This is a genomic window from Pseudomonas sp. HMSC066A08, assembly GCF_001813025.1.
Taxonomy (GTDB): Bacteria; Pseudomonadota; Gammaproteobacteria; order Pseudomonadales; family Pseudomonadaceae; genus Pseudomonas; species Pseudomonas aeruginosa.
Genome location: NZ_KV811371.1, coordinates 1 through 54245 on the forward strand (window position 1 = coordinate 1; position 54245 = coordinate 54245).

The following is a 54245-nucleotide window of genomic DNA, read 5'->3' on the forward strand; positions in this document are numbered from 1 at the left end:
GCTCCTAGGGTTCAAATCCCTATCTCTCCGCCATTACATATGAGCAAAGCCCCTGGAATGCCTGGCGTTCCGGGGGCTTTGTCTTTTCTGGCGAGCGTCACGGTTTCCAGCTGCACCGTCAGGCTAACCGAGGGGTGAGCGACGCCGCTCAATCACGGTTTGCGTCATGCGCGGGGCGAGTTCGTGATGACTCCCGACCTGGACGGCATTCTCCTGCCTGGAGCGCTCGGCACGCGCGTCGACTACTTGCTTGCGCACCCCGAGGTCGGATGCGTGGGCGGTTTCAATATCTGTATCGACAGCACCGGTAACGAAGTGGCGCGAGACGGTTTCGGCGAGGGGGGCGCTGGGAGGGCGATGCAGCGTTGGCCGAGACCCTGGTGGTCATGCCGCTGACGGCGCTCTACCGCATGGAAGCGATGAGACGGGCGGACTTCTTCGATCCCTCGATTCGCGTGCAGGATTTCCAGATCACCCTCAGGACGCGGCGCAGGGCTATGAAATTCATCGATTGCCGGCCTACATGGGGCGTTATCGTCGGCATGGAAGCGGCCTGTCCGGCAGGTACAAGCTCAATTACGAGGCGGATATGCAAGCCATCGAGCCTTATCGGGCTCAGCCGCATTATCGCCGGGCCCGGCAACTGATCCTGAACAAGGCGCTGAAGAAGGCCGTTGTCCAGGATGGGCGATATGCCTGGCAGTTGTTCCGCTCGGTGCTGCTGCGAGCGTGGGATCGGGTGACGCTGAAGCGATTCTGGCGCTTTCTCCGTTATCTGCCGGTCCTCGGGTGGAAAGGTGGTGCCGGCTAATCTTTCAATGGGTTGAATGTCATTTCAGGATTTCCCCTTCAGTGCCTCGCCTTGGGGAAATAGCGCGCGGCTCACGAAGCGCGCGGTATCCCGCAGGCTGGCGCCGATCCGTTCCAGGTCGTCGGGCTGGTGCTGGGCGCTGATGCCGATCGCGGAGATGGCGAAGCGCGGTTGTCCGTCGCGGTCGGTGATGGCGCTGGCGACCATGCTCACGCCGCGGTAAAGGTGTTCCTGGTCGATAGCCCAGCCGCGCTCGACGGCCTCGGTCGCTTCGGCCTGGTAGCGCTCGAAACTCGGCGGATTTTCCCAGCGCACGCGGGTCAGCCGGCGGCGCAGTTCGTCCTCCGGCAGTTCGCGCAGGCCGGCAATGCAACGCCCGGCGGCGCCGACCAGCTCCGGCAGGCGCGTGCCGACGGCGACGTTGACGTGGGCGACGGGCGGTGCGGCAAGGGCGATGACGCGGATGTGCGCATCGTCGGTGACTTGCCACAGGGCGATGAGGATGTGGTGGGCAAGGCTCAGTCGTTCCAGCTCTGGCTGGATCAGGTCGGCGTAGCTGTGTCCGACGAATCCTACGGCAAGTTCCGACAGGCCCAGGCCCAGTTGGTAGGTCTTGCCCGCATCGTCGAAGGAGGTCAGTCGTTCGTTGCTCAGGGTGCGCAGGATATTGAAGGCGCTGCTCGGGCTGATACCGGTGGCGCGAGCGATGGCGGCCACGCCTTGCGGCCCGTCGGCGTGGGCCAGGTGGCGAAGTATCTGAATGGCGTTCACTACCGCGCCGACATCTTTGCTGCTGGTGCCTTTGGTTGTGGCGTCCTTGGTCATTTTTCCTCTTTTTCATTCAGTATTGTGATTGACATTCATGATAGTGAATATATTCTAGCCTTCCGGAACGTACAACCGGGGACGGAAGCAGTATCCGGTTCGACGTCCAGCGCGATGCACTTTGCAGCAAAGGTCGACAAGAACAAAGGAGAAACCTCGTGGCAGATCTTCCCGATGGCAGTACTCCGGGACCTGAGGCGCAGTACCTTGCGTTTCTCGCCCAGGGCCGTTTCATGTTGCAGCGCAGCCGTTCCAGCGGTCGCCATGTGTTCTACCCGCGCCAGTTGGTGCCGGGTAGCGGCGAGACTGATCTCGAGTGGGTTCCCGCCAGCGGCCTGGGTACGCTCTACGCGATCACCGTCAATCGCTCCCGCGGCGGCAATCACAATGTCGCGCTAGTCGATCTGGACGAGGGCGTGCGCATGATGTCGCGGATCGACGGGCACGAGAGCTTGCCGATCGGCACCCGTGTGCAGGCGCGCATCGTCGAGCAGGACGGTGCCAATGTCGTGGTGTTCGTTCCCCACCAGGAGGGACGACCATGAGCGCGGCCATCCGTGGCAAGACCGCCATCGTCGGCATCGGTAGCGCCGGCGTCGGCGAGGCGCCGGGCTACAGCGCCATCGAGCTGCTCGGCCAGGCGTCGCTCAGGGCCATTGCCGATGCCGGCCTGAAGCTTGCCGACATCGACGCGGTCTTCGCCGCCACCAGCTCCCATGCCTTTCCCACCTTGTCGGTCGCCGAATACCTCGGCATCCGCCCGAAATTCGTGGATGGCACCAATATCGGCGGCTCCAGTTTCGAGCTGCACCTGCTGCAGGCCACTTTGGCACTGGAGGCCGGTCTCTGCGACGCTGCGCTGATCTGCTACGGCTCCAACCAGCGAACCGCCGGCGGCCGCCTGGTATCGATGAGCGAGCCACAATGGCACGAGACGCCCTACAAGCCGCGCCACCCGATCACCGCCTATGCCCTGGCGGCCAGCCGGCACATGCATCAGTACGGCACCACACGCGAGCAGCTCGCCGAGGTGGCGGTCTCTGCCCGGCAATGGGCCAACCTGAATCCCGAGGCATTCGCCCGTGGGCCGTTGAGCGTCGATGACGTCCTTGCCGCGCGGATGGTCAGCGACCCGCTGAGCGCCGCCGACTGCTGCCTGGTCACCGACGGCGGCGGCGCCTGCGTGGTAGTGCGCGCCGAGCGCGCCCGCGACCTGCCCAATGCGCCGGTGTACTTCCTTGGCGCGGCCGGAGCGCAGTGGCATCGCTCGATCGTGTCGATGCCCGACCTCACCGTGACGGCGGCCTCGGAAAGCGGTCCGCGAGCCATGCAGATGGCCGGTGTGCGGCACGCCGACATCGACCTGGTGATGCTCTACGACGCCTTTACCATCAACACCCTGCTGTTCCTCGAGGACCTGGGTTTCTGCGCCAAGGGCGAGGGCGGCCCATTCGTCCAGGGCGGACGCATCGCGCCCGGCGGCGAGCTGGCGGTGAACACCAACGGTGGCGGGCTGTCCTGCGTGCATCCGGGGATGTACGGGATGTTCCTGATCATCGAGGCGGTGACCCAGCTCCGCCGCCAGGCCGGCGAGCGGCAGTTGGCCAAGGCCGACGTGGCGTTGCTGCACGGCAACGGCGGCACGCTGTCCAGCCAGGTAACCGCGTTGCTCGGCACCGGCGACACGCTCTAGACCCCTGGCCGACAGGCCTTCCGGGCGCTGCCGTGGCGGCGTCCCGCGGGTGCGCTCGCCCGCGAGAAGGTTGTCGTGCCGGCCACAGACAAACGGATCAGGTGACCCCATGTCAGCGAACCACTCGCAACAGCTCATCGACGCTCCCCGTTTCGCCAGTCTTACTCCATTGATCGAACCACGCTCGGTCGCGGTGATCGGCGCTTCCAGCGACCCGACCCGCATCGGTGGCCGTCCCATCGCCTACATGCTGCGCCATGGTTATGCCGGGCAAATCCTCCCGGTCAATCCGAACCGTGCTGAAATCCAGGGGCTGCCGGCCTTCGCCAGCGTCGCGGAGCTACCGCAGGCACCGGACGTGGCCATTGTCGCGGTGCCTGCGCCTCAGGTGCTGGAGACCGTCCGGGCGCTGGGCCGCCAGGGGGCGCACAGTGCCATCGTGTTCTCTTCCGGATTCAGCGAGGTCGGCGAGGCTGGCGCGGCGATGCAGGATGCGGTGGTAGCCGCTGCCCGCGAGCACGGTATGCGCCTGCTCGGTCCGAATGCGCTGGGCGCGTTCAACAGTAACCTCGGTTACTACGCGTTCTTCTCCACCAGCCTGGAACGTGGCGTACCGCTGCCCGGCCGGGTAGGCATCGCCACCCAGTCCGGCGCCTACGGCGCGCACCTGCTCGGCATGGCGCGCCAGCGCCGCCTGGGAACCCCTATCTGCGTGGCCACCGGTAACGAGGCCGACGTCACCCTGGGCGACAGCATCGGTTGGCTGGTGGAGTCGCCGGAGATCGACGTGGTGATGGCCTACGCCGAATCCATCCGCAACGTCGACAGCTTCCTCGCCGCCCTGGAGGCCGCGCATCGCGCCGGCAAGCCGGTGATCCTGCACAAGGTCGGGCGCAGCGCCCTGGGTAGCCGCGCGGCGCTGTCCCACACCGCTTCGCTGGCCGGCGACGACAAGGTGCTGGACGCCGTGCTGGGCGACTACGCGGTGGTCCGCGCCAGGACCACCGAGGAACTGATGGACATCGCCTACCTCGCCACCCGGCGTATCTATCCGGTGGGCAACAGTCTCGGCATGATCACCGTCAGCGGCGGCGCCGGGATCATCGTCAGCGATGCCGCCGAGGAGGTCGGCCTGCCGATGCCGCCGATGCCGGACATGGCCCAGGAGCGGCTGAAGGCAAGGCTGTCCTTCGCTTCGCCGATCAACCCGGTGGACTGCACCGCGCAGGCCCTGAACGACCTGACGCTGGTGCGCGACTTTACCGAGTCGATGGTGGTCGACGGTGGCTACCGTTCGCTGCTCGCCTTCTTCACCCAGGCCGGCACCGCCGCCTCCATCGGCGCGCGTCTGGCCGAGCAGTTCCGGCGGATCAAGGAGGCTCATCCCGAGCGGCTGTTCGTGGTCTCGGTGATGGGCGAGGGGGAGGAACTGGCACCCTACGAGGAGGCCGGCTTCGCACTGTTCGAGGACCCCACCCGGGCGGTAGTGGCGATCCAGGCCATGGGGCGGCTCGGCGAAGCCTTCGCCCGGCCGTTGCGCCTGCGCCGGCCTGCCGGCGGGCTGCAGTTGCCCGCCTCCACGCCTGGCGAAGCCGAGGCCAAGCGCCTGCTGGCGCGCGCCGGTATCGAGTCCGCCGCCGAGGCGGTGCTGGGCAGTGCCGAAGAGGCGGTTGCCTTCGCCGAGGGCATCGGATACCCGGTGGTGATGAAGCTCGCCTCGGCGGACATCCAGCACAAGTCGGAAATCGGCGGCGTGCTGCTTGGCGTAGGCGATGCGGACGCGGTACGCGCCGGTTTCCAACTGCTCCTGCGCCGGGCCGCCGAGAAGGCGCCGCAGGCGCGTCTCGATGGCGTCCTGGTGGCGCGCCAACTGCAGGGCGGGGTTGAGTGCTTCATGGGTATCCAGCGCGATCCGCTGTTCGGCCCGGTGGCGCTGTTCGGCCTGGGCGGGATCTTCGTCGAGGTGCTGCAGGACGTGGTGTTCCGCCGCTGCCCGTTCGAGGTCGACGAAGCCGAGGCGATGATCCGTAGCATCAGAGGCGCACCGCTCCTGCTCGGCGCGCGTGGCCGGCCGCGGGCCGACGTCGCGGCGCTGGCACGGCTGCTGTCGAATCTCTCGCGGTTCGCCTGGGAGGCGGGAGAGCGCTTGCGCTCGGTGGACCTCAACCCGGTCATCGCCTTGCCGGAGGGCCAGGGTGCCTGGGCGGTGGATGCGGTGCTGGAAGTCGAGGAGGTGGCCGATGGCGCTCGATCCTGAGGTGCTCCTGAACTACCCGATTCCCGAAGTTCGCCAGCGCTACAGCCGGCGCGACAGCGCCTTCTACGCATTGACCCTCGGTCTGGGTGGCGACCCGCTGGACGAGCGCCAACTGCTCTACGTCGATCCGTGCCGCGATCTCCAGGCATTGCCGTGCATGGCCCTGGTACTCGGTCATCCGGGCTTCTGGCTGGGCAATCCGGCGACTGGCGTGGACGCGCTGCGCCTGGTTCACGGCGAGCAGCGCCTGGAGTGGCGGCGGCCGTTGCCGGCGGAAGGCGAGGTGATCGGTCGGACCCGGGTCACCGGTCTGGTAGACAAGGGCGCCGACAAGGGCGCGCTGCTCTACAGCGAGAAGGTGCTCAGCGACGCGCTCAGCGGCGAGGTGCTGGCTGTCGCCCGCAGCACCACCTTCCTTCGCGGCGACGGCGGCTTCGGTGGTTCCCGGCAGGTGCCGGAAACGCCGCACCGCTTGCCCGAACGGACGCCCGATCTGCGACTCGACCTGCCGACCCGTCCGGAGCAGGCCCTGTACTACCGCCTCAACGGCGACGACAACCCGCTCCACGCGGAGCCCGCGGCAGCGCTGCGGGCCGGCTTCCCGCGGCCGATCCTGCATGGCCTGTGCACCCTCGGCGTGGCATTCCACGCGGTGTTGCGCGGGCTCGCCGACTACCGCGCGGGGCAACTGGGACATCTGCAGGTGCGTTTCTCGGCTCCGGTGTTTCCCGGCGAGACCTTGCGTACCGAGATGTGGAGCGACGGCTCGTTCCGCACTCGCGTCGTCGAGCGCGATGTGGTGGTGCTGGACAACGGCCGGGTAGGTCCGCCGCCAGAGCGGCCGGACTGAAGCGAAGGGTGGCGGCGCGAGGGAACGACCGTCGGGCTGCCTTGAAGATCAACCGAAATCCTGCTTGCGAGAACAAGAATAATGAATGCAACCGCGCTTTCCCCGAACCCGGCGCCGGCCATCTCCCGGCGCACCATGCTGATCGCCTTCGTCTTCTGCTTCCTCGGCCTGCTCGCCGACGGCGTCGACCTGATGTTCCTGGCCTACAGCCTCAACAGCCTGAAGGCCGAATTCGGCCTGAGCAATTTCGAGGCCGGCTCCCTCGGCAGCCTGACTCTCGCCGGCATGGCCGTCGGCGGCATCTATGGCGGCTGGTGCTGCGACCGCTTCGGCCGGGTGCGGGTGGTGACCTGGACCATCGTGCTGTTCTCCATCGGTACCGCGTTGCTGGGGCTGACCCAGAACTACTGGCAGTTCGCGCTGATCCGCTTCGTCGCCTCGCTCGGCCTCGGCTCGCTGTTCGTCGCCTGCAACATCCTGATGTCCGAGTGCGTCGGAACCAGGCATCGCACCACCATCCTCGCCGCCATGCAGGCCGGTTGGACCGTGGGCTACCTGGTGGCGACGCTGCTGGCGGGGCAGATCATCCCCGAGTTCGGCTGGCGCGCCTTGTTCTTCACCGCCGTGGCGCCGGCGCTGGTCTGCCTGGCCCTGCGGCCCTGGGTGCCGGAGTCGCCGTCCTGGCTCGCGGCCCAGGCCGGGCGCCAGCGTCCCGGCGCGGCTCCGCAGAGCCACGCCGAGGCTGGCGGCGCCGGCCCGCTGGGACGGATGCTGGGCGATCCGGAAACGCGCGGCATGTTCCTGCTCTGGAGCCTCACCTCCTGCTTCCTGCTGTTCGGCTACTACGGCACCAACAACTGGATGCCGTCCTACCTGGAGAGCGAGTTGGGGATGAACTTCAAGTCGATGACCGGCTACATGGTCGGCACCTACAGTGCGATGATCCTCGGCAAGGTCGCCGCCGGTGTCTGCGCCGATCTCTTCGGCCGGCGCCTGACCTTCGCCGCCGGGGCCATCGGCAGCGCCGCCTTCATGCCGTTGATCGTGTTCTACCACTCGCCCTCCAACATCCTCTGGATCCTCATCACCTTCGGCTTCATCTACGGTGTTCCGGTCGGGGTGCTGGCCACCTACATGACCGAGAGCTTCTCCACCCGTGTCCGCGGTTCGGCGGTGGGCACCGCCTACAACCTGGGGCGTATCGGCGCGGCGGTGGCGCCCGCCGGCATCGGTCTGCTGGCCACCCACGTGTCGATCGGCGCGGGTTTCCTGGTGATGGGCATCACCTACGTGCTCACCGGGCTGATCCCGGCGCTGTTCATTGCGGACCGGCTCTACGACCCGAACCGCGAGTCCCGCGATGCCGAGAGCGCTTCCCGACGGCAAGCGCCGGGCAGTGCCGCCGTGGATACCGCCGAGCGGCGCGCGGCCAAGGCCTGATCCTGCGGAAGGAGTGCACATCCATGAGTTCTTTTCCACGACAGCCAGCGGCGGAGCAGCGGCCCGCCAGCTTCCAGGAGTTCATCGGCCTCGAGCGCTGGACCGATGCCGACGGGGTGGCGCGGGTGCGCCTGGGGCATCGCCCGGAACTGATGAACTACCTGCAACAGTTCCACGGCGGGGTGTTGATGTCGGTGCTGGACGCCGCCATGGCCCAGGCGATCCGTGCCTGCCTGCCGGACTGCTCGATGGTGACCATCGACATGGCTACCCACTTCATGGGGAGCGCCCGCGGCGAGCTTCGCGCGGTTGGCAGGGTGGTGCGACGGACCCGCACGATCTGCTTCTGCACGGCGGAAATCTGCAACGAGGACGGCGAGGTCATCGCCATGGCCTCGGGCAGCTTCAGGTACCGCGCGGCCAAGCCGTAGCGGAGTTCCGGCGGCGCGGCAGCGGAGCCATCCGTCGCGCGTCCGGACCACGGCCTGCGCGGTCGCTCCGCGCGGACAAGCCGGCGCCTCCCGTGCAGATGACGGACGGGCGGACGGCGTATCGACAGGAGGGCGAACAGATGAGTGAGCAAGACGAGTGGGCCGGCGAGCGCGAGCAGCGTCTGCGGATGATCCGCGACAGCGCGGCTTCGCTGGTGCCGCGCGACGGCGACCTGACCCGCGTGCGCCGCGGCCGTTTCACCGGTAGCGGGGTGGACCGCAAGGCCTGGCGCGAGGTCTGCGCCATGGGCTGGCCGGCGCTGCGCCTGGATGAGGCGTTGGGCGGCAGCGGCCTGGGCATGAGCGAATACGCGGCGTTGCTGGAGGCGCTGGGGCGCGGCCTGCTGCCCGAGCCGCTGATCGAGGCCGGGCTGGTGGCGCCGCTGCTGCCGGACGACGAGCGCGTTGCGTTGCTGGCCGCTGAGCGGCTGGTTCTGCCGGCGGGCATCGCCTACCGCGATGGGCGGCGACGCCCTCGTATGCAGGAAGGGCGGTTGCACGGCGAAGTCGCTCACGTACATCTGGCTGGCGCCGCCGATGCCTGGCTGGTGGCCTGCGAGCAGGGCCTGGCGCTGGTCGAACGCGATGCCGATGGCGTGGAACTGCTCTGCGAGGCGACCCAGGATGGCGCTCACCTGGCGCGCCTGCGTTTCCGCGATGCGCCGGCGCGGTGGTTGTCCGGCGAGGTGGCGGAACAGGTTCTGGACGAGGCAGCGCTGGCCTGCGCGGCCTATCTGGTCGGGCTGATGGATGGCGCCTTCGAGCGAACCCTGGAGTACCTCAAGGTACGTCGCCAGTTCGGCCGCGAGATCGGCAGTTTCCAGGCGCTGCAGCACCGCATGGTCGACCTGAGGATCCAGATCGAACTGTCGCGCGCCATGGTCGAGCAGGCCGCCGCCGCGATCGATGCCGGGGCGTCGGAAAGCGAGCGCCAGCGGCAGGTCTCCAGCGCACGGGTACGGGCCTCGGAAGCGGCTCTGCTGGTGACCCGCCAGGCCATCCAGTTGCACGGCGGCATCGGCTACACCGACGAGGCGGACATCGGCCTGTTCCTGCGCCGCGCCATGGTACTGCTCAATGCCCACGGCTCGCTGGCGTTCCACAAGGTGCGCTACGCCGCGCTGCTACAGCGGGAGGTGGCCTGATGAGCGGTTTGTTGCAGGAAACGCGCGGCACGGTGCGCCTGCTGCGCTTCGACAACCCGGCCCGGCGCAACGCACTGTCGCCGGCGTTGCGCCTGGAATTGCTGCGGGCCCTGGAGGCGGCCGAATGCGACCCATCGATCCGCAGCGTGCTGCTGACCGGTGGCGAAGAGGTGTTCTGCGCCGGCGGCGACCTGGGCGACATGCGGGTGACCGAGTTGGCCGCCGGCAGGGCGCGAATGCAGGACAACGCGCGGCTGGTGCGGCAGATGGTGCGCATGGGCAAGCCGCTGATCGCCGCGGTCGAGGGCTGGGCAGTGGGGGCCGGGCTGTCCGTGGCGCTGGCCTGCGACAGCATCGTTTGCGGCGCCGGCGCACGCTTCGCCGCTGGCTTCGGCAAGGTCGGGCTGCTCGCCGACCTTGGCCAGTTGCATACCTTGCCGGCGCGCATCGGTTGGGGGCGGGCACGGCAGATCCTGATGTTCGGCCAGGTGGTAGAGGCCGAGGAGGCACTGCGCATCGGCCTGGCAGACCGCCTCTGCGCCGCTGGCGAGGCCTTGGCGATGGCGCTGGAACTGGCCGGGCGGGTGGAACAGCAGGCGCCACTGCCCCTGGCGATGACCAAGGCGTTGCTCGCCGAGGGCCTTGACCTATTGCTGGAGCGGGAGGGCGAGTTGCAGAGCCAGTTGTTCCTCAGCGCCGACCACGCCGAGGGCAAGGCGGCCTTTCTCGCCAAGCGTCCCCCCGTATTCAGAGGAAACTGAGATGACCGACTACGACAGTCTCGATGACAACGCCTTTCGCCTGATGGTCCGTGAGTGGATCGCCGCCAACTATCCGCAGCGCATCCGCAATCCGCCCCATCGCCTGGGGCGCGAGGAAACCCGCGAGTGGTACCTGCTGTTGTCGCGCCAGGGCTGGCTGTGTCCCGGCTGGTCCAGGGAGTACGGCGGCATGGGGCTGAGCGCCGGCAAGCAATTGATCATGATGGAGGAAATGGAGGAGTACGGCTGCGCGCGCCTGCCCGACAGCGGCGTGACCATGCTTGGCCCATTGTTGATCCGCTATGGCGACGAGGCGCAACGGGCGCGCTTCCTGCCGCGCATTCTCAGCGGCGAAGACATCTGGTGCCAGGGCTACAGCGAGCCCAACGCCGGCTCCGACCTGGCCAGCCTGCGTACCGAGGCGCGCCTGGAAAACGGCGAGTGGGTGATCAACGGACAGAAGACCTGGACCACCATGGGCTCGGAGGCCAACTGGATCTTCCTGCTGGTCCGCACCGAGCGTAGCGCCAAGGCGCAGCACGGCATCAGCTTCCTGCTGGTGCCGATGGACAGCCCGGGCATCGAGGTGCGGCCGATCCTCAACCTGGAGCTGCACGGCGAGTTCTGCGAAGTGTTTTTCAACGACGTGCGGGTGCCCTACGACAGCCTGGTCGGCGAAATCAACCAGGGCTGGAGCATGGCCAAGGCGCTGCTCGGTTTCGAGCGGATCTTCCTCGGTTCGCCCAAGCAGTCCACCTTCGCCCTCCAGCGCCTGGAGCGCCTGGCCCGGCACCTGGGACTGTGGCACGACCCTCTGTTCGCGCGCCGCTTCGCCGCGCTGAGCATGGACCTGGACAGCCACAAGGCGCTCTACGAGCGTTTCGCCGAACGCCTGCGGCGTGGGGAGAGCCTCGGCCCGGAGGTATCCATGCTGAAGATCTTCCAGTCCGAACTGTTCCAGCGCATCAGCGAGCTGGGCCTGGAGGTCGCCGGGGAGGACTCGGCCCTGCTACAGCCGTTCGCCGAAGACCCCGAGCTGCATCCGGCGGGGATCTTCATCCAGTCGCGGCCGACCACCATCTATGGCGGCAGCAACGAAATCCAGCGCAACATCCTGGCCAAGAGCGTCCTCGGCCTGCCGGGCTGAGCGCAACCGAACGACATCCACGGGACGAAGAGGATTACCCATGAGCAGCAGACTCAATGAAGGCAAGGTCGCGATCGTTACCGGCGCGGGCGGCGGCATCGGCCGCGAGATCGCCCTGGCGCTGGCCGATTCCGGGGCACGGGTGGTGATCAACGATATCGGCGTATCGCTACAGGGCGAGGGCGGGTCGGCCTCGCCGGCCGAAGAGACCCTTGGCCTGATCCGCCAGCGAGGCGGCGAAGGTCTGATCAACACCGACAGCGTCGCCGACTGGGATAGCGCGCGGCGTATCGTCGAATGCGCCATGGACGGTTTCGGGCGTCTGGATATCGTGGTGAACAACGCTGGCATCCTGCGCGATGCGATCTTCCACAAGATGAGCGCCGACGACTGGCTGTCGGTGATCAATGTCCATCTCAACGGCAGCTTCTTCGTCAGCCGGGCCGCCGCCGAACGCTTCCGTACCCAGCAGGCCGGCGCCTTCGTACACATGACCAGCACTTCCGGGCTGATCGGCAACTTCGGCCAGGCCAATTACTCCGCGGCCAAGCTGGGCATCGTCGCCTTGAGCAAATCCATCGCCCTCGACATGCAGCGCTACAACGTGCGTTCGAACTGCATCGCGCCGTTCGCCTGGAGCCGGATGACCGACTCGATCCCGGCCGAAACCCCGGAGCAGAAGGCCCGCGTCGACAAGCTGCAGCGCATGACCCCCGAGAAGAACGCGCCGCTGGCCGTCTACCTGGCGTCCGAGGCCGCCCGCGAGATCACCGGCCAGGTGTTCGCCGCGCGTCACCACGAACTCTTCCTGATGAGCCAGAGCCGGCCGCTGCGCAGTGTGCATAGCGAGCACGGCTGGACCCCGGAGAGCATCGCCGAGCACGGCATGCCGGCGTTGCGCGGCAGCTTCATGGACCTGGCGCGCAGCCCGGACGTGTTCTCCTGGGACCCGATCTGAACCGAGGAGGCAATCCATGGGCGTGTTCAGGACCCGTTTCACCGAGGCCTTCGGCGTCGAACACCCGATCATGCAGGGCGGCATGCAGTGGGTCGGCCGTGCCGAGATGGCCGCGGCGGTGGCCAACGCCGGTGGCCTGGCGACGCTGTCGGCGTTGACCCAGCCGAGCCCGGAGGCACTGGCTGCGGAGATTGCCCGCTGCCGCGAGCTGACCGATCGGCCGTTCGGGGTCAACCTGACCTTGCTGCCGACGCAGAAGCCGGTGCCCTATGCCGAATATCGCGCAGCCATCATCGAGGCGGGAATCCGCGTCGTCGAAACCGCCGGCAACGACCCTGGCGAGCACATCGCCGACTTCCGTCGCCACGGCGTCAAGGTGATCCACAAGTGCACCGCCGTGCGCCATGCGCTCAAGGCCGAGCGACTGGGCGTGGACGCCGTCTCCATCGACGGCTTCGAGTGTGCCGGCCATCCGGGCGAGGACGACATCCCCGGCCTGGTCTTGCTGCCGGCCGCGGCCAACCGGCTACGCGTGCCGATCATCGCCTCCGGCGGTTTCGCCGATGGACGTGGCCTGGTCGCGGCGCTGGCGCTGGGCGCCGACGCGATCAACATGGGCACGCGCTTCCTGGCCACTCGCGAATGTCCGATACACCCTGCGGTGAAGGCGGCGATCCGTGCGGCCGACGAGCGTTCCACCGACCTGATCATGCGTTCCCTGCGCAATACCGCGCGGGTGGCGCGCAACGCGATCAGCCAGGAAGTACTGGCGATCGAGGCACGCGGCGGCGCCGGCTACGCCGATATCGCTGCGCTGGTCAGCGGCCAGCGCGGTCGCCAGGTGTACCAGCAGGGCGATACCGACCTGGGGATCTGGTCGGCCGGCATGGTCCAGGGCCTGATCGACGACGAACCGGCCTGCGCCGAGTTGCTCAGGGACATCGTCGAGCAGGCGCGCCAGCTGGTGCGTCAACGCCTGGAGGGCATGCTCGCCGGGGTCTGATCCGCTCCGTCACGGCGGTCGCGGCAGGGAGTGGTCGCGGCGCCGTGTCTATCCACTGACGACGAAGAGACAACAACAATGAAAATTCTTCCCGTTCCGATGCTGGCCGCGGGGCTGGCGTTGCTGCCGTCGTTCGCCCAGGCGGAGTTTTTCGCCGATGGCAAGGCCGGCCTCGAACTGCGCAATTTCTATTTCAATCGCGACTATCGCCAGCCCGGCGCCAGCCAGTCCTATTCGGAGGAGTGGGCGCAGGGGTTCCTGTTGCGCTACAAGTCCGGCTACACCGAGGGGCTCTTCGGTCTGGGCGTCGATGCGCTGGGCCTGCTGGGTGTCAGGCTGGACTCCTCGCCAGAGCGATCCGGTAGTGGTCTGTTGCCGTATTCGACGAGCGACCGGCGCGCCGCCCACGACTATTCCAGCCTGGGCCTGACCGCCAAGCTACGGGTCTCGCACAGTACGCTGAAGATCGGCACCCTGATGCCCAGGCTGCCGGTGGTGCAGTTCAACGACACGCGCCTGCACCCGCAAACCTTCCAGGGTGGACTGCTGGAAGTGAACGAGATCGGCGGGCTGGCGCTGCAGTTCGGCCAGTTGCGCCAGGTCAAGCAGCGCGACTCGACCCACGCCGAAGACCTCGGCATCACCCGCGGCAACAAGCGCAACGTACTGGCGGGCCGGCACCCCGGCAGCGACCGCTTCGACTTCGCCGGCGGTACCTACCGCTGGAGCGAGCGCCTGAGCAGCAGCTACCACTACGCCAACCTGGAGGACTTCTACCGCCAGCACTACCTTGGCATGCAGCACCTCTTGCCGTTCGCCGATGGCCAGTCGCTGAAGTCCGACATCCGCTGGGCGCGTTCCACCGACGAGGGCGGCAGCCGCGTCGACAATCGCGCGCTGAATGCGCTGTTCACCTATCGCCTGGGCGGCCACGCCTTCGGCCTCGGTTACCAGCGCATGTCCGGCAACACCGGCTTCGCCTACCTGGCCGGGACCGATCCGTATCTGGTCAACTTCGTGCAGATCGGCGATTTCGCCAACAAGGACGAGCGCTCCTGGCAGTTGCGCTACGACTACGACTTCGCTGCCATCGGCCTGCCCGGCCTGACATTCATGAGCCGCTACCTGCGCGGCGAACACATCGACCTTCTGGACGGCGGTGGACGCGGCAAGGAATGGGAGCGGGACACCGATATCGCCTACCTGGTGCAATCGGGGCCGCTGAAGAACCTGGGGATCAAGTTGCGCAACGGCACCTTCCGTAGCGATTTCGGCAACGACATCGACGAGACCCGGCTGATCGTCAGCTACGCGTTGCCGCTGTGGTGACGCGGACTTGAGTTTCCCGATGTTTCCGCGCCATTGACCCTGTAGTTGCTACAGCCTTTTCACTGGAAGCCGTCAGATCCAGACGAGAGGGTTGCGCCATGGGGTTCTTCGAACGGTTGTTGATGGGTGGGCGTCATCATGGGCAGGGCGGTGGTCATCACGGCGGCGGTCATCACCGTGGCCAGGGCGGTTATTCGCCGGCGCCAGTCGCGGCGGGGATGGCCTGTCCCGCCTGCCGCACCGCGAATGCGGCGACGGCACGTTTCTGCCAGGGCTGCGGCGGCGCCCTGGCGCCGCTGCGCTGTATCGCCTGCAACGCCGATCTCGTGGCGGGCGCGAAGTTCTGCGGCGCCTGCGGTGCGCCGCAGCAGTAGCCTCAGTCGACGGCGAGGATTTCCACCGCAAGGGGGGAGTCCTTCGCCCCGGCCTCGTCGCCCGGGTGCCTGCCGATCAGGCTCTGGCCCAGTGGCGAGCGAGGCGTGATGACCAACACCTCGCGACCTTCGCAATCGATCTTCAGCCCGGCCGCCTCGGGGCCGAGGAACACTGTTCGCCGGCTGCCGTCGGCGTTCAGCAGGGTGACCAGCGCGGTGAGCTGGATGCCCTGGTCCTCGTCGAAATCGCGCAGCACCAGGTTGCGGTACAGGCCCAGCGCCTGGCGGATCTCCTCGACCCGGCGCGACTGCCCGGCGGCCAGGTAGGCCGCCTCCAGGCCGAGGGTGTCGTACTTGTTCTCGGCGACGTTCTCTTCGTGGGTTGCCGTCTCATGGGCGGTCTGCGCGGCGCGGACGGCGACTTCCAGGTCCGCGGCGAGCTTTTCCGTGATCAGGCGCAACAGCTGTTTCTTGTCCATGTCGGGTAGGCGGGGCTGGCCGGCGAAGGCGTGCATGGTACGGGAAAGACGGCGGATCGCGACAGCTCGGAGCCAGTATGAAAACCCGGAATGACGTGGCGAATAAAGGTCGTTTGTCGCTCCCGGACAAACCGACTAAAACGAGCGGAAACGAACAGCCAGGAGAACCTCACATGATCGACGGATTGCTGCGCAGTCTCGGCCTCGACCCCAATGCTTTTCGCGATGGCGAGCTTGCCGTGCATACCCCCATCGACGGCAGTCGCCTGGCTGCGGTGCGACTGGAGGGGCGCGCCGCCGTTGCCGCCAAGGTCGAGTGCGCCGAACAGGCGTTCCGCGCCTGGCGCCAGGTGCCGGCGCCGCGCCGTGGTGAACTGGTGCGGCTGTTCGGCGAGGAATTGCGTCGGCACAAGGCCGAACTCGGCGAACTGGTGTCCTGGGAGGCGGGCAAGATCACCCAGGAAGGCCTCGGCGAAGTCCAGGAAATGATCGATATCTGCGACTTCGCGGTGGGCCTCTCGCGCCAGTTGTACGGTCTTACCATCGCATCCGAGCGTCCCGGCCACCACATGCGCGAGACCTGGCACCCGCTGGGCGTGGTAGGCGTGATCAGCGCGTTCAACTTCCCAGTCGCGGTGTGGTCGTGGAATACCGCGCTGGCGCTGGTCTGCGGCAATTCCGTGGTCTGGAAGCCTTCGGAGAAGACCCCCCTCACCGCACTGGCCTGCCAGGCACTGTTCGAGCGTGCCGCGCGGGCCTTCGGCGGCGATGCGCCGGCGCACCTGAGCCAATTGCTGATCGGCGACCGCGAGGCCGGCGAAGCGCTGGTGGACGACCGTCGCGTCGCCCTGGTCAGCGCCACCGGCAGCACTCGCATGGGGCGCGAAGTGGCGCCGCGGGTGGCGGCGCGTTTCGCTCGCTGCATCCTCGAACTGGGCGGCAACAACGCGATGATCCTGGCGCCAAGCGCCGACCTCGACCTGGCGGTGCGCGGCATCCTGTTCGGCGCGGTGGGCACCGCCGGGCAGCGCTGCACCACCTTGCGCCGGTTGATTGCCCATGAGTCGGTGAAGGACGAGATAGTCGAGCGCCTCAAGGCAGCCTATTCCAGGGTCCGTATCGGTCATCCGCTGGAGGGCAACCTGGTCGGGCCGCTGATCGACGAACGCAGCTACCTGGCCATGCAGGACGCCCTGGCGCGAGCCCGCGAGCAGGGGGGACGGGTGTTCGGCGGCGAGCGGCAATTGCAGGAGCGCTATCCGGATGCCTACTACGTGTCGCCGGCCATCGTCGAGATGCCGGGACAGACCGAAGTGGTGCGCACGGAGACCTTCGCACCGATCCTGTACGTGGTCGGCTACCGCGATTTCGACGAGGCCCTGCGCCTGAACAACGAGGTTCCCCAGGGACTGTCGTCGTGCATCTTCACCACCGACCTGCGCGAGGCGGAACTGTTCCAGGGCGCGGCGGGCAGTGACTGCGGGATCGCCAACGTCAACATCGGCACCAGCGGGGCGGAAATCGGCGGGGCGTTCGGCGGTGAGAAAGAGACCGGCGGCGGTCGCGAGTCCGGCTCGGACGCCTGGAAAGCCTACATGCGGCGGCAGACCAATACCGTCAACTATTCCCGCGAGCTGCCGCTGGCACAGGGCATCACCTTCGATTGAACGGGGCGCGGCGGGCTCCCGCCGCATGGCAATGGCTGGCAGCGGAGTCGCGCATGGGCGGTTTGCAGCAACGGTGTCTGTGGGAAGTGGTTACGCCTCGCCTGTCCGGAGCGGCGAGCCTGAACGGCGAGCAGCGCGCCGACGTATGTGTGATCGGCGCCGGTTTCACCGGGCTTTCGGCGGCGCTCCACCTGCTGGAGGCCGGCCGTTCGGTGTGCGTGCTGGAAGCGTACGAGGTCGGCCACGGCGGGTCGGGACGCAATGTCGGATTGATCAACGCCGGCACCTGGATTCCCCCGGACGAGGTGGTCGCCACCCTTGGCGCCGAGCAGGGAGAAAAGCTAAACGCCGTGCTGGGGCGGGCGCCGGCACTGGTGATGGAGACCATCGAACGCCTCGGCATCGATTGCCAGTTGCGCCGCGAGGGCACCCTGCACATGTCGCACAACGCCAGCGGCGTGGCCGATCTGCAACGCCGCCACGCGCAGTGGACGCGCCGCGGCGCCCCGCTGGAGTTGCTGACCGGCGCGGCTTGCCACGAGGCCTGCGGCACCCGGCGAATCAGCGCGGCGTTGCTCGACCGACGCGCCGGCACTCTCAATCCCATGGCCTATTCGCGCGGACTGGCCACCGCCGTCGTGCAGCGGGGCGGGCAACTGTACCAACGCTCGCCGGTGCTCGCCCTGGAGCGGCAGGGCGCGCTGTGGGCGGTGCGTAGCGCCGCGGGGGCGGTACTGGCGGAACAGGTGGTGATCGCCTCCAACGCCTATACCGAGGGCGAGTGGACCAACCTGAGGCGGCACTTCTTTCCCGGCTACTACTATCAGGTGGCTTCGGCGCCGCTGCACGGCGCCGCGGCCGAGCGCATCCTGCCTCACGGCCAGGGTTCCTGGGACACCAGGACGGTGCTCAGCAGCATCCGTCGCGATGCCCAGGGCCGCCTGTTGCTGGGAAGCCTCGGCAATGGCGCGAACAAGCCCGCCTGGTTCCTGCGGCAATGGGCCGATCGAATCCAGAGCCATTACTTTCCAGACCTGGGCCAGGTCAGTTGGGAGTACAGCTGGACGGGTTGCATCGCCTTCACCCCCGATCATCTGATGCGCCTGTTCGAGCCTGCGGAAGGCTTGCTGGCGGTGACCGGCTACAACGGACGCGGCGTGACCACCGGTACGGTAGTGGGCAAGGCGTTCGCCGACTACCTGCTGAGCGGCGAGCGAGCGACATTGCCGTTGCCGTTCAGCGACATGAAGCCCGTCCCCGCCGCCAGGCTGCGCAGTTGCGCCTACGAGATGGGTTTTTCTCTCTATCACGCCGGTCAATGCTTGCGCGTGGTTCTCTAGGTTCGACCGAATCAAGGTGTGTTTTCAGCAAAATAATGATAGTTTGTTGTAAACACACGTGAGGAGGTCGTCATGAGCGCTCTCATCAAGGAACGTCCCAGCGCCGATGCCGTCCTGGCCAAGGCCGTCCTCGCCGCGCGCGAGCAATTGGGACTGACGCAGCTCGAACTGGCCGGCATCGTCGGCGTCGATCGCAGCGCCATCAGCCGCTGGAAGACCCAGGGCCTGCGGGTGGACAGCAAGACCGGCGAGCTGGCTCTGCTGCTGGTGCGGGTCTATCGCGCACTGTATGCCCTGTTCGGCGGGCAGCAGGAGGACATGCGCCACTTCCTGCGCACGCCCAACCATCACCTGGCGGGCGAGCCGCTGGCACTGATGGGACAGGTGCAGGGCCTGGTTCATGTGCTGGAATACCTCGATGCGATCCGCGGCAAGGTCTGATACCCGGCGCGCCTGTACGGGGGCCTACGCCTGTCACGGAAAAGGCTGGCAGCCAGAGGCGACACGCCTGGCTGAATGGAGACTGCGGTGCCGCTACGCTGGCATCCGACACCACAGGAAGCGAGGGGCGGAAGGTGAGCGAGATCTGGCGACAGTGCAAGGGTGAGCGGCATATCCGACCGCTCCAGGGACGGCTGGTGCGGTTGGTGGAGAGCCAGGAGCAGGTGGCGACCCTGCAATTGGTCGACACCCTGGAAGAGCAGGCATTGCTCGAGGAACTGCTCGAGTCGAGCAAGCCGCCGGTGCCGGCGGACGCCGAGCCATTGCATTACCTGTTGAAGACCCCGTTCCGTTATCCGCCCTTGCGCTGGGGGTCGCGGTTCGGCCGTCGCCACGAGCCAAGCCTGTTCTACGCCGCGTTGAAGCTGGAAACGACCATGGCCGAAAGCGCGTATTACCGTTGCGTCCTGTGGAGTGGCATGGCAGTGCCGCCACCGAGCGGGAGGATTCTGTCCGAGCACGCTTCGTTCGAGGCGGGCTGGAAGGTGGAGCGGGGAATCCGCCTGCAGGCAACGCCTTTCTCCGATCACGAGGCTGCGCTGACCGACATCGCCGACTACCGCGCTCCCCAGGAACTGGGGAGCGCCATGCGCAGCGCCGGGGTGCAGGCATTCGAATACCGTTCGGCGCGTTGCCCGGAGCGCGGCTGCAATGTCGCCCTGTTCACGCCCGCGGCCTTCACCGAAAAGCGTCCTCGCAACCTGACGCCCTGGCTGTGCGAAACCACGGCCGGTTACGTGGCCTTCAAGCCGGCGCATGTACCGGGATCGCCGAAAATCTTCTCCTGGGAGCTGTTCCTGGTGAACGGAAAGTTGCCGCATCCGGCGTGAGTGGAGGGGCGCACGGTTGCCTGCGATCCGGGGGCACCGTCTGGAGGCCGCAACCTGCTGGTGGGGTAGGGCTGGCCTGCAAGCCCCGAGGGAAAGAATGGCTGAGGATTTCGAACGGCATTGCCCTGCAATGGGGCGGCAAGAGGCTTCGGCGAAAATTTGTGCACAAATGGAAAGCAGCTTGTCAAGGGTTGAGAGCGTTAGGCTCTAAACGCTTGATTTTTCATGTTTGAAACGTAACTTATTGAAAAATAACGATAAAAATAGTTGGTGAAAAAATCGTCAATCTGTCCCATAGCCCCACTCCATCGGGGGTTCGGCAGTTTTTTAGGGTCTTTTCCACTGGGTTATCCACAGGATCTGTGGATTTCCCAAGCGCTTGCTCGACAGCACATTGCACGCTCCAAGGCAAGCCCTGTAGCCGCGACAAAAATGCCGGTGGAAGCAGAAATATCCCGGCGGCGAAGGGCGCAGGGCGATGGCTCCCATTACGGAAATATCCGAAATGTCCCGCGCATGGGGTTACGCACAGCTCGGAAGCGGAGTACTCGTTCGGCGCGGCGCTATTCGCTCGACGGTCTTTTCCCAAGAACCTAGAATCCGCTGCACGCGCACCTGCCACGGCGGGTGTTGCGTCGTTTCCCGCTGGAGTGCCCCATGCCCGTCGATCTACCGAACCTGTTGCTTGGCCTGCTGGCTGCCGCGATTCCCTTGGCCGGCCTGGCATGGCAGCTACAGAGAAGGGCCAGCCTGGCGGAGCGCGAGATAGCCTTGCTCGGCGAGCGACTGGCGACCGCGCAACTGGCCCAGGACGGCCTGAATGCGCAGTTGGAGACCAGCAGGGAGGCTTACCAGCAACTCGGCGAGCGCCATGCCAGGCTTGCCGGCGAGGTCGCCGCGCTGCGTCGGGAAGCCGAGTTGATGGGGGAGGAGCGGCAACGGGCGTCCCAGGCGGAGGCACGCTGGGCCAGCGAGCGCCAGGGCCGGGAAGAGGAAGTGCGTCGCCTGGCTTCCGAACGGGCTGCGCTGGCTGCGGAACTGCGCGAGCAGCAGGAAAGCCACCAGCAGCGCCTGACCGACCTGCAGTCGGCCCGCGACGAGTTGCGGGCACAGTTCGCCGAACTGGCGGGAAAGATCTTCGACGAACGCGAACAGCGTTTCGCCGAGACCAGCCAGCAGCGCCTGGGGCAGATGCTCGATCCGCTCAAGGAGCGCATCCAGGCGTTCGAGAAGCGGGTGGAGGAAAGCTACCAGCAGGAAGCGCGCGAGCGTTTCTCCCTGAGCAAGGAACTGGAGCGTCTGCAGCAGCTCAACCTGCGCCTGGGCGAGGAAGCGACCAACCTGACCCGCGCGCTCAAGGGCCAGAAGACCCAGGGTAACTGGGGCGAACTGGTGCTGGAGCGGGTGCTCGAGCATGCAGGCCTGGAAAAAGGCCGGGAATACGAGACCCAGGTCAGCCTGAAGGGCGCCGAGGGCGAACGCTTCCAGCCGGACGTGTTGATCCGCCTGCCCGGCGACAAGCAGGTGGTGGTGGATGCCAAGGTCAGTCTCACGGCCTACCAGCAGTACATCGCCGCTGACGACGATCTGCTGCGCCAGCAGGCGCTGAAGCAGCACGTAATGTCGTTGCGCAATCATGTGAAAGGCCTTTCCGGCAAGGACTATCGACGTCTGGAAGGGTTGCACAGCCTCGACTTCGTCCTGCTCTTCATGCCGATCGAGGCGGCTTTCTCGACGGCCTTGCAGGCCGAGCCGAACCTGTTCCAGGACGCCTTCGCGCAGAATATCGTGATCGTCAGCCCGACCACCCTGCTGGCCACCCTGCGGGTAATCGACAGCCTCTGGCGCCAGGAGCGGCAGAACCAGAATGCGCGGGAAATCGCCGAGCGTGCCGGTTCGCTGTATGACAAGTTCGTGCTCTTCGTCCAGGACCTCGATGAGGTCGGTTCGCGCCTGCAGCAATTGGACAAGGCCTATGCCGCGGCGCGCAACAAGCTCACCGAGGGACGTGGCAACCTGATCAGTCGCAGCGAGCAACTCAAGCTGCTCGGCGCCCGCGCCAGCAAGAGCCTGCCGACGGACTGGCTGGACCGGGCGCTGGTGGCGCCCGTGGAAGAAGCCGGAGAGGAGTGAGATCGGTTCGATCCCGTACCCGGGCTTTCGAGAAAACGGAGTCTTTCCGGGAGGGGGATAAAAGAAGGGCGTCCGGAAGGACGCCCTGAAGATGATCATGGAGTAAGTCGGCTGTTCAGAGCCACGGCGCGGAGGAAAGTTCCGCGCCGTTCGTTCAGCGGGCGGGGGTGAGCGTCAGCCGCTTGTTGCCGTAAACGCGATCGAGGTTCTGTGGCTGGAACGGGAAGCTGACGTAGCGCCCCTTGAGCCAGGCGTCGATACCGTCGGCGTAGTGCGGGCTGGCCGGATTGCCGGATTGGCCGCTGCTGTTCACGCCGATCATCGGTTCGCTCTGGCCGAAGTCGACGATCAGCCGCATCGCCGGGATCAGCCAAGTGTCGAAGTCCTGGCCCCAGCCGTAGGCCGATACGTCCAGCGTGCTGTGGTCGCCGCCGGCCGGATAGGGCCCGCGATCGAGATAGCCCTTGATCGCGCCGAGTCCGGCGCGCTCGCCGGCGCCCAGGTAGGGGGCCATTTTCGAGCTGTCGCTCTGCCATTCGTAGGTGTGCAGCTTGCCCCATTGCCAGGCCTTGCGCTCGCTCCCCAGTCGCTGTTCGCAGAACTCCACGGCGGCGGCGAGGCTGCGCGCGAGGATTGCCGGCTTGTCCTCCTTCTGCGGAGTGCGGATATCGTCCCAGAACGGACTGTCGTCGCGCCCGAGCAGGTGGTCGGCCTGCGCCGAGTAGGAGAGGTTGGCGGTCTCGACGAAGGCTTTCCAGGCAGGGCTGTCCTCCGGTCCTAGCTCGTCGAGGAATATTTGCCTGGCGCTCTCATGGAGGAAGGCGCCGTACAGCGCGGCGTCGCTGGAGTTGGCCGCCAGCTTGCCGTCGAACGCCATCAGCCGGTCGTAGGCCTCTCGCGCCTGGCTGCGTTGCGCCTCCGGCAAGGCGTCGATGGCCTGGCGCAGCGGCAGCGCCATGCCGGGATTGTCGAACATGGCTTGCAGCTTGGCGACGAACAGCGAGGTCTGGTCGTATTGCATGCGGATCATGCTCTGGGTGTCGTGGCTCTTGCTGGCACCGGCGAGCTGGGCGATGCGCTCGGCGCGCTCCGGGTAGTACCAGGAATTGGACAACTGGGCGCCGTAGCCGGGCTGCACGGTACGGTGGTTGGCGGTACCCAGCCAGCCCTGCTGCGGGTCCTGGTCGGAGGGGTGGAGGATCGGGTCGGCATAGCCATCCCAGTCGTAGCGGCCGTCCCAGCCAGGGGAGGGCAGCAGGCCGCGACCTTCCTTGCGGTTCGGATAGCGTCCGGTGACCTGCCAGCCGATGTGCTTTTCGTCGGCGAACACGATGTTCAGCGGCATCGCGCGAATCTCGCGGGTGGCGTCGAAGGCCTGCTCGATGGTCTTGGCCCGCGACAGGTCGAAGAAGCCGTCCAGGGTCTTGTCGGCTTCCTGCTGGATGCTCCGGTAGGCCAGTCCGTAGCCGCTCTTCAGCGGCAGCGGCTGGAGGATGTTCTTGCGCTCGCCCAGGGCGCTGTTGAGCAGCGGGCCATGGCGGGTTTCGTGGATGACCTCGCGGATCGGCCGCTGGCCCTTGATGAAGAAGGTTTCCTGGCGTTCGCGGGTTGGCTGCCACTTGCCGTCGGCCAGGTAATAGAGCCGGTTGCCCTGGCGTCGCAGCTGTTCCAGGTAGAGATCCTGGTTGTCGCCCAGGACCATGGTCATGCCCCAGGCCAGCTTGCCGTTGAAGCCCGCCACCACGCCCGGCAGACCGGCGATGGAAACGCCCGCGGCCTGGTACTTGGGCGAGCGGATCTGCACGTAGTTCCACACCGACGGCATGCTCAGCGGCAGGTGGGTGTCGTTGGCCATCAGGCTCTTGCCGCTGCGGCTGCGTTGCGGCGCGATAGCCCAGTTGTTCGAGGCGGCGACCCCGAGCATGCTCAGCGCTGCGACCTGCCGCGCCGCGCCCTCGACGCCTACGAGGCCGGGAACCTGCCCGTCCAGGCGCAGGCCCTTGAGCTTTTCCGCCTCGTCGAACGGCAGGTTTTCGTCAGGGTAGGTCGGCGTCAGCCAGGCCAGCTTGTCGCTGCCGACCTTCTGCGCGAGCGTCAGCGAGGCGATTTCTTCCTGCAGGTTCACCGCCAGGCCGAAGTTGAGCAGGGCGAAGACCAGGGCGGAGTCCTCGGGCTTCCAGTATTCCGGACGGTAGCCGGACTGGGCCAGGTCCATCGGCAGCTTGTCGCGATAGCGATACAGGTAGGCGTTGACCCCGCGCGCGTAGACCTCGAAGAAGCGTTGCAGGCGCGGCGAGGCGTTCCTGTACTGGATCTCCGCGGCCTGGCGCAGGTTCACGGTACGCATGAAACGGTCGATCTCCAGCGCGCCGGGACCGACCATCTCGGCCAGCCGTCCCTGGGCCAGCAGGCGCAGGCTGACCATCTGGCTCAGGCGGTCGGAGGCGTGTACGTAGCCCAGGGCGAACAGCGCGTCATGGAAGGTGCCGGTTTCGATCAGTGGCATGCCCAGCGCGTTGCGCCGGATCGATACGTTTTGCGCCAGGCCCTTGATCGGTTGCACGCCGGAGGTCGGCGGCAGGCTGTCGGCGTAGCGATCGTCGAGCCAGGACTGGCAACCGGCCAGGCCCAGGAGGGTGCCGAAGGCCGCGGCGGCGCCGCAACGGGGAAGAAAACGCATGAAGGCTGGCGAGGCCATGGGCTGGGGGCTCCTGCGGGAGTGGTCGCGTCGAGAGGCGCTACGTTAGTGAGGAGCGCAGGGCTGCGCAAGCTCCGCCTGCGGTCGTCCGCGAGGACGTCCGCAGGCTGGCTCGGGACTCGCTACTTCGGCGGATTGATGCGCTCCACCAAAGCATAGGCGCGTTGCGTCGCCGGCCGCTGGCGAATGCTCTCGAACCAGCGCTGCAGGTGTGGGAAGTCGGCGAGATCCTGCTCCTGCCACTGGTGCGGGACGATCCACGGATAGATGGCCATGTCGGCGATGCTGTAGTCGTCGCCGGCGACGAAGGCGCGCTCCGCCAGGCGCTGGTCGAGAACGCCGTACAGGCGCGCGGTTTCCTTGACGTAACGGTCGATGGCGTAGGGAATCTTCTCCGGGGCGAAGCGGTTGAAATGGTGGTTCTGCCCGGCCATCGGCCCCAGCCCGCCCATTTGCCAGAACAGCCACTGCAGGGTTTCCTGGCGCGCGCGCAGGTCCTTGGCGAGGAACCGTCCGGTCTTTTCCGCGAGATAGAGCAGGATGGCGCCGGATTCGAACAGCGACAGGGGAGCGCCGCCGTCGGCCGGTTGGCGATCGACGATGGCGGGAATCTTGTTGTTCGGCGACACCTTCAGGAAATCCGCCTGGAACTGGTCGCCCTGGCTGATGTTGATCGGATGGATGGCGTAGGGCAGGCCGGTTTCTTCCAGGAAAAGAGTAATCTTGTGGCCGTTCGGGGTGGTCCAGTAGTACAGGTCGATCATCGGTGCGTCTCCGGCTCGTCGATGGGCTACGAACGGAAGACTCTACGCCAGGAACGTAGGTTCGATGCAAACCGCCGTCGCGCATGATGCCCCGGCGGGGCTGGTGGCGCGCCAACGAAAAGGCCCGCTGAGCAGCGGGCCTTCGGATGCCGGCGCGTGCGAAGGGTCAGGCGCCGTGGCACTTCTTGAATTTCTTCTCGCTGCCGCAGGGGCAGGGATCGTTGCGGCCTACGGCCTTGAGCGGATTGCGCACCGGCTCGTGGCTGTGGTTGCAGTGCGGACCGTGGACATGACCATGGCCATGATCGTGATGATGATCGTGGTCGTGGTTGCAGTTCGGGCCGTGTACGTGGGGTTCCTGACTCATGGTGGACCTATTCTGGGATGAAATCGCCGGGAATTATCTCGCCATTTCGTCTCAGGTGCACGCTGCGGCCAAACATCAGTCCGGTCTTCACTTCGCCCTGCAGGCGGTAGCGGATCGGCTCCTCGGGACGCTCGAGGAGCTTGACGATGTATTTCATGTGGCGCCAGAGATTGGTTCGCACCGGCACGTCGAATACTTCGTGGCCGTGGGCGGGAACCGTGAACCACTGGCCGGACTCGCCTTCTGCGAGCTGGATGTCGTTCAGTTGCACGGCGTACTGCAGTCCGCGTACCGGCAGGCTGAAATCGTTGGGGTTGTCGATGCGGAAGCGCATCACGAACTCCTGTTCCAGCAAGCGTGCCTTGACCACTTCCACCTTCAGCAGCTTGACGTCGGGGTCTTCGAAGCTGCCGGTCATCCAGCTGCAGCCCGAGAGATTGGAGAGAACTCCCCACGCCATTATTAGGCTGATAATTCTTATCATTTGCGCCTGGTAATTCATGCTATTCCCCCCGAGACGCCCCAGTTTAACAAGCAGTGATTGTGCTGCAACTTATTGTTGTATAGAGGAAAGATGTTTCAGGTACAGGCCTGTGTCCATATGTTTCCCGTAGCGCAGTCGGGGGAGCATGGAGAAGCGCGTACGCCCGTGCAAGTCTTCCCGTCGGCTGGCGTGACCGGCTCGGCTAACCTGAACGGACCCGCCGGCCGATTTGCCGGACCCAGTCACTCCACGCGTGGCTGACGATGGGTACAATCGCTCGACGAAACGCCAGGGCCGCCATGCCGAGCGGCCCTTCACTCGGAGAGATGCCAATGAGCCGCTTTGAAATCGCCTTTTCCGGCCAGTTGGTCGCCGGCGCCCGGCCCGAGGTGGTCAAGGCCAACCTGGCCAAGCTGTTCCAGGCCGACGCGCAGCGTATCGAACTGCTGTTCTCCGGCCGCCGGGTGGTGATCAAGAACAACCTCGATGCCGCCTCCGCGGAAAAATACCGCAGCGTGCTGGAGCGAGCGGGAGCGATCGCCGTGGTCGCCGAGATGGAGATCGAGGAGGTGGTCATGGCGCCGCCGCCTGCGCGGACGATTCCCGTGGAGGCTCCGCAGACCCGCGCCGCTATTGGGGCCAGCACGCCCGCCGGACGTTTGCAGGTAGCGCCGCGGGACGGCTACATGGCGGCGTTCGCCGAGGTCGACGCGCCGGATTTCGGCCTGGCTCCGGTAGGCGCCGACCTACAGGACGCCAAGGCCGAAGCCGAGGCGCCGAAGCTCGACCTGAGCCGCTTCAGCGTCGCCCCGGTCGGTAGCGACATGGGCCAGGCACGCTCCGAGCCAGCGGCTCCGGCTCCGGACACCAGCCACCTGCGCCTGCAGGACTGAGGCGGGCAGCGGCCTGCGACAAGCCAGGGCCTGGGGCGGATAACCGCGTCGCGGGGCCGTGGCATCGGTGTGTGACGCCGGACAGGCGCGGGGTTGGAGGAACGCGTCGGCCAGGGGCAGGCGCTTGCCTCAGTGGTCGAAATCGTCCTGGTAGACGAACTTGGGCATTTCCCAGTGGAAGCGGATGGCCAGCAGGCGGAACAGGAAGCCGCTGAACAGGGTGATCAGCATCGCCTGTTCGGAGGGCAGTTCCAGCTCCACGCAGATCAGGTAGCACCAGGCGCTGGCGAAGGACACGCTGGCATAGAGTTCGCGGCGGAAGATCAAGGGTACGTCGTTGCACAGGATGTCGCGGAGAATGCCGCCGAACACCCCGGTGATCACCCCGCTGATCGCCGCGATCAGCAGGCTGTGGCCCATTTCCAGGCTGACCTGGCAGCCGATCAGGGTGAAGGCCACCAGGCCAACCGCGTCGAGTACCAGGAACAGCGAGCGCAGGTGGCGCATCAGCGGCGCGATGAACACTGTCACCAGCGCGGCGACTGCGGTCAGCGCCAGGTATTCCGGGTGACGGACCCAGGTCAGCGGGTAATGGCCCAGCAGCATGTCGCGTACCGAGCCGCCGCCCAGGGCGGTGACGCAGGCGATCAGCACCACGCCGAACAGGTCCATGCTGCGCCGGCCGGCCGACAGCGCACCGGTCATGGCTTCGGCGGTGATGGCGATGATGTAGAGCACGGTCAGCAGCATGGGGATGGGGCCCGGATGAAAAGGCTGCGCATTCTACCCGAGCGCTCGTCAACGCCCAAACCGCGCAGCCTGGCTCAGCATCTCAGGCGTGCATGCGCAACCAGAAGCGTTCCTGGCAGGCGTTGACGAAGTGCTTGTGGCGTGGGCTGATTTCCTGCCCGGCGGAATCCAGCACTTCGTAGCCGATCCAGCATTCCTCGCAGGCCCCGCTGCTCGGCAGGAGGTCGCGCTCGCAGTGCTGGCGCAGGCGCACGCCGTTGTCGAAACGGTAGAGCGCTTCGCAGCTGTGGATCTCGACGCCGTCCTCGCAGCGCTGTTGCTCTTCGACCTGCGCATCGCTTATCGAGACCGGCGAGGGCAGGGCATGGATGGCGCGGATATAGCTGGCGAGCGAATGCATCAGGTGATCCACGGACCGCAGCATTTCTTCAGCTTGCCGCCGGCGCCGCAGGGGCAGGGATCGTTGCGGCCGAGTTTCAGGGCCACGGTCGGATCGAGGAAGTACCAGCGACCGTTGCGCTGGACGAAGCCGGAACATTCGCGATGGGCATGTTCCCCGTCGGCGTCGTGCCAGCGTGCGACGAAGGTGACTCGCGCATGCTCCGGCTGGCCGCCGAGCACCTCGTGGTTTTCCACCTCCAGGCCGAGCCAGGTGCTGCCGTGGCTCCAGGCGCGGATGCCGTCGAGATCGAGACCGGCCTGTTGCGCCGGCAGCGTGGTGTCGCGCAGGTAGTCCACCAGTCCGAGGGCGTAGGCGCTGTAGCGCGAGCGCATCAGGGCTTCCGCGGTGGGCGCGGGATGTCCCTGGTGATAGCGGCCGCAGCAATCGTCGAGCGGGTCGCCGCTGCCGCAGGGGCAGGAAGGTTGGGTCATGGTTACCACCAGTACTTGCCGAAGTTTTCCGGGTTGGCCCAGAACTTGGCGTTCAGCCAATCGGGGACCTGCTTGTATTCGTACAGGTCGTAGGTGTACAGAGTCAGCGTCTGGCCTTCGCGCTGGAAGCGTTCGCTGTTCTGCATGGCGAGGGCGAAGAAGTCGGTTTCCTGCCAATCGCTGGCCTCGAGGTCGACCAGTACGGCGACCCGGCTGGCATTCAGGTTGCGCACGCCCGCGAGCAACTGCAGACCGGTGCGCTGCGGCAGGTGTTCCAGGCAATCGACGAACAGCGCCAGATCGAAGCGCTGGCCGGCCAGTTCGGCGGGCAATGCCGCCGCCGGGCTGTGCGCCAGTTGGCACTGGGGGTGGTTGTGGATGAAGGCCTCCACCGCCGGCAGCCGGCTGGCGCCGACCAGCAGCAAGCGCTTCGGCGCGTAGCGGGCGAGCAACGCGGCCAGGGCCTGCTGCGGGGTGCGGGGAGAAATCGGTTCGCTCATGGGAAAACACTCTCCTGGGATTCGCCAAGACTAGCCTGAAGCGCCTGCATGGCCTAGTGCTGGCGCTTTTTTCGGCTGGGGTCTTTACTCCCTATTTGTCGGTTACAACCGATCCACGAGGAGAGTTCCAATGAGCATCACGAGGACCGCTTTACCCCTGATTCTGGTCAGCGGCTTGCTGACCGGTTGCGCAGGGTTGCAGAAAAGCGACTGGCCGACCTGTGCGGCGGTCGGTGGTGTTACCGGCGCCGGCCTGGGCGCGATCGAAAGCAGCAGTTGGGCCGGCTGGGGCGCCCTGATCGGCGGTGGCGTCGGTGCCGCCTATTGCTGGGTGCACGGTGCCGGCGAACAGGTCGCGCCGCCGCCTCCGCAGCCGGTCGAGGAAGTCGCGCCGCCGCCTCCCGTCGTCAAGGAAGAAACCATTGTCGTGCGCGACCTGCACTTCGCCTTCGATTCGTCGAAGGTGGACGCCGCCGACAGCGAGAAGCTCAACGGCATCGCCGAACGCCTGAAAGGCGAGGTGGCCAGTACGCGCCTGAGTATCACCGGGCATACCGACAGCGTCGGTTCCGATGCCTACAACCAGAAGCTGTCGGAACGGCGCGCGCATGCCGTTGCGAACTATCTGATCGATGCCGGGGTGCCTTCGAGCATCATCGTCGGCGTGCAGGGATTGGGCGAAAGCCAGCCGGTCGCCGACAACAAGACTCGCGAAGGGCGGGCCGAGAATCGCCGGGTGGAAATCCTCATCAAGCGCGAATGATGCAGGCGGCGCGGAGCAGAACGGGGGCGTCGAGGCCCCCGTTTTCGTTCATGGCTGGCGCCGCGGCGGGCTGGCGAGTATGTTCCCCCGCACACGATGTCTTGGGGGGAGTTCCATGAAAGCGTTTCTCGGGCTGGGCAAGCTCGTGACCCTGGTTTTCTGGGGTGCGGTGCTGGTCAATCTGCTGTATCCGTTCGCCTATCCGCTGAACTGGCTGTTGTCGATAGCCGGCGGCCTGATCCTGTTGATCCACCTGATCGAGATTCTCGTCCTCGGACGACGCCTGAAAGCGCGTGCGCATCCCTGGCTGGATCGTCTCCAGGTCTTGCTGTTCGGGGTCTTCCATATGCTTGCGTTGCCGGCGTTGAGCCCGGCCAGCGAGTTGCCGCAGGACAAGGAGGACGATCATGCGTAAGGCCATGCTCGGATTGTTCCTGGTCGTTCCCCTGGTCTGGGCTGGCGCCGCGTTTTCGGCCGAGGCGCCGACGGCACGCCAGCAGGGTATCGGCGGAACCGTGAAGGTGCAGGCGAACTCGGTGGTGCGCCTGCCCAAGCGGGCCCAGGAGCTGCGCCTGCGCAGAGTGGAGATCGGCGAGGACGCCGCCCTGCTGATTCCGCTGGAGGTCAGCGTCCTGCGCATCGAGGAACTGCACATGGCGAAGAACGCCCGGATCGGCGTGGCGCCGGGCGAGGAGCGGATCAGCATCGAAGTCGTCAGCGGCCACCTGGCCGATGGCAGCATCATTTCCGCGCCCGGCGCGACCGGCACCTTCCGGCAAAGTGCCGGTAACGGCCGCGACCTGACCTTGCGCCTGCAGGCGGTGGAGGTGGAAAGCCTGCTGCTGGACGCCCGCGGCGGCGTCGGCGCGCCGGGCTACGACGGCCTGGACGGGGCTTCCGGCAAGGCCTCGGGCTGCCTCTGGGGTAGCGCGCTGAAAGGTGGCGACGGTCAATCCGGAAGCGACGGCGGTCCGGGCGGGGCGGGCGGTCGGATTCGTCTGGAAGTGCCGGGCGATTTTCCTCTGGAGCGCTTGCAAACCCGTCTGCAAGGCGGCGTCGGCGGCGCCGGAGGCAAGGCCGGCAAACCGGGTGCGGCGGATAACGCCACCGGTTGCTGGATCTACTCGGTGGATGCCGGTCGTGCGGGGCGCAGCGGAGAGGACGGCGCGAACGGCGGCAACGGCAGCGACGGCAGCCTGGACGTCGTGCGCTTCTGAGGAGAGGCCGGCAGCACGGCTGCCGGCGCATCGCCGGTTCAGAGGCTCGGGCGAGCCGCTACCAGGGCTATCAGCAACAGGCCGAGGAGCAGGTTGAAGCCGACGGTGCGACGGATCTTCCCCAGCGCCTGCCCGCCCGCCGGCCAGTCCTGCGCCTGCACCGCGCGGCGCAGTTCCGGCACTTGCAGCGCCTGCACCCGCAGGAACAGTGCCAGCATGGCAACGTAGAGCCCCATCATTACCTGTACGTAGCGCGGCGCGCCGGCGAAACCGTTGAAGCTCAGGTGCAGCATGTCGACGCCGCTGATCGGCAGCAGGATCACCGCCGCCCAGACCCAATGGAAGAAACGGCGGAACACCTCCAGCCACAGGCCCAGGCGGGCTGGGGCCTCCAGCGCGGCGACGGCCGCCGGACGAAGAATCGTCCAGGCGAAGAACATGCCTCCGACCCAGACCAGGGCGGCCAGGACATGCAGGGCGTAGACGAGGGCGTAGGGGGTCATTCGGCGATCTCCGCTGGCGGTTGTGACGAAGCGCGTTATCATAGCCGCCCTGTCGAACCACTGAAAATTTATCCAGCTATGGCGCGCCGGCGGATTCGTCTTCCGCTGCGCGCCGGGCCCAGGAATTCCATGCTCAGCGCCGAACTCAAGTCCCAGATCCAGGGTGCCTACACCCGCTTTCTCGAAGCCAAGGAGCTGAAGCCTCGCTATGGCCAGCGCCTGATGATCGCCGAAGTGGCCAAGGCCCTCGGCGCGATCAAGGAGGACGAGGAGGGGCACCGCGAGGGCGAGCCGGCGGTGGTCGCGGTGGAGGCCGGAACCGGTACCGGCAAGACCGTGGCCTACAGCCTGGCGGCGATCGCCTGCGCCAAGGCCAGTGGCAAGCGCCTGGTGATAGCCACCGCGACCGTCGCCCTGCAGGAGCAGATCGTCCACAAGGATCTCCCCGACCTGCTGCGCAACAGCGGGCTGGCCTTCAGCTTCGCCCTGGCCAAGGGCCGCGGGCGCTACCTGTGCCTGTCCAAGCTCGACGCGCTGCTGCAGGAAGGCCAGGCGCAAAGCGCGACGGCGCAACTGTTCGCCGACGACGGTTTCAACATCGATGTCGACGAGACCAGCAGCAAGCTGTTCAACCAGATGATCGAACGCCTGGCTGGCAACCGCTGGGACGGCGACCGCGACAGCTGGCCGGAGGCGATCGACGACGCGCATTGGGCGCAGCTCACCACCGATCACAGCCAGTGCACCAACCGACATTGCCCGAACTTCCAGCAGTGCGCCTTCTACAAGGCGCGCGAAGGGATGACCAAGGTCGACGTGATCGTCACCAACCACGACCTGGTGCTGGCTGACCTGGCCCTGGGCGGCGGCGCCATCCTGCCCGATCCGCGCGAGACCCTCTACGTGTTCGACGAGGGCCATCACCTGCCGGACAAGGCGATTGGCCATTTCGCCCATTTCACCCGCCTGCGCGCTACCGCCGACTGGCTGGAGCAGATCGCCAAGAACCTCACCAAGCTACTCGCCCAGCACCCGCTGCCGGGCGACCTCGGCCGCCTGATCGAACAGGTGCCGGAGCTGGCCCGGGAGATCAAGACCCAACAGCAGTTCATGTTCACCGCCTGCGAAGAGATCGGCGATTTCCGCGCCGGCGAGGACATGGAAGGTCGCGAGCGGCCGCGTCACCGTTTCGTCGGCGGGGTGGTCCCCGAGCATATCCGCGAGATGGGCATCGAGCTGAAGAAAGGCTTCTCCAAGCTGACCGACCTGTTCACCCGTCTCACCGATATCCTCAAGGAGGCGATGGACGGCGAAGGCGCCGGCGGCATCGCCAGCCACCAGGCGGAGGAGTGGTACCCGCTGTTCGGTAGTCTTTTGGCGCGTGCCCAGGGCAACTGGGAACTGTGGACCGCATTCACCTGCGAGGATCCGCAGGACAGCCCGCCGATGGCGCGCTGGCTGACCCTCGCCGAGAGCGGCAGCTTCTACGACATCGAAGCCAACGCCAGCCCGATCCTCGCCGCCGAGACCCTGCGCCGCAACCTGTGGAACGTCGCCTATGGCGTGCTGGTGACCTCGGCGACCCTGACCGCGTTGGGCACCTTCGACCGCTACCGCATGCGCGCCGGCCTGCCGCGCAACGCGGTCACCGCGGTGGTGCCGAGCCCCTTCCACCATGCCGAGGCCGGGGTATTGCGGGTCCCCGACCTCAAGGCGGATCCGCGCAACGCAGCCGAGCACACCGCGGCAATCATCCGCGAGCTGCCGGAACTGGTGAAGGGCGCGCGCGGCAGCCTGGTACTGTTTTCCTCGCGCAAGCAGATGCAGGAAGTCTTCGACGGTCTCGACCGCGACTGGCGCAAGCGGGTGTTCATCCAGGGCAACCTGTCCAAGCAGGAAACCCTGAACAAGCACAAGTCGCGAGTCGACGACGGCGAGGACAGCGTGCTCTTCGGCCTCGCCAGTTTCGCCGAAGGTGTGGACCTGCCGGGGGCCTATTGCGAACACGTGGTGATCGCCAAGATTCCTTTCGCGGTACCCGACGACCCGGTGGAGGCGGCGCTGGCCGAGTGGATCGAGGCGCGCGGCGGCAATCCGTTCATGGAGATCGCCGTGCCAGACGCCTCGCTGCGGTTGGTCCAGGCCTGCGGGCGGCTGCTGCGCACCGAGCAGGACCGCGGCACCATCACCCTGCTGGACCGCCGCGTGGTCACCCAGCGCTACGGCAAGGCTATCCTCAATGCATTGCCGCCGTTCCGGCGGGAAATCGCCTGACGCGCTGGCCTGCGCGGGAGGGCGCCAGCCTTCACGTCCGAGCCGCATCGGGAAATTCCCGGCATTTGCCCATGCCGGGATGGAGTTAAGGAAAACAGGCTTCATGATCCGTTCGCGTTGGCATCTTCCCCTGCTTCTCGGCCTGCTCGCGGTGGCCACGCCGCTGGCGGCGAGCGACACCCAGCAGGTGCTGTTCAACTTCGTCAAGCCGATGGCCGTGGTCGGCATCACCCTTGAGGATGCCGACCTGCCCAGCGCGACGGCGGAGGCCACCCCGGAGGGCGACATTCTCCGTCGCGTCACCTTCGGCCCGGCGCAACGGCCCACCTTGCGCATGAGTCCGGCGCAGGGCCGTTGGGACTGGTCCGCGGCGGACTACGTGAGCCTGCGCATCCAGAACGCCATGAGCTGGGACATGACCCTGGAGGTCGCGATCGAGGGCGAGCAGGGCGCGCCGGGGCTGCAGGCATCCATCGAGCTTCCGGCAGGCCCGCCGCAGACCCTGCTGGTGCCGTTGCGGGCGGTTTCGCCAGAGGCTCTGGGCATGCGTGCGGGGCCGCCGATGCCACAGATGGTCGAAGGCCAGCGGGTGCTGCTGGCGCCACGCGTGGAGGGCTCGCTGGACCGCGCCAGGGTCGGGGCGCTGAGCCTGTCCCTGCGCTCGCCGCAAGCTCCCCAGAGCATCCTGCTCGGACGTTTCGGCATACGCACAGGGAGGGCGGTGGAGCGGAGTATCCTGACCGGCCTGATCGATCGCTATGGCCAGTACAGCCGCGCCGACTGGCCGGAAAAGATTCGTTCCGACGAGCAGTTGCGCAGCGCCTATGCGGCCGAGGCAGCACAGCTCCGCGACTGGGAGCGGCAGACGCCGGCGCGCGACCGTTTCGGCGGCCTGCTGGGTGGGCCGGTGTTCGAAGCCAGCGGTTTCTTCCGCACGGAAAAACGTGGCGGGCGCTGGTGGCTGGTTACTCCGGAAGGGCATCCGTTCTGGTCGCTGGGCGTTAATGCGGTGACCGCCGACGGCAGCCGGACCTACGTCGAAGGACGCGAGCCGATGTTCGCCGAACTGCCGGCGGAGGGTGAACCGCTGGCGGCATTCTTCGGTGAGGGCGACGACCGCCGCGGCGTCGCCGCGCAGGCCGGGCGGCGCTTCGGGCATGGCCGCTGGTTCGATTTCCTCGGTGCCAATCGCCAGCGCATCGCTCCCCAGGCGAGCGCCGACCAGCTCGCCGGCGAATGGCGCCAGCGCACCCTGGGGCGCCTCTCGGCATGGGGTTTCAACAGCCTCGGCAACTGGAGCGATCCGGCGCTCGCGGCACAGACGCGGATGCCCTACAGCCTGCCGCTGTCGATCGCCGGCGACTACGCCACGGTCAGCAGCGGCTTCGACTGGTGGGGAGCCATGCCCGATCCCTTCGACCCGCGCTTCGCCATGGCCGCCGAGCGAGCCATCGCTATCGCTGCTCGCGACCACCGCGACGATCCCTGGCTGCTCGGCTACTACGCCGACAACGAACTGGCCTGGGCCGGGCGCGACGGTTCGGCCCAGGCGCGCTACGGCCTCGCTTTCGGAGCCTTGACGCTGTCCATGGACAGTCCGGCGAAGCGCGCCTTCGTCAAGCAATTGAAAGCCAAGTACCTGCGCCATGAGGCATTGGCCCAGGCCTGGGGCATCGAGCTGGCCGCTTGGGAGGCCCTGGAGGCGCCGGGCTACGCGGCTCCGCTGCCGGGCGAGGGGCATCCGGCCATCGCCGAGGACTACAGTGCCTTCCTCGGGCTGTATGCCGACGCTTACTTCAAGACCCTGCGCGACGCCCTGCAATGGCACGCACCGAATCACCTCCTGCTCGGCGGCCGCTTCGCCGTCAGCACTCCCGAAGCGATCGCCTCCTGTGCCCGGTATTGCGACCTGCTCAGTTTCAACCTCTATACGCCGTTGCCCGGGCAGGGCCTGGACGACTCCCTGCTGGCGCGGCTGGACAAGCCGGTGCTGATCAGCGAGTTCCACTTCGGCTCGCGGGATCGCGGCCCGTTCTGGGGTGGCGTCAGCGAGGCGGCCAATGAGCGGGCGCGCGGCGAGTCCTACCGAACTTTCCTGGAGGCGGCGCTGAAGAGTCCGTATATCGTCGGCGCCCACTGGTTCCAGTACCTCGACCAACCGGCCAGCGGGCGCCTGCTGGACGGCGAGAACGGTCATATCGGCCTGGTCGGGATCACGGGCTTGCCGTTCGCCGGCTTCGTCGACACGGTGCGCCGAAGCAACCTGGCCGCCCTGTCGCGACTGTCGGCGATGGCCAGGTCCATGCCTGCCGTCGAGCCTCTGCCGCCGCGCGAGGATTCAGCCGGTTCATGAGCGCGCATTCACCGCCGCCCGCTTGCGGCGAACCCCTCTTATGTCAGGGTTCACAAGGCCGCCGAGGGCTGGAAGAATGCCCCGACCACTTACCCACCGGAACTTGCCCATGACGCCCCAAGGCCACTGTGACAGCCGTTTCGCCCCGCTTGCCGAGGCCTTCGCCCGGCTTTTCGATAATCCGCAGGAGCGCGGCGCGGCGTTGTGCCTGAAGGTCGGTGGCGAGACGGTGGTCGACCTCTGGGGCGGCGTCGCGGACAAGGACGGCGAGCAGCCCTGGCAGCGCGACACCATCCTCAATCTGTTCTCCTGCACCAAGACCTTCACCGCCGTCGCCGTGCTGCAACTGGTGGCCGAGGGCAAGCTCGAACTGGACGCGCCGGTGGCACGCTACTGGCCCGAGTTCGCCGCGGCCGGCAAGGCAGCGATCAGCGTGCGCCAGTTGCTCTGCCATCGCGCCGGCCTGCCGGCGCTGCGCGAGCAGATGCCGCCCGAGGCACTCTACGACTGGCAGGCGATGACCGCGGCACTGGCCGCCGAGGAGCCCTGGTGGACGCCCGGCGAAGCGCACGGCTATGCACCGATTACCTATGGCTGGCTGCTCGGCGAGGTGATCCGCCGGGTCGACGGCCGCGAGCCGGGCAAGGCCATCGTGGCGCGTACCGCGGCACCGCTGGGCCTGGATTTCCATATCGGCCTGGACGACAGCCAGTTCGGTCGCGTCGCCCACATGGCGCGGAGCAAGGGCAGCCTCGGCGACGCTGCCGCCCAGCGCATGCTGAAGACCATGATGAGCGAGCCATTGGCGCTGACCACCCGCGCCTTCACCAATCCGCCGTCGATCCTCACCAGCACCAACAAGCCGGAATGGCGACGCATGCAGCAGCCGGCCGCCAATGGCCATGGCAACGCGCGCGCGCTCGCCGGCTTCTATAGCGGCCTGTTGCAGGGACGTTTGCTGGAGGATGAACTGCTGGGCCAGTTGGCCCAGGAACACGCGGTAGGCGAGGACCGGACCTTGCTGACCCGGACCCGCTTCGGCCTCGGCACCATGCTCGACCAACCGGGCGTGGCCAATGCGACCTACGGACTCGGCCCCAAGGCCTTCGGCCACCCTGGGGCGGGTGGCTCGATCGGCTTCGCCGATCCCGAGCGCGACCTGGCTTTTTCCTTTGTCAGCAACGCCTTGGGGCCGTACGTGCTGATGGATCCACGGGCGCAACAGCTGGCGCGTGTGGCGGGGGAGTGTCTGTAATCCGTTGGTTAACTTTTAACCGCTTGTCGGCTCGACGCTAAATTTCATTGCCAAATAATGGCTTAGCGACACAATCTAAAGCGTCGTATGAGATAGGGCGTTGCCGGGGCAGTGGATCGACTCCGGCATCGCTGCGATGTGACCGGCGGTTGAGCCGAATGTTCCATCGGGCTCGCCTTCTTTCACTTCCAACGGACCCCGACGTATGAAACTGCTTAAGACCTCGACGCTTCTTCTCTGCATGACCGCCTCCGGCTGCAGCTATTTCCAGACCCAGGATGCTTCCTCGCAGCCGGCCAAGGCTCCGGCCGAGCAGGCTTCCAGCCATTCATGGTGGCCGTTCGGCAAGGACGACGGACAGACCGTCGCCAAGCAGGCCACGGAACAGAAGGCCGAAGCCGAGCATGTCGGCTCCAGCCACTGGTGGTGGCCGTTCGGCAAGGACGAAGGCGGTCGGGACGTAGCCGCCAAGGCTGCGGAGCAGAAGGCCGAGATCGCCGCGGCGAAGAAAGAAGTCGCCGCCGCAGCCGAGCCCAAGGCCGCCAACCCCTGGTGGTGGCCGTTCGGCGCCAGCTCGGCGAGCAAGGCGTCGGGCAAGCCGGCACTGGTCCAGCAGAAGGTCACCAAGGAGTGGCTGGATGCACATGAGAAGGCCCTGCGCGAAGCGATCGCCGGTAGCGAGTTCACCCTCGAGCGTCGCGACAACGCGCTGATCGTCATCGCCCCCGCCGACTATTCGTTCAATCCCAAGCGCCACACCATGCTGATGCCGATCACCCTCAACCCGCTGGGCAAGGTCGCCAAGATGGCCCAGGCCGATCCGCAGAGCGGTATCCTGGTACTCGGTCATACCGACAGCACCGGCAGCAAGGCGGTCAACGACAAGCTGAGCTTCGAGCGTGCCCAGTCGGTGGCGGCGATCTTCCGCCTCAGCGGCCTGAAAGGCGACCAGCTGCGCCTGAAGGGGGTCGGTTCCGACATGCCCCGCGCGGACAATGCCAGCGCCGCCGGCCGCGCCCAGAACCGTCGCGTCGAAGTGCTCTATACCCAGCGCGCCAGCCTGCTGTCCCTGGCTCAGGGCAACTGAGCCGAACCGGGGCAGGGCGCTTGGCGCCATTGTCCCGGATCAAGCGCGAGGCGGAGTCTGCGGTTAAGCTATGGCGCATTTCCCCCTGGAGATGCGCCATGACCCAGTCCCTGGCCGATATGCGCCGCGAGTACACCCGCGATGGCCTCAGCGAGGCCAACGCCCCTAGCGATCCCTTCAGCCTGTTCCGCCAGTGGTTCGACGACGCGGTGAAGACCGAGCGCCTGCCGGTCGAACCCAACGCCATGACCCTGGCCACCGTCGACGCCGACGGCTATCCGCATTGCCGTATCCTCCTGCTCAAGGGCCTCGACGAGCGCGGCTTCACCTTCTTCACCAACTACGAAAGCGCCAAGGGCCGGCAGCTGGCGGCCAATCCGCGGGCGGCCATGACCTTCTTCTGGCCGGCGCTGGAGCGCCAGGTGCGCATCGAAGGCAGCGTCGAGAAGGTCACTCCCGAGGAATCCGACGCCTACTACCAGGTGCGTCCGCTGGGCAGTCGCCTGGGCGCCTGGGCCTCGCCGCAGAGTCGGGTCATCGCCGATCGCGCCGAGCTGGAACGGCTGCTCGCGGACACCGAGCAGCGTTTCGCCGACCAGCCGCCGAGCTGTCCCGAGCACTGGGGCGGCTACCGTCTCCTGCCGCAGCGCATCGAGTTCTGGCAGGGGCGGCCGAGCCGCTTGCACGACCGTCTCGACTATCGACGCCAGGACGGCGGCTGGCTGCGCGAACGCCTGGCGCCCTGAATCCTCCATGTTCGAACTGGATTCGACGCTGGCGCAGCACATCGTCGATCGGGCGATGGCGATCCTGCCGCACAACATCAATGTGATGGATGCCCAGGGCATGATCATCGGCAGCGGCGATCCATCGCGCCTGCATACCCGCCACGAAGGGGCGCAACTGGTGCTGGCCAACCGGCGGGTGGTGGAAATCGACGAGCAGGCCGCCGCCTGCCTGCGCGGGGTGCGGCCAGGGGTGAACCTGCCGTTGCTGCACGCCGAGCGGCTGGTCGGCGTGCTCGGCATCACCGGCGCGCCGGAGGTGGTCCGGCCCTATGCCGAGCTGGTGCGGATGGCAGCGGAAATGCTCATGGAACAGCGCCAGATGCAGGACGAGCGACACTGGCAACGCCAGCGTCACGAAGCCTGGCTGCGCCAGCTGCTCGATCCCGGCCACGGCCTCGGGGCACTGGCGGCCGATGCCGAACACCTGGGACTGGCCATGCACTGGCCGCGCCAGGCGCTCTTCCTGGAGCTGCCCGAGCATGCCGATCCGCTGCCTTGCCAGGCTCGCCTGCTGGCGGCACTCGGCGGCCGGGCGGAGCACTGGAGTGCGGCGCTGGGCGAGCGCCTGGTGTTCTGGTGCCGGCCGGTAGCCCACGCACATGCGCTCGAGCACTGGCTGGAGCGCGCCGATGCGCGCGGCTGGGGCGTGGCACGCCTGTGTGCCGGCGACCCGGCGCATGACCTGGCCGAGCTGCGCGCCTCGGCCTGCGCCGCACGTGACTTGCTGGACTATGCGCGCAGCCGGCTGCCCGGTCGGCGGGTCGTGACCCTGGACGGACACCGCCTCGCCAGCCTGCTGTTCAGCCAGCGCGACAGTTGGCAGGTGCGGCAGCTGCTGGCGCCCTTGCAGCGGTTGCTCGACCACGATCCGCAAGGTTCGCTGGCCGCTACCCTGGAGTCCTGGTGCGCCCATGACGGGCACGCCCAGGCCTGTGCCCAGGCGCTGGGAATCCATCGCAACAGCCTGCGCTACCGACTGGAGCGCATCGCTTCGATCAGCGGGCTCGATCTCGCTCGCCTGGAGCACCGCCAGCAATTGTTGCTGGGGCTGCAATTGCTCGTTCCGCGCCGCGGGTAACGGGCGATCAATCGATTCACTGTGCAGTCGCACAAAATGTTCCCCTTCCAGCGCCGTCTTCCTCTGGCCGTTGCACAAGGCGTGTCCGGTCCCGACGGAGCGAAAATGACCCGCCCCTGGGCGCCCATCCCACACCCATAACAACAAGGAGGCGGCTCATGACCCTGGTCCTGATCCTGCTGGCGTTGATCGCCTTTATCGTCCTGTCCACCACGCGACTCAAGCTGCACCCGTTCCTCGCCCTGCTGGCGGCCGCGCTGATCGCCGGCTTCGCCTACCAGGTACCCACGGCGGAAATCGTCAAGACCGTTACCGGCGGCTTCGGCAGCATCCTCGGCTACATCGGCATCGTCATCGTGCTCGGCACCATCATCGGGGTGATCCTCGAGCGCAGCGGTGCGGCGATCACCATGGCGGAAAGCGTGATCCGCCTGCTCGGCGAACGCTTCCCGACCCTGACCATGTCGATCATCGGCTACCTGGTGTCGATCCCGGTGTTCTGCGATTCCGGCTTCGTCATCCTCAACTCGCTGAAGAACGCCCTGGCGGCGCGGATGAAGATATCCACCATCGCCATGAGCGTGGCCCTGGCCACCGGTCTTTACGCCACCCACACCTTCGTGCCGCCGACCCCGGGTCCGATCGCCGCGGCCGGCAACCTCGGCCTGGACGCCAGCCTTGGCCTGGTGATCGCGGTCGGCCTGGTGGTCGCCTTCGTCACCGCGATGGCCGGCATGTGGTGGGCCAATCGCTTCGTCGGCAAGGACATTCCCCTGGTCGACGACGGCCAGGTCGTCCAGACCGAAGAGGATTTCAGCGAGCTGCGTGCCCGCTACGGCAAGCTGCCCAGCGCGACCCAGGCGTTCGCGCCGATCTTCGTACCGATCCTGTTGATCTGCCTTGGCTCGGTCGCGGTATTCCCGAGCAAGCCGCTGGGCGAGGGCGTACTGTTCGCCTGCCTGAACTTCCTCGGTCAACCGGTGATCGCCCTGCTGGTCGGCCTGGCGCTGGCCTGCACCCTGCTCAAGGGCCAGAGCAAGCGCGAGGAATTCCATGAGCGCGTGGTGGAAGGCATCCAGTCGGCCGCGCCGATCCTGCTGATCACCGGCGCCGGCGGCGCCTTCGGTGCGATGCTGAAGATCACTCCGCTCGGCGACTACCTGGGCAGCACCCTGTCCGCGTTGGGCATCGGCCTGTTCATGCCGTTCGTGGTGGCGGCCGCGTTGAAGACCGCGCAGGGCTCGACCACCGTGGCGCTGGTCACCACCTCGGCGCTGGTCGCTCCGTTGCTGCCGCAGCTCGGCCTGGACAGCGAGATGGGCCGGGTGCTGACGGTCATGGCGATCGGTGCCGGGGCGATGACGGTGTCCCACGCCAATGACAGCTTCTTCTGGGTGGTCACCCAGTTCAGCCGCATGACCGTATCCACTGCCTATCGCGCCCAGACCTTGGCGACCCTGGTCCAGGGTATCGCCGGTATGCTCGCGGTATGGCTGCTCAGCCTTGTGCTGCTCTGATTGAAGCGGGGCCGGGGACTCCCGGCCCTGCGAGGTGACTGATGAAAATCGTGATTGCTCCTGATTCGTTCAAGGAAAGCCTGTCCGCGCTCGACGTCGCCGAGGCTATCGCCCGCGGCTGGCGGCGAGTTTTCCCGCAGGCCGAGGTGTTGCTGCGGCCACTGGCGGACGGCGGCGAAGGCACGGTCGATGCGGTACTCGCCGCCACCGCCGGCGAACGTCGCGAATGCCGGGTCGAAGGCCCTCTCGGTGAGCCGACCCTGGCGCACTGGGGCTGGCTGGACGACGCCACCGCAGTGATCGAAATGGCTTCCGCCAGCGGCTTGCACCTGGTCCCGCGCGACCGCCGCGACGCCACGCGCAGCAGCAGCCGAGGCACTGGCGAGCTGATCCGCGCGGCACTGGACGCCGGGGCGCGGAAGATCATCCTCGGCCTCGGCGGCAGCGCTACCAACGATGCCGGCGCCGGTCTGCTGGGCGCGCTCGGCGTGCGTTTCCTGGCTGCCGACGGCGAGGAACTGGCGCCCGGCGGCGCCGCGCTGGCGGGCCTGCACAGTCTCGACCTGGGCGGGCTGGATCCGCGCCTGGTGGATGTCGCGGTGGAAGTCGCCGCAGACGTCGACAACCCGCTATGCGGGCCGCGCGGCGCGTCGGCGGTGTTCGGTCCGCAGAAGGGCGCCAGCGCCGAACAGGTGGCGCAACTGGATGCCGCCCTGGCGCATTTCGCCAAGGTGGTCGCGGCGACCCTGGGCGAGGACTTCAGCCGGGTGCCGGGCGTCGGCGCCGCCGGTGGCCTGGGTTTCGCCGCGAGGGCATTCCTCCGCGCGCGTTTCCGCCCAGGCATCGAACTGGTGGCGGAGCTGGCCGGGCTGGCCGATGCGCTGGTCGGTGCCGACCTGGTGCTGACCGGCGAGGGCCGCCTGGATGCGCAGAGCCTGCACGGCAAGACCCCGGTGGGCGTGGCGCGGATCGCGCGCCAGGCCGGCGTTCCCGTGGTAGCCCTGGCCGGCAGCCTGGGCGACGGCTACCAGCGCCTGCACGACGCCGGCATCGATGCGGCTTTCAGCCTGGCGCCGGGACCGATCAGCCTGGAGCAGGCCTGTGCCGGAGCGGCGGCGGAACTGGAGGCGCGCGCCGAGCAGATCGCCCGGCTCTGGCGCCTGGCTCAGGCTTCGCGGGAAGGGTAGTCGGCGGCGGCACGCTCCAGCCAGGCCGGCAGGTCGCGCCGCTTCACCTTGCTGGTCTTGGCCTCGGCCAGTCGCCGTAACAGATAGTCACGCTTTTGCGGGTCGTCGCCGGCGAATGACAGCGCCAGGTCGCGGTCCATCCAGCGGCGGATGCGCCAGTAGATCCACCAGTGGAAATACAGGCCGGCGGCGGTGGTGACGACGATGATGAAATAGTCCATGGCTGTTCCTTCTGCGGGCGCTCACCCTAGCCGATCGGTCCCGCCGATGAAAGCGGGAGGGTTCGGTCGAAACTGAACGAACCTGTACCATTGCTGAATCGATTCGATTATCTCGCGCCGGCCAGGTGACAGGAGCGGCTACGGGAGAGTCTAATATTCGTCAGTTATCCCTTTCGGAGATGCCGTTATGCGCAAGTCTGCCTTGATCGTTGCTTCCTTCACCGCCATGGCCCTGGCTCTTGGCGGCTGCCAATCCAGCCTCACCGGCGATACCTACAGCCGTGAGGAAGCCCGTACCGTGCAGACTGTACGCATGGGCACCATCCAGGCCTTGCGCCCGGTCAAGATCGAAGGCACCAAGACCCCGATCGGTTCCATCGCCGGTGCCGGCGTCGGCGGTGTCGCCGGCAGCGCGGTGGGCGGCGGCAAGGGTAGCTACGTCGCGGCCATCATCGGTGCCGTCGCTGGCGGCCTGCTGGGCGCGGCTACCGAAGAAGGCCTGACGCGCACCCAGGGCGTCGAGATCACCGTGCGCGAAGACGACGGCAGCACCCGCGCCTACGTCCAGCAGGTCGACCAGGGCCAGATCTTCCGCGTCGGCGAGCGCGTGCGCATCCTGACCGTCAACGGCACCAGCCGCGTCGCCCACTGATTCTTCCCACGTTATCCCGCGGCCGGCATTTCGCCGGCCGTTTTCGTTGTAGCGCCGAACCACTGCCGGCGTTGGCTTGCTAAGCTTCAAGTCGTTGCCGTTGCAGAGTTTTTTTCGGCTTTCCGGCAGTCGGAACGCCTGAATTTTGTAATAATTCAATCCATGACGTTCGTTCGATAGATTGCGATAATCGTAGTTCCGTCGCGCCGCGCCTGCCGGTGGCCGATGGGGCTTCGAGCTGCTGGCGATACGGCCGCGCACCGACAACCGCGGGGAAGCACCGCCGGCCAGGCATGCCGGGGGCTCCGCCATCGAAGAGGAGTAGCCCATGATTCTGGCGCTGATCATCGCGCTACCGTTCATGGGGGCGTTGTTGCCCCTGCTTGCCGAGCGTGGCGGCCGCACCTTGTGCGCGGCGTCCGCCGGCGTGGCGCCGCTGATCGGCCTGATCCTGTTGCTCGGGCAGCGCGGCACGGTGTTCGCCGGGCAGACCCTGACCGCCAGCTATTCCTGGCTGCCGGAAATCGGTATCAACCTCAGCCTGCGCCTGGATGGCCTCGGTTTCCTCTTCGCCCTGCTGATCCTCGGCATCGGCCTGCTGGTGATCCTCTACGCCCGCTACTACCTCTCCGAACAGGAGCCGATGGGGCGTTTCTTCGCTTTCCTGCTGCTGTTCATGGGCTCCATGCTCGGCGTGGTGCTCGCGGAAAATCTCTTGCTGATGATGCTCTTCTGGGAGCTGACCAGCCTGTCCTCGTTCCTGCTCATCGGCTTCTGGGGTAGCCGTTCCGACGCCCGCAAGGGTGCGAGGATGGCCCTGACCGTTACCGGAGGGGGCGGCCTGGCGCTGCTGGCCGGGGTGCTGCTGCTCGGCCACATCGCCGGCAGCTTCGAGCTCACCGAGGTCCTCGCGGCTGGCGAGCTGATCCGCGCCCACGCCCTGTATCCGCTGGTGCTGATACTGATCCTGCTCGGCGTGTTCACCAAGTCGGCGCAGTTTCCCTTCCATTTCTGGCTGCCCCACGCGATGGCGGCGCCGACCCCGGTTTCCGCGTACCTGCATTCGGCGACCATGGTCAAGGCCGGCGTATTCCTGCTGGCCCGGCTGTATCCGGCGCTGGCCGGCACCGAGTGGTTCTTCTACCTGGTCAGCCTGAGCGGCCTGGTAACGCTGTTGCTGGGCGCCGGCATGGCACTGTTCCAGCATGACCTGAAGGGGCTGCTGGCCTACTCGACGATCAGCCACCTGGGCCTGATCACCCTGCTGTTCGGCCTCGACTCCCCGCTGTCGAACGTCGCCGCAGTGTTCCACATCATCAACCACGCGACCTTCAAGGCCTCGCTGTTCATGGCCGCCGGGATCATCGATCACGAGACCGGCAGCCGCGACATGCGCCTGATCAACGGGATGTGGAAGTACCTGCCGCATACCGCGGTGCTGGCCATCGTCGCCTCCCTGGCGATGGCCGGGGTGCCGCTGCTGAACGGCTTCCTCAGCAAGGAGATGTTCTTCGGCGAAACCCTCAGCCAGAACCTGCTGGGCAGCTTCAACTGGCTGGTGCCGGCGGCGGCGACCCTGGCCGGCGTGTTCTCGGTGGCCTATTCGCTGCGTTTCATCCACGACGTGTTCTTCAACGGCGAGCCGGCCCGATTGCCGAAGTTCCCGCCCCACGAGCCGCCGCGCTACATGAAGGTACCGGTGGAGATCCTGGTGTTCCTCTGCCTGTTGGTCGGCATGCTGCCGGCCTACACCGTGGCGCCGCTGCTGGCTGCCGCCGCCAGTGCCAGCCTTGGCGGGCAACTGCCGGAATACAGCCTGGCGATCTGGCACGGTTTCAACCTGCCATTGCTGATGAGCGTGGTGGCGCTGGTTGGCGGTGTGTTGGTCTATGTTCTGCGCAAGCCGCTGTTCAACTGGTATGCCGGATTGCCGGAGGTGGACGCCAAGCTGGTCTTCGAGCAGCAGGTGCAACGCGCGGTGGCCCTGGCCGCGCGCCTGACCGCCTGGCTGGAGAACGGGTCGCTACAGCGTTACCTGGCCTGGCTGCTGGGCGCGGCGTTGGTCGTGGTGGCGGTCGAGCTGGCGCCGCTGGCGAGGCTGACCGGCTCGCGCGGCCTGACCCCGCTGGACGGTATCACCGCCCTGGGCATGCTGGTGCTGGCCTTCAGCGGCCTGGCCACGGCGCTGTTCCATCGCATGCGCCTGGTCGCGCTATTGATCCTCAGCGTCGCCGGCCTGCTGGTGGCCCTGGCCTTCGCTCGCTTCTCGGCCCCGGACCTGGCGCTGACCCAGCTATCGGTGGAAGTGGTGACCATGGTCCTGCTGATGCTGGCGCTGTATTTCCTGCCCTCGCGCACTCCGGCGGAGTCCTCCAGCCTGCGCGGCTTGCGCGACGTGGCACTGGCCGGCGGGGTCGGCATGCTGGTGGCGCTGTTGGCCTACGCGGTGCTGACCCGGCCCTACGAGAGCATCGCCGGATTCTTCGTCGAGAACAGCGTCTCCGGGGGCGGCGGCTACAACGTGGTCAACGTCATCCTCGTAGACTTCCGTGGTTTCGATACCCTTGGCGAGATCAGCGTGCTGGCGATCGCCGGCGTAGGCGTCTACGCGATGCTCGCCGGTTTCGCCCTGCACAAGCCGACCTGCGACCCACAGGGCCGCAACTGGGCCCATGCCAAGCATCCGCTGATCCTGGAAACCCTGTCGCGGGTGTTGCTGCCGCTGGCGCTGCTGATCTCGGTGTTCATCTTCCTGCGCGGCCACAACCTGCCGGGCGGCGGCTTCATCGCCGGCCTGGTGACTGCCATCGCCCTGGTGCTGCAGTACATCGCCAGCGGCTCGCAGTGGGTCGAGCAGCGCCTGCCGCTGAATTATGCGGCCATGGCTGGCACCGGAGTGCTGATCGCCGGGCTCACCGGGCTCGGCAGTTGGCTGTTCGGCTATCCGTTCCTGACTTCCGCGTTCGGCCACTTCGAGTTGCCGCTGATCGGCGAGATCGAGCTGGCCACGGCGATGCTGTTCGACCTCGGCGTGTACCTCACCGTGGTCGGCGCCGCGCTGCTCATCCTGTCCTACCTCGGCAAGCTCAGCCTGATGCCTGAACCCGTCGCACAAGAGGAGGCGCTCTGATGGAGGCCCTGTTCGCCATCACCCTCGGCCTGCTCACCGCCAGCGGCGTCTACCTGCTGCTGCGGGCGAGGACTTTCCCGGTGGTGCTCGGTCTTACGCTGATCTCCTACGCGGTCAACCTGTTCCTGTTCGCCATGGGCCGGCTCGGCGGCAGCGTCGCGGTGATCGGCACTCCCGGGGAGTATGGTGATCCGCTGCCGCAGGCGCTGGTGCTGACCGCCATCGTCATCGGCTTCGCCATGACCGCCTTCGTCGTGGTCCTGGCCCTGCGTGGCCTCGGCGACCTCGGCAGCGACCACGTAGATGGCCGTCCGGACGAGGAGGAGCCGCGCCCATGAGCCATTGGCTGATCCTGCCGATCCTGGTCCCCCTGTTTGCCGGCAGCCTGCTGCTGTTGCCGCTGGCCGAGCGCTGGCAGCGCGGCCTGTCGTTGCTCGCGGCGCTGGCACTGATCCCCCTGAGCCTGCTGCTGATACGTACGGCCGCCAGCGGCGACCTGAGCGTCTATGCCCTGGGCAACTGGGCCGCGCCGTTCGGCATCGTGCTCATGCTCGATCGTCTCGCCGCCCTGATGCTGCTGGCCACCGCGGTGCTCGGCAGCGCCGCGCTGATCTACGCGCTGCGCGGCGACGACCGCCTGGGCAAGCATTTCCACGCGTTGTTCCAGTTCCAGCTGCTCGGTATCAACGGTGCCTTCCTGACCGGCGACCTGTTCAACCTGTTCGTGTTCTTCGAGATACTCCTGATCGCCTCCTACGCGTTGCTCCTGCATGGCGGCGGTGCGGAGCGGGTACGCTCGGGCCAGCACTACGTGATCCTCAACCTGGTCGGCTCGGCGTTCTTCCTGATCGCCGTGGGTACCCTGTATGGCCTCACCGGCACCCTGAACATGGCCGACATGGCGCAGAAGATCGCCATGGCAGATGCCGAGCGCGCGCCGCTGCTGGCGGCAGCCGGGCTCCTGCTGCTGGTGGTGTTCGCCCTGAAGGCGGCGCTGTTGCCGCTGTACTTCTGGCTGCCGCGCGCCTATGCCGCGGCCAGCGCGCCAGTGGCGGCGCTGTTCGCGATCATGACCAAGGTCGGCATCTACTCGATCCTGCGGGTCTACACGCTGGTCTTCGGCGATGCCGCCGGCGAGCTGGCCAACCTGGCGCAGGCCTGGCTCTGGCCGCTGGCCCTGGCGACCCTCGGCCTGGGCGCGATCGGTGCCTTGGCGGCGCGGACCCTGCAAGGCCTGCTGGCCTACCTGGTGGTGGTCTCCGCCGGAACCCTCCTGGCTGGCGTGGCGTTGGGCAGCGAGCGGGCGCTGGCGGCGTCGCTGTACTACCTGCTGCACAGTACCTGGATCGCCGGTGGCCTGTTCCTGCTCGCCGACCTGGTCGCCCGCCAGCGCGGCGACAAGGCCGGCGACCTGGTCCAGGGCCCGGCGTTGCAGAACCCTCGGTTGCTCGGCGGGGCTTTCTTCATCGGCGCCATCGCCGTCGCCGGTCTGCCGCCATTGTCGGGGTTCTTCGGCAAGGTCATGCTTTTGCAGTCGGTCGCTCCCGGCAGCCAGGCGCTGGCCCTGTGGAGCGTGGTACTGGGCAGCGGCCTGGTGGCGCTGGTGGCGTTGAGCCGGGCCGGCAGCACGTTGTTCTGGCGCACCGGGCATACCGTGCTCGGTAGCGCCGAACTGGACCACGGCCGCTTGTTCGCCTGCATCCTGTTGCTCTCCGCCGGCCCGTTGCTGGTGTTCGCCGCGAAGCCGCTGCTGGCGTACGTTCAGGCCACCGCGGCGCAGTTGCACGACCTCGACCTGTATCGCCAGATCATCATCCGCGGAGGTGCCGCATGATCAGCCGTTCGTTGCCGCGTCCGCTTCTTCGCGTACTGCCTCATCCAGTGCTTAGTGTCCTGCTGTTGCTGGTCTGGTTGCTGCTGGTGGATTCCTTCGCCATCGGCCACTGGCTGCTCGGCGCCTTCCTCGGCGTGTGCATTCCGCTGCTGACCAACCGCCTGCTGGTCGGGCGCAGCCAGGAGTGGCATCCGTTGCTGCTGCTGAAGCTGCTGGCGCTGGTGATGTGGGACATCCTCGTCGCCAACATCCAGGTCGCCCGCCTGACCCTCGGACCGATCGAGCGCTTGCGTCCGGCCTTCGTCGAGGTGCCGATCGAGCTGGAGAACGACCTCGCCATCAGCGTGCTGGTGAGCATCGTCTCGCTGACCCCGGGGTCGGTGTCGTCGGACCTCAGCGACGACCGCAAGACCCTGCTGGTGCACGGCCTCGACGTGCCGGACAAGGCGGCGCTGATCGCCGAGATCAAGCAACGCTACGAAGCGCCGCTGAAGGAGATCTTCCCATGCTCGCTTACGTGATCCCGCTGTGCCTGGCGCTGCTCGGCCTGGCCCTGTTGCTGACCCTGGCGCGCCTGGTCAAGGGGCCGTGCCTGCCGGACCGGGCGCTGGCGCTGGACACCCTCTACGTGAACGCCATCGCCCTGCTGGTGCTGTACGGCATCTGGCGCGACAGCGACCTGTTCTTCGAGGCGGCGCTGCTGATCGCGGTGCTCGGCTTCGTCGGTACGGTGGCGGTGGCCAAGTACATGCTGCGCGGAGACATCATCGAATGACTGGCGAACCCCTGAGCCTGTGGCTGGAAATCATCGTCTCGGCGTTCCTCCTGCTGGGCAGCGCCTTCGTTCTGATCGGCGCGATCGGCCTGTACCGCCTGCCGGACTTCTTCATGCGCCTGCACGGGCCGACCAAGGCCACCACCCTCGGGGTCGGCGGGGTGATCGTCGCCTCGCTGATCTATTTCTCCAACCGCCAGGCGGGCATCAGCCTGCACGAATTGCTGATCAGCCTGTTTCTCTTCATCAGCGCCCCGGTCAGCGCCTACATGCTGGCCAAGGCCGCGGTGCTGCAGCAGTTGCCGCTGGAGAAGAAGACTCGCGGCAAGCCCTGGGAGCAGTGAGGCCCGGCGCAACAGTTTTGCCCGCTTTCTGTGTCTGTCGGCGCGGCTAGTCGGCTGCCTATACTGGGAGTCCTTTTTCCGGCGCCGCGGCGGCGCCCGTGGTGGAGATTCCCTTGACTCGGACGCGCTGGTTCGCCCTGGCCTGCCTGATCCTGGCGATGGCGCTGTGGGGCAGTTCGTACGTGGTGCTGAAGGTCGCTTTCCGCGAACTGCCGCCGCTCTGGGTGATCTTCGGTCGCATGGCCCTCGGCAGCCTGGTGTTCCTCGTCGCCTGGCGCTGGCGCGGACGCATCGACTACCGCCCAGGCGACTGGAAGTACCTGCTCGGCCTGGCCGTCTGCGAACCCTGCCTGTACTTCCTCTGCGAATCCTTCGCCCTGCAATACACCAGCGCGGCCCAGGCCGGGATGATCACCGCGCTGCTGCCGTTGCTGGTGGCGGTGGGGGCCTGGTTGTTGCTGCACGAGCGGATCGGCCGGGTGACCTGGATCGGCTTTGGCCTGGCGGTGCTCGGTTCGATCTGGCTGAGCCTCGCCGGCGAGCCCGACCTGCACGCGCCGCAGCCGCTGCTGGGCAACTTCTTCGAACTTCTCGCGATGCTCTGCGCCACCGGCTATACCCTGTTGCTGAAGCACCTGTCGGCGCGCTACTCGGCATTCGCCCTGACCGCCATGCAGGCCTTCGTCGGCACGCTGTTCTTCCTGCCGCTGGCGCTGGCCAGCGCCGACCTGCCGAGCCAGCCCAGCGCTCTGGGGATCCAGGCGGTGGTGTATCTCGGCGTGGTGGTCACGGTGGGCGCCTACGGCCTGTACAACTTCGGCGTCGGTCGACTGCCGGCCAGCCAGGCCTCGGGCTTCATCAACCTGATCCCGGTCTTCACCCTGGTATTCGCCGCGCTGTTCCTCGGCGAAACCCTCAACGGCCCGCAGATGCTCGCTGCCGGCCTGGTCTTCATCGGCGTCGCCATCAGCCAGTGGCGCAGCGCTCCGCCGCCGCCTCCGGCCGGCGTCCTGAACTGAAGGAGTTTCCATGACCGTCGACCACCGCCAATGGGCCCGCGAGGCGATCCGCATCATCGAAGCGGATTTCCAGCGCAGCGCCGATACCCATTTGATCCCCCTGGAGACTCCCGGCCTGCCAGGCGTCGAACTGTACTTCAAGGACGAGTCCAGCCACCCCACCGGCAGCCTCAAGCATCGCCTGGCGCGCTCGCTGTTCCTCTATGCGCTGTGCAACGGCTGGCTCAGGCCGGCCGCGCCGGTGATCGAGGCATCGAGCGGTTCCACGGCGATTTCCGAAGCCTATTTCGCACGCCTGCTGGGCCTGCCCTTCATCGCCGTGATGCCGGCCAGCACCTCGAAGGAAAAGATCGCCCAGATCGCCTTCTACGGCGGCCAGAGCCACCTGGTGGAGGACCCCACCCAGATCTACGCCGAGTCCGAACGCCTGGCGCGGGAAAGCGGTGGCCATTTCATGGACCAGTTCACCTATGCCGAGCGCGCCACCGACTGGCGGGCGAACAACAACATCGCCGAGTCGATCTTCCAGCAGATGCGCCACGAGCCGCACCCGACCCCGGCCTGGCTGATCTCCAGCCCCGGAACCGGCGGCACCCTGGCGACCCTGGGCCGCTACGTGCGCTATCGCCAGCACTGCACCCGGGTACTCTGCGCCGACGCCGAGCGTTCGGTGTTCTTCGACGCCTATGTCAGCGGCGACCGCGGCCTGACCCTGGATTGCGGTTCGCGGATCGAGGGCATCGGCCGGCCAAGGGTCGAGGCATCCTTCCTGCCGGAAGTGATCGACGCGATGGTCAAGGTGCCGGACGCCTGGTCGCTGGCGGCCATGCATTACCTGGCCCGGCGCCTGGGGCGGCGGGTCGGCGGTTCCAGCGGAACCAACCTGATCGGCGCCCTGGTGGCCGCACGGCAAATGGTGGCGGCTGGCGAGAAGGGCTCGCTGGTGGCGATTCTCTGCGACGGCGGCGAGCGCTATGCGACCACCTATTACGATCCGGTCTGGCTGGCCAGGCAGGGCTATGCGCTGGAACCCCTGGTCGAGGCGCTGGCTGCCTGCATCGAGCGGGGCGTGGCGTTGCCCGACGGGCTGCTGGTGGCTGGACTTTGAGGGAGTGGATATGCACCGTTTGCGAGCTGCCGAAACCGGCGATATCGAGGCCATGACCGACCTGTTGCTGAGCCACGGGCCGAATCCCTGGAACCATTTGCCGGAGGAGGGGGTACGTGCGCATCTGCGAGCCATCGCCGACGGCGAGGTACGTGCCGTCCTGGCCGAGCGCGACGATCGGCTGCTGGGGTTCGTCAGCTTCCGTCGCACCGAGGATTTCGCCCATTACCAGCCGCAGCGTGCCGATGCGCCGCGGGCCTACATCTGCGAGGCGGTAGTGCATCCGGCGGCGGCCGGCCAGGGGCTCGGCAGCGCGATGCTGGAGGCGGTGCTGGCCCAACTGGCCGACGAAGGCATCGAGGATGTCTATATCGATCGTCACGAAGAGAACCGGGCGTCGGCGGGAATGATGCGCAAGGCCGGCTTCGTCGAGCTGGAAACATACGCCGATCCGGCGCGGCGGCCGAACGGCTCGGGGCGCTCGACGGTGTGCCATCGCAATCTTTCCCTCCAGCGCAGAGCCGTGCGATGAGTTTCATCCGCCTCAAGGTGCGTGCCGCCTTCATGGTCCACGGCTACGACGCGGACAACCGGGAAGACGCGGACAACCGGGAAATCGTCGAGCAGATCGGCGAGGAACGCTTCGTCGAGAAACTGCTGCGCATCGAACGGATCCAGTCGATCAGCGAGAAATACCTGCTGGTCAGCGCCTCCCACGGGCGCGTCGCCTACTGGGAATACGAGGGCGGCCTGACGGCGCTGCGGCGGCGCCTGGAGCAGGCCGGACTGCTCTTGTAGGGAAGGGCCGCCGCTGCGCGGCCCCTCGCTTCACTTGCCCAGTGCGCCCGGATAGGCGCAGCCGCGCAGCGTCTCGCCATCGATGCGCAGTTCGGCGGAGTAGCTGCTGAAGGCGCCGCTCATGCTGTCGGTGCAGGACGACGGGGCGATCCACAGTTCGACCTTCTTGCCGTTCGCCTCGCTGGAATAGCTGGTGCTGCCGTTCGGCAGTTCCTCGGCGACGTAAGGCAAGGCCAGGGTCTCGTGTTCGGGGCGGTCCAGGCGCAGGCCCTGGTTGTTCACCCTGGCGCTCCAGAAGGGTTCGTTGCCGTTGGCGGCGAAGGTCAGCAGCTTGAAGTTCGGGTCGTCGCAGCCGGGACCCTCGTTCTGCACGCGGTACAGTCGGCTGACCTCCAGCTTGCCGTCGGTACCGCGGACCTTGGCCGGTCCCATGGTGCCGCGCAGGTCGACGAACAGGCCCTGGGCGCCGTCGTCGAACAGGCTGTCGGCTTCGCGGCGAAGGCCGGTATTGGCCACGTCCTCGATGCTGAACAGGCGCTTCTCGGTACAGGGGCGGAATTGCAGCGCGCCGTTGATCTTCACCAGTTCGCCCTGGAAGCGGGTGTCTACACTGGTGCTCGGCGATTCGGGCTTCCACACCTGGCAGGCGGCGAACAAGGGGAGCAGGCTGTAGACCAGCAGACGGGCAGGGCGCATAGGGAAGACTCCATCGAAAATGCGCCCACGTTACCGAGCGTCCGGGCCTGGCTCAAGTCCGGATCGGATTTCATCGCAACCAGGGAGTCGATCGATGATCCAATGCAAGCGTGTATACGAACCGGCGTCGCCCGCCGATGGTCGGCGCGTCCTGGTGGACCGGCTGTGGCCGCGCGGCATCCGCAAGGAAGCCCTGGCCATGGACGACTGGCTGAAGGACGTGGCGCCCTCCAACGAGGTACGCAAGCAGTTCTGCCACGATCCGGCACTCTTCGACAGCTTC

At 67.0% G+C, this 54245-nt stretch carries 55 protein-coding genes and 1 pseudogene (1 of these 56 running past the window's edge); 43 read left to right on the forward strand and 13 right to left on the reverse strand.

Translation table 11 applies throughout. The features are described 5' to 3' along the window. Nucleotides 1-92 precede the first annotated feature (92 nt). Nucleotides 93-811 (forward strand): annotated as a pseudogene (locus HMPREF2886_RS34460) (glycosyltransferase family 2 protein); the annotation flags it as partial. A 24-nt stretch (nucleotides 812-835) separates the two neighbouring features. Here the strand turns inward: HMPREF2886_RS34460 and HMPREF2886_RS28470 are convergent. Further along, nucleotides 836-1636, reverse strand: a complete 801-nt coding sequence (locus HMPREF2886_RS28470; protein ID WP_033969442.1) for an IclR family transcriptional regulator — start codon at nucleotides 1634-1636, stop codon at nucleotides 836-838. A 158-nt stretch (nucleotides 1637-1794) separates the two neighbouring features. On the opposite strand from HMPREF2886_RS28470, the gene HMPREF2886_RS28475 reads away from it, so the two are divergent. From HMPREF2886_RS28475 to HMPREF2886_RS34750, 13 genes are all read left to right on the forward strand, one after another. Further along, nucleotides 1795-2181: a Zn-ribbon domain-containing OB-fold protein gene (locus tag HMPREF2886_RS28475; protein WP_011666727.1), complete on the forward strand. Its 387-nt coding sequence runs from the start codon at nucleotides 1795-1797 to the stop codon at nucleotides 2179-2181. Then, on the forward strand, nucleotides 2178-3329 hold the full coding sequence (locus tag HMPREF2886_RS28480; protein WP_033969441.1) for a thiolase: 1152 nt from the start codon (nucleotides 2178-2180) through the stop codon (nucleotides 3327-3329). The genes HMPREF2886_RS28475 and HMPREF2886_RS28480 overlap by 4 nt, the downstream gene beginning before the upstream one ends. 109 nt (nucleotides 3330-3438) lie before the next feature. Then, nucleotides 3439-5586 (forward strand): acetate--CoA ligase family protein, encoded by a 2148-nt coding sequence (locus tag HMPREF2886_RS28485; RefSeq protein WP_070748820.1) that lies wholly within the window; start codon nucleotides 3439-3441, stop codon nucleotides 5584-5586. Further along, entirely contained in the window at nucleotides 5570-6436 is an 867-nt protein-coding gene (locus HMPREF2886_RS28490; protein ID WP_033969437.1) for a MaoC/PaaZ C-terminal domain-containing protein, read from the forward strand. Before HMPREF2886_RS28485 ends, HMPREF2886_RS28490 begins: the two co-directional genes overlap by 17 nt. 81 nt (nucleotides 6437-6517) lie before the next feature. Beyond that, entirely contained in the window at nucleotides 6518-7876 is a 1359-nt protein-coding gene (locus HMPREF2886_RS28495) for an MFS transporter (protein ID WP_033969435.1), read from the forward strand. Between the two features lie 23 nt (nucleotides 7877-7899). Further along, on the forward strand, nucleotides 7900-8307 hold the full coding sequence (locus HMPREF2886_RS28500) for a PaaI family thioesterase (protein WP_003158192.1): 408 nt from the start codon (nucleotides 7900-7902) through the stop codon (nucleotides 8305-8307). Between the two features lie 140 nt (nucleotides 8308-8447). Beyond that, the gene (locus HMPREF2886_RS28505) at nucleotides 8448-9512 is read left to right on the forward strand and encodes an acyl-CoA dehydrogenase family protein (RefSeq protein ID WP_070748822.1); all 1065 of its coding nucleotides are present in this window, start codon (nucleotides 8448-8450) and stop codon (nucleotides 9510-9512) included. Then, nucleotides 9512-10273 (forward strand): enoyl-CoA hydratase/isomerase family protein, encoded by a 762-nt coding sequence (locus HMPREF2886_RS28510; RefSeq protein ID WP_058177931.1) that lies wholly within the window; start codon nucleotides 9512-9514, stop codon nucleotides 10271-10273. Before HMPREF2886_RS28505 ends, HMPREF2886_RS28510 begins: the two co-directional genes overlap by 1 nt. Before the next feature lies 1 nt (nucleotide 10274). Beyond that, nucleotides 10275-11420 carry an acyl-CoA dehydrogenase family protein gene (locus HMPREF2886_RS28515; RefSeq protein ID WP_070748824.1) on the forward strand — a complete coding sequence of 382 codons (1146 nt, stop codon included), beginning with the start codon at nucleotides 10275-10277 and terminating at the stop codon, nucleotides 11418-11420. Nucleotides 11421-11460: 40 nt separating this feature from the next. Then, nucleotides 11461-12378 (forward strand): SDR family NAD(P)-dependent oxidoreductase, encoded by a 918-nt coding sequence (locus tag HMPREF2886_RS28520; RefSeq protein ID WP_033969426.1) that lies wholly within the window; start codon nucleotides 11461-11463, stop codon nucleotides 12376-12378. A 16-nt stretch (nucleotides 12379-12394) separates the two neighbouring features. Next, nucleotides 12395-13381, forward strand: a complete 987-nt coding sequence (locus HMPREF2886_RS28525) for an NADH:ubiquinone reductase (protein ID WP_079385156.1) — start codon at nucleotides 12395-12397, stop codon at nucleotides 13379-13381. Nucleotides 13382-13459: 78 nt separating this feature from the next. Then, the gene (locus tag HMPREF2886_RS28530) at nucleotides 13460-14710 is read left to right on the forward strand and encodes an OprD family porin (protein ID WP_042167390.1); all 1251 of its coding nucleotides are present in this window, start codon (nucleotides 13460-13462) and stop codon (nucleotides 14708-14710) included. Between the two features lie 98 nt (nucleotides 14711-14808). After that, on the forward strand, nucleotides 14809-15084 hold the full coding sequence (locus HMPREF2886_RS34750) for a zinc ribbon domain-containing protein (protein WP_177344468.1): 276 nt from the start codon (nucleotides 14809-14811) through the stop codon (nucleotides 15082-15084). Between the two features lie 2 nt (nucleotides 15085-15086). Here HMPREF2886_RS34750 and HMPREF2886_RS28535 read toward each other — a convergent pair whose 3' ends face one another. Next, nucleotides 15087-15563: a GreA/GreB family elongation factor gene (locus tag HMPREF2886_RS28535; RefSeq protein ID WP_033976822.1), complete on the reverse strand. Its 477-nt coding sequence runs from the start codon at nucleotides 15561-15563 to the stop codon at nucleotides 15087-15089. 173 nt (nucleotides 15564-15736) lie between these two features. Here HMPREF2886_RS28535 and HMPREF2886_RS28540 point away from each other — a divergent pair, with 173 nt between their 5' ends. From HMPREF2886_RS28540 to rmuC, 5 genes are all read left to right on the forward strand, one after another. Then, nucleotides 15737-17230, forward strand: coding sequence for an L-piperidine-6-carboxylate dehydrogenase (locus HMPREF2886_RS28540; RefSeq protein ID WP_070748826.1), 1494 nt, complete (start codon nucleotides 15737-15739; stop codon nucleotides 17228-17230). A gap of 53 nt (nucleotides 17231-17283) precedes the next feature. Continuing rightward, nucleotides 17284-18570 carry an L-pipecolate oxidase gene (locus HMPREF2886_RS28545; RefSeq protein ID WP_033969421.1) on the forward strand — a complete coding sequence of 429 codons (1287 nt, stop codon included), beginning with the start codon at nucleotides 17284-17286 and terminating at the stop codon, nucleotides 18568-18570. Between the two features lie 72 nt (nucleotides 18571-18642). After that, nucleotides 18643-19011 (forward strand): antitoxin Xre/MbcA/ParS toxin-binding domain-containing protein, encoded by a 369-nt coding sequence (locus tag HMPREF2886_RS28550; RefSeq protein WP_003086329.1) that lies wholly within the window; start codon nucleotides 18643-18645, stop codon nucleotides 19009-19011. A gap of 134 nt (nucleotides 19012-19145) precedes the next feature. After that, nucleotides 19146-19901, forward strand: a complete 756-nt coding sequence (locus tag HMPREF2886_RS28555; protein ID WP_070748828.1) for an RES family NAD+ phosphorylase — start codon at nucleotides 19146-19148, stop codon at nucleotides 19899-19901. Between the two features lie 771 nt (nucleotides 19902-20672). After that, entirely contained in the window at nucleotides 20673-22034 is a 1362-nt protein-coding gene (gene rmuC / locus HMPREF2886_RS28560) for a DNA recombination protein RmuC (protein WP_079385163.1), read from the forward strand. 154 nt (nucleotides 22035-22188) lie between these two features. Here the strand turns inward: rmuC and quiP are convergent, their stop codons facing one another. The 4 genes from quiP to HMPREF2886_RS28580 form a co-directional block, all read right to left on the reverse strand. Further along, complete coding sequence (gene quiP, locus HMPREF2886_RS28565) at nucleotides 22189-24732, reverse strand: acyl-homoserine-lactone acylase QuiP (protein WP_033969416.1); 2544 nt, start codon at nucleotides 24730-24732, stop codon at nucleotides 22189-22191. 122 nt (nucleotides 24733-24854) lie between these two features. Beyond that, on the reverse strand, nucleotides 24855-25496 hold the full coding sequence (locus tag HMPREF2886_RS28570) for a glutathione binding-like protein (protein ID WP_033969413.1): 642 nt from the start codon (nucleotides 25494-25496) through the stop codon (nucleotides 24855-24857). 166 nt (nucleotides 25497-25662) lie between these two features. Continuing rightward, nucleotides 25663-25863, reverse strand: coding sequence for an SEC-C metal-binding domain-containing protein (locus HMPREF2886_RS28575; protein ID WP_003081984.1), 201 nt, complete (start codon nucleotides 25861-25863; stop codon nucleotides 25663-25665). Between the two features lie 7 nt (nucleotides 25864-25870). Then, a complete protein-coding gene (locus tag HMPREF2886_RS28580) occupies nucleotides 25871-26365 on the reverse strand; it encodes an LEA/WHy family protein (protein WP_003123186.1) in 495 nt (164 codons plus the stop codon). Nucleotides 26366-26679: 314 nt separating this feature from the next. Here HMPREF2886_RS28580 and HMPREF2886_RS28585 point away from each other — a divergent pair, with 314 nt between their 5' ends. Further along, a complete protein-coding gene (locus HMPREF2886_RS28585; protein ID WP_033969412.1) occupies nucleotides 26680-27240 on the forward strand; it encodes a hypothetical protein in 561 nt (186 codons plus the stop codon). 129 nt (nucleotides 27241-27369) lie between these two features. On the opposite strand, the gene HMPREF2886_RS28590 is transcribed toward HMPREF2886_RS28585, so the two are convergent. The 4 genes from HMPREF2886_RS28590 to HMPREF2886_RS28605 all read right to left on the reverse strand — a co-directional run bounded on the left by HMPREF2886_RS28590 (nucleotide 27370) and on the right by HMPREF2886_RS28605 (nucleotide 29363). Next, entirely contained in the window at nucleotides 27370-27990 is a 621-nt protein-coding gene (locus tag HMPREF2886_RS28590) for a trimeric intracellular cation channel family protein (RefSeq protein WP_003081997.1), read from the reverse strand. 82 nt (nucleotides 27991-28072) lie between these two features. Continuing rightward, nucleotides 28073-28390, reverse strand: a complete 318-nt coding sequence (locus HMPREF2886_RS28595) for a hypothetical protein (RefSeq protein ID WP_009315410.1) — start codon at nucleotides 28388-28390, stop codon at nucleotides 28073-28075. Further along, nucleotides 28390-28863 carry a YchJ family protein gene (locus HMPREF2886_RS28600; RefSeq protein ID WP_003082003.1) on the reverse strand — a complete coding sequence of 158 codons (474 nt, stop codon included), beginning with the start codon at nucleotides 28861-28863 and terminating at the stop codon, nucleotides 28390-28392. Before HMPREF2886_RS28600 ends, HMPREF2886_RS28595 begins: the two co-directional genes overlap by 1 nt. 2 nt (nucleotides 28864-28865) lie before the next feature. Then, nucleotides 28866-29363, reverse strand: coding sequence for a DUF6231 family protein (locus HMPREF2886_RS28605; protein WP_003086343.1), 498 nt, complete (start codon nucleotides 29361-29363; stop codon nucleotides 28866-28868). 130 nt (nucleotides 29364-29493) lie between these two features. On the opposite strand from HMPREF2886_RS28605, the gene HMPREF2886_RS28610 reads away from it, so the two are divergent. The 3 genes from HMPREF2886_RS28610 (at nucleotide 29494) to HMPREF2886_RS28620 (ending at nucleotide 31343) form a co-directional block, all read left to right on the forward strand. Beyond that, entirely contained in the window at nucleotides 29494-30126 is a 633-nt protein-coding gene (locus HMPREF2886_RS28610; protein WP_070748830.1) for an OmpA family protein, read from the forward strand. 115 nt (nucleotides 30127-30241) lie between these two features. Beyond that, nucleotides 30242-30541: a DUF1145 domain-containing protein gene (locus HMPREF2886_RS28615; protein ID WP_033969406.1), complete on the forward strand. Its 300-nt coding sequence runs from the start codon at nucleotides 30242-30244 to the stop codon at nucleotides 30539-30541. Further along, on the forward strand, nucleotides 30534-31343 hold the full coding sequence (locus tag HMPREF2886_RS28620) for a hypothetical protein (RefSeq protein WP_070748832.1): 810 nt from the start codon (nucleotides 30534-30536) through the stop codon (nucleotides 31341-31343). The genes HMPREF2886_RS28615 and HMPREF2886_RS28620 overlap by 8 nt, the downstream gene beginning before the upstream one ends. Nucleotides 31344-31381: 38 nt before the next feature. On the opposite strand, the gene HMPREF2886_RS28625 is transcribed toward HMPREF2886_RS28620, so the two are convergent. Beyond that, nucleotides 31382-31846, reverse strand: a complete 465-nt coding sequence (locus HMPREF2886_RS28625) for a CopD family protein (protein ID WP_070748834.1) — start codon at nucleotides 31844-31846, stop codon at nucleotides 31382-31384. 129 nt (nucleotides 31847-31975) lie between these two features. Here HMPREF2886_RS28625 and dinG point away from each other — a divergent pair, with 129 nt between their 5' ends. The 8 genes from dinG to HMPREF2886_RS28665 all read left to right on the forward strand — a co-directional run bounded on the left by dinG (nucleotide 31976) and on the right by HMPREF2886_RS28665 (nucleotide 43385). Beyond that, nucleotides 31976-34120 (forward strand): ATP-dependent DNA helicase DinG, encoded by a 2145-nt coding sequence (gene dinG, locus HMPREF2886_RS28630; RefSeq protein WP_033976623.1) that lies wholly within the window; start codon nucleotides 31976-31978, stop codon nucleotides 34118-34120. 79 nt (nucleotides 34121-34199) lie between these two features. Continuing rightward, a complete protein-coding gene (locus HMPREF2886_RS28635) occupies nucleotides 34200-36473 on the forward strand; it encodes a beta-agarase (protein WP_083318635.1) in 2274 nt (757 codons plus the stop codon). A 109-nt stretch (nucleotides 36474-36582) separates the two neighbouring features. Then, complete coding sequence (locus HMPREF2886_RS28640; protein WP_033976625.1) at nucleotides 36583-37728, forward strand: EstA family serine hydrolase; 1146 nt, start codon at nucleotides 36583-36585, stop codon at nucleotides 37726-37728. A gap of 205 nt (nucleotides 37729-37933) precedes the next feature. Beyond that, nucleotides 37934-38815 (forward strand): OmpA family protein, encoded by an 882-nt coding sequence (locus tag HMPREF2886_RS28645; protein WP_003082037.1) that lies wholly within the window; start codon nucleotides 37934-37936, stop codon nucleotides 38813-38815. A 98-nt stretch (nucleotides 38816-38913) separates the two neighbouring features. Next, nucleotides 38914-39561: a pyridoxamine 5'-phosphate oxidase gene (gene pdxH, locus HMPREF2886_RS28650; protein ID WP_070748839.1), complete on the forward strand. Its 648-nt coding sequence runs from the start codon at nucleotides 38914-38916 to the stop codon at nucleotides 39559-39561. A gap of 7 nt (nucleotides 39562-39568) precedes the next feature. Continuing rightward, nucleotides 39569-40681 carry a CdaR family transcriptional regulator gene (locus tag HMPREF2886_RS28655; protein ID WP_039027152.1) on the forward strand — a complete coding sequence of 371 codons (1113 nt, stop codon included), beginning with the start codon at nucleotides 39569-39571 and terminating at the stop codon, nucleotides 40679-40681. A 158-nt stretch (nucleotides 40682-40839) separates the two neighbouring features. Continuing rightward, nucleotides 40840-42198, forward strand: coding sequence for a GntP family permease (locus HMPREF2886_RS28660; RefSeq protein WP_015503357.1), 1359 nt, complete (start codon nucleotides 40840-40842; stop codon nucleotides 42196-42198). A gap of 41 nt (nucleotides 42199-42239) precedes the next feature. After that, complete coding sequence (locus HMPREF2886_RS28665; RefSeq protein WP_042167452.1) at nucleotides 42240-43385, forward strand: glycerate kinase; 1146 nt, start codon at nucleotides 42240-42242, stop codon at nucleotides 43383-43385. Here the strand turns inward: HMPREF2886_RS28665 and HMPREF2886_RS28670 are convergent. Continuing rightward, complete coding sequence (locus HMPREF2886_RS28670) at nucleotides 43364-43606, reverse strand: hypothetical protein (protein WP_033969389.1); 243 nt, start codon at nucleotides 43604-43606, stop codon at nucleotides 43364-43366. The genes HMPREF2886_RS28665 and HMPREF2886_RS28670 overlap by 22 nt on opposite strands. A 187-nt stretch (nucleotides 43607-43793) precedes the next feature. Between HMPREF2886_RS28670 and HMPREF2886_RS28675 the strand changes: the two genes are divergently transcribed. From HMPREF2886_RS28675 to HMPREF2886_RS28725, 11 genes are all read left to right on the forward strand, one after another. Next, entirely contained in the window at nucleotides 43794-44258 is a 465-nt protein-coding gene (locus HMPREF2886_RS28675; protein ID WP_003082056.1) for an outer membrane lipoprotein, read from the forward strand. Nucleotides 44259-44586: 328 nt separating this feature from the next. Next, nucleotides 44587-47388: a monovalent cation/H+ antiporter subunit A gene (locus tag HMPREF2886_RS28680; protein WP_033969386.1), complete on the forward strand. Its 2802-nt coding sequence runs from the start codon at nucleotides 44587-44589 to the stop codon at nucleotides 47386-47388. Continuing rightward, nucleotides 47388-47726, forward strand: a complete 339-nt coding sequence (locus HMPREF2886_RS28685; protein WP_003082068.1) for a Na+/H+ antiporter subunit C — start codon at nucleotides 47388-47390, stop codon at nucleotides 47724-47726. Before HMPREF2886_RS28680 ends, HMPREF2886_RS28685 begins: the two co-directional genes overlap by 1 nt. After that, nucleotides 47723-49222, forward strand: a complete 1500-nt coding sequence (locus HMPREF2886_RS28690) for a monovalent cation/H+ antiporter subunit D (RefSeq protein ID WP_070748841.1) — start codon at nucleotides 47723-47725, stop codon at nucleotides 49220-49222. The genes HMPREF2886_RS28685 and HMPREF2886_RS28690 overlap by 4 nt, the downstream gene beginning before the upstream one ends. Continuing rightward, nucleotides 49219-49743, forward strand: a complete 525-nt coding sequence (locus HMPREF2886_RS28695) for a Na+/H+ antiporter subunit E (protein ID WP_003082074.1) — start codon at nucleotides 49219-49221, stop codon at nucleotides 49741-49743. The genes HMPREF2886_RS28690 and HMPREF2886_RS28695 overlap by 4 nt, the downstream gene beginning before the upstream one ends. Beyond that, entirely contained in the window at nucleotides 49728-49997 is a 270-nt protein-coding gene (locus tag HMPREF2886_RS28700; RefSeq protein ID WP_003082079.1) for a K+/H+ antiporter subunit F, read from the forward strand. Before HMPREF2886_RS28695 ends, HMPREF2886_RS28700 begins: the two co-directional genes overlap by 16 nt. After that, the gene (locus HMPREF2886_RS28705) at nucleotides 49994-50341 is read left to right on the forward strand and encodes a Na+/H+ antiporter subunit G (protein WP_003082083.1); all 348 of its coding nucleotides are present in this window, start codon (nucleotides 49994-49996) and stop codon (nucleotides 50339-50341) included. The genes HMPREF2886_RS28700 and HMPREF2886_RS28705 overlap by 4 nt, the downstream gene beginning before the upstream one ends. Nucleotides 50342-50454: 113 nt before the next feature. Beyond that, nucleotides 50455-51360, forward strand: a complete 906-nt coding sequence (locus HMPREF2886_RS28710) for a DMT family transporter (protein ID WP_033976628.1) — start codon at nucleotides 50455-50457, stop codon at nucleotides 51358-51360. Nucleotides 51361-51370: 10 nt separating this feature from the next. After that, nucleotides 51371-52468 carry a PLP-dependent cysteine synthase family protein gene (locus tag HMPREF2886_RS28715; RefSeq protein ID WP_033976629.1) on the forward strand — a complete coding sequence of 366 codons (1098 nt, stop codon included), beginning with the start codon at nucleotides 51371-51373 and terminating at the stop codon, nucleotides 52466-52468. A gap of 10 nt (nucleotides 52469-52478) precedes the next feature. After that, nucleotides 52479-53000 carry a GNAT family N-acetyltransferase gene (locus HMPREF2886_RS28720; RefSeq protein WP_033969380.1) on the forward strand — a complete coding sequence of 174 codons (522 nt, stop codon included), beginning with the start codon at nucleotides 52479-52481 and terminating at the stop codon, nucleotides 52998-53000. Beyond that, nucleotides 52997-53266, forward strand: a complete 270-nt coding sequence (locus tag HMPREF2886_RS28725; protein WP_042929513.1) for a hypothetical protein — start codon at nucleotides 52997-52999, stop codon at nucleotides 53264-53266. The genes HMPREF2886_RS28720 and HMPREF2886_RS28725 overlap by 4 nt, the downstream gene beginning before the upstream one ends. Before the next feature lie 30 nt (nucleotides 53267-53296). On the opposite strand, the gene HMPREF2886_RS28730 is transcribed toward HMPREF2886_RS28725, so the two are convergent. Continuing rightward, nucleotides 53297-53962: a COG3650 family protein gene (locus HMPREF2886_RS28730; RefSeq protein WP_003082099.1), complete on the reverse strand. Its 666-nt coding sequence runs from the start codon at nucleotides 53960-53962 to the stop codon at nucleotides 53297-53299. Nucleotides 53963-54056: 94 nt separating this feature from the next. Here HMPREF2886_RS28730 and HMPREF2886_RS28735 point away from each other — a divergent pair, with 94 nt between their 5' ends. After that, nucleotides 54057-54245: the beginning of a DUF488 domain-containing protein gene (locus tag HMPREF2886_RS28735; RefSeq protein ID WP_003116310.1), read on the forward strand. The gene runs 210 nt beyond the window's last position; only the first 189 of its 399 coding nucleotides appear in the window; the start codon lies at nucleotides 54057-54059; the stop codon falls past the right edge of the window.

What these genes read in the sequence shown, in the direction of transcription:
- HMPREF2886_RS28470 (WP_033969442.1), bottom strand. Translation starts at nt 1,636, where the DNA reads ATGACCAAGGACGCCACAACCAAAGGCACCAGCAGCAAAGATGTCGGC.
- HMPREF2886_RS28480 (WP_033969441.1), top strand. Translation starts at nt 2,178, where the DNA reads ATGAGCGCGGCCATCCGTGGCAAGACCGCCATCGTCGGCATCGGTAGC.
- HMPREF2886_RS28485 (WP_070748820.1), top strand. Translation starts at nt 3,439, where the DNA reads ATGTCAGCGAACCACTCGCAACAGCTCATCGACGCTCCCCGTTTCGCC.
- HMPREF2886_RS28490 (WP_033969437.1), top strand. Translation starts at nt 5,570, where the DNA reads ATGGCGCTCGATCCTGAGGTGCTCCTGAACTACCCGATTCCCGAAGTT.
- HMPREF2886_RS28495 (WP_033969435.1), top strand. Translation starts at nt 6,518, where the DNA reads ATGAATGCAACCGCGCTTTCCCCGAACCCGGCGCCGGCCATCTCCCGG.
- HMPREF2886_RS28500 (WP_003158192.1), top strand. Translation starts at nt 7,900, where the DNA reads ATGAGTTCTTTTCCACGACAGCCAGCGGCGGAGCAGCGGCCCGCCAGC.
- HMPREF2886_RS28505 (WP_070748822.1), top strand. Translation starts at nt 8,448, where the DNA reads ATGAGTGAGCAAGACGAGTGGGCCGGCGAGCGCGAGCAGCGTCTGCGG.
- HMPREF2886_RS28510 (WP_058177931.1), top strand. Translation starts at nt 9,512, where the DNA reads ATGAGCGGTTTGTTGCAGGAAACGCGCGGCACGGTGCGCCTGCTGCGC.
- HMPREF2886_RS28515 (WP_070748824.1), top strand. Translation starts at nt 10,275, where the DNA reads ATGACCGACTACGACAGTCTCGATGACAACGCCTTTCGCCTGATGGTC.
- HMPREF2886_RS28520 (WP_033969426.1), top strand. Translation starts at nt 11,461, where the DNA reads ATGAGCAGCAGACTCAATGAAGGCAAGGTCGCGATCGTTACCGGCGCG.
- HMPREF2886_RS28525 (WP_079385156.1), top strand. Translation starts at nt 12,395, where the DNA reads ATGGGCGTGTTCAGGACCCGTTTCACCGAGGCCTTCGGCGTCGAACAC.
- HMPREF2886_RS28530 (WP_042167390.1), top strand. Translation starts at nt 13,460, where the DNA reads ATGAAAATTCTTCCCGTTCCGATGCTGGCCGCGGGGCTGGCGTTGCTG.
- HMPREF2886_RS34750 (WP_177344468.1), top strand. Translation starts at nt 14,809, where the DNA reads ATGGGGTTCTTCGAACGGTTGTTGATGGGTGGGCGTCATCATGGGCAG.
- HMPREF2886_RS28535 (WP_033976822.1), bottom strand. Translation starts at nt 15,563, where the DNA reads ATGGACAAGAAACAGCTGTTGCGCCTGATCACGGAAAAGCTCGCCGCG.
- HMPREF2886_RS28540 (WP_070748826.1), top strand. Translation starts at nt 15,737, where the DNA reads ATGATCGACGGATTGCTGCGCAGTCTCGGCCTCGACCCCAATGCTTTT.
- HMPREF2886_RS28545 (WP_033969421.1), top strand. Translation starts at nt 17,284, where the DNA reads ATGGGCGGTTTGCAGCAACGGTGTCTGTGGGAAGTGGTTACGCCTCGC.
- HMPREF2886_RS28550 (WP_003086329.1), top strand. Translation starts at nt 18,643, where the DNA reads ATGAGCGCTCTCATCAAGGAACGTCCCAGCGCCGATGCCGTCCTGGCC.
- quiP (WP_033969416.1), bottom strand. Translation starts at nt 24,732, where the DNA reads ATGGCCTCGCCAGCCTTCATGCGTTTTCTTCCCCGTTGCGGCGCCGCC.
- HMPREF2886_RS28570 (WP_033969413.1), bottom strand. Translation starts at nt 25,496, where the DNA reads ATGATCGACCTGTACTACTGGACCACCCCGAACGGCCACAAGATTACT.
- HMPREF2886_RS28575 (WP_003081984.1), bottom strand. Translation starts at nt 25,863, where the DNA reads ATGAGTCAGGAACCCCACGTACACGGCCCGAACTGCAACCACGACCAC.
- HMPREF2886_RS28580 (WP_003123186.1), bottom strand. Translation starts at nt 26,365, where the DNA reads ATGAATTACCAGGCGCAAATGATAAGAATTATCAGCCTAATAATGGCG.
- HMPREF2886_RS28585 (WP_033969412.1), top strand. Translation starts at nt 26,680, where the DNA reads ATGAGCCGCTTTGAAATCGCCTTTTCCGGCCAGTTGGTCGCCGGCGCC.
- HMPREF2886_RS28590 (WP_003081997.1), bottom strand. Translation starts at nt 27,990, where the DNA reads ATGCTGCTGACCGTGCTCTACATCATCGCCATCACCGCCGAAGCCATG.
- HMPREF2886_RS28595 (WP_009315410.1), bottom strand. Translation starts at nt 28,390, where the DNA reads ATGCATTCGCTCGCCAGCTATATCCGCGCCATCCATGCCCTGCCCTCG.
- HMPREF2886_RS28600 (WP_003082003.1), bottom strand. Translation starts at nt 28,863, where the DNA reads ATGACCCAACCTTCCTGCCCCTGCGGCAGCGGCGACCCGCTCGACGAT.
- HMPREF2886_RS28605 (WP_003086343.1), bottom strand. Translation starts at nt 29,363, where the DNA reads ATGAGCGAACCGATTTCTCCCCGCACCCCGCAGCAGGCCCTGGCCGCG.
- HMPREF2886_RS28610 (WP_070748830.1), top strand. Translation starts at nt 29,494, where the DNA reads ATGAGCATCACGAGGACCGCTTTACCCCTGATTCTGGTCAGCGGCTTG.
- HMPREF2886_RS28615 (WP_033969406.1), top strand. Translation starts at nt 30,242, where the DNA reads ATGAAAGCGTTTCTCGGGCTGGGCAAGCTCGTGACCCTGGTTTTCTGG.
- HMPREF2886_RS28620 (WP_070748832.1), top strand. Translation starts at nt 30,534, where the DNA reads ATGCGTAAGGCCATGCTCGGATTGTTCCTGGTCGTTCCCCTGGTCTGG.
- HMPREF2886_RS28625 (WP_070748834.1), bottom strand. Translation starts at nt 31,846, where the DNA reads ATGACCCCCTACGCCCTCGTCTACGCCCTGCATGTCCTGGCCGCCCTG.
- dinG (WP_033976623.1), top strand. Translation starts at nt 31,976, where the DNA reads ATGCTCAGCGCCGAACTCAAGTCCCAGATCCAGGGTGCCTACACCCGC.
- HMPREF2886_RS28635 (WP_083318635.1), top strand. Translation starts at nt 34,200, where the DNA reads ATGGAGTTAAGGAAAACAGGCTTCATGATCCGTTCGCGTTGGCATCTT.
- HMPREF2886_RS28640 (WP_033976625.1), top strand. Translation starts at nt 36,583, where the DNA reads ATGACGCCCCAAGGCCACTGTGACAGCCGTTTCGCCCCGCTTGCCGAG.
- HMPREF2886_RS28645 (WP_003082037.1), top strand. Translation starts at nt 37,934, where the DNA reads ATGAAACTGCTTAAGACCTCGACGCTTCTTCTCTGCATGACCGCCTCC.
- pdxH (WP_070748839.1), top strand. Translation starts at nt 38,914, where the DNA reads ATGACCCAGTCCCTGGCCGATATGCGCCGCGAGTACACCCGCGATGGC.
- HMPREF2886_RS28655 (WP_039027152.1), top strand. Translation starts at nt 39,569, where the DNA reads ATGTTCGAACTGGATTCGACGCTGGCGCAGCACATCGTCGATCGGGCG.
- HMPREF2886_RS28660 (WP_015503357.1), top strand. Translation starts at nt 40,840, where the DNA reads ATGACCCTGGTCCTGATCCTGCTGGCGTTGATCGCCTTTATCGTCCTG.
- HMPREF2886_RS28665 (WP_042167452.1), top strand. Translation starts at nt 42,240, where the DNA reads ATGAAAATCGTGATTGCTCCTGATTCGTTCAAGGAAAGCCTGTCCGCG.
- HMPREF2886_RS28670 (WP_033969389.1), bottom strand. Translation starts at nt 43,606, where the DNA reads ATGGACTATTTCATCATCGTCGTCACCACCGCCGCCGGCCTGTATTTC.
- HMPREF2886_RS28675 (WP_003082056.1), top strand. Translation starts at nt 43,794, where the DNA reads ATGCGCAAGTCTGCCTTGATCGTTGCTTCCTTCACCGCCATGGCCCTG.
- HMPREF2886_RS28680 (WP_033969386.1), top strand. Translation starts at nt 44,587, where the DNA reads ATGATTCTGGCGCTGATCATCGCGCTACCGTTCATGGGGGCGTTGTTG.
- HMPREF2886_RS28685 (WP_003082068.1), top strand. Translation starts at nt 47,388, where the DNA reads ATGGAGGCCCTGTTCGCCATCACCCTCGGCCTGCTCACCGCCAGCGGC.
- HMPREF2886_RS28690 (WP_070748841.1), top strand. Translation starts at nt 47,723, where the DNA reads ATGAGCCATTGGCTGATCCTGCCGATCCTGGTCCCCCTGTTTGCCGGC.
- HMPREF2886_RS28695 (WP_003082074.1), top strand. Translation starts at nt 49,219, where the DNA reads ATGATCAGCCGTTCGTTGCCGCGTCCGCTTCTTCGCGTACTGCCTCAT.
- HMPREF2886_RS28700 (WP_003082079.1), top strand. Translation starts at nt 49,728, where the DNA reads ATGCTCGCTTACGTGATCCCGCTGTGCCTGGCGCTGCTCGGCCTGGCC.
- HMPREF2886_RS28705 (WP_003082083.1), top strand. Translation starts at nt 49,994, where the DNA reads ATGACTGGCGAACCCCTGAGCCTGTGGCTGGAAATCATCGTCTCGGCG.
- HMPREF2886_RS28715 (WP_033976629.1), top strand. Translation starts at nt 51,371, where the DNA reads ATGACCGTCGACCACCGCCAATGGGCCCGCGAGGCGATCCGCATCATC.
- HMPREF2886_RS28720 (WP_033969380.1), top strand. Translation starts at nt 52,479, where the DNA reads ATGCACCGTTTGCGAGCTGCCGAAACCGGCGATATCGAGGCCATGACC.
- HMPREF2886_RS28725 (WP_042929513.1), top strand. Translation starts at nt 52,997, where the DNA reads ATGAGTTTCATCCGCCTCAAGGTGCGTGCCGCCTTCATGGTCCACGGC.
- HMPREF2886_RS28730 (WP_003082099.1), bottom strand. Translation starts at nt 53,962, where the DNA reads ATGCGCCCTGCCCGTCTGCTGGTCTACAGCCTGCTCCCCTTGTTCGCC.